The following is a 56,921-nucleotide window of genomic DNA, read 5'->3' as shown; positions in this document are numbered from 1 at the left end:
TGGTAGAAAGAGACGCAGATAAGCGTCTTAACCCCGCAAGTTTGACCAAACTGATGACCGCCTATGTTGCTGGTCAGGAGGTTAAATCAGGCAACATCAGTCTGGATGACGACGTGGTGATCAGCCGAAATGCATGGGCAAAAAACTTCCCAGACTCTTCAAAAATGTTCATTGAAGTGGGTACCTCTGTTTCTTTGTCTGATCTATATCGTGGTTTGATTGTTCAATCGGGTAACGATGCCAGTGTGGCTATCGCAGAACACGTTGCAGGCAGTGAAGCTGGGTTTGTTGGATTGATGAACAGTTGGGCGAATCAGCTTGGTTTATCAAACTCTGCATTTACCAACCCACACGGATTGGACAGTGATGGTTTGTATTCGACACCTCGTGATATTGCGACTCTCGGCCGTGCCATCATTCGTGATTTACCAGATATCTACCCGTTGTACAGCGAGACTTCGTTTACTTACAACGGCATTACCCAATACAACCGGAATGGCTTGCTACGCGATCGCAGCATGAGTGTGGATGGCATGAAAACCGGTTACACCAGTGGCGCAGGTTACAGCCTTGCGACGTCGGCAACTAATGGTGACATGCGTTTGGTCGCGGTTGTAATGGGCGCAAAAAGCCCAAGTGTACGTGAGTCAGAAAGCAAACAACTACTGAGTTATGGCTTCCGTTTCTTTGATACGGTTGTACCAACTGAAGCTGGTAAAGAAGTATCAACAGCGCGCGTTTGGATGGGCAATCAAGATGAATTGAAAGTCGGCGTCGATCGCGATATTTATCTAACGCTACCAAAAGGCGATGTAAATAAGCTGCAAGCGGAAGTTGAATACAACGGCGATTTAATTGCCCCGATTCAAAAAGACCAAGTGGTTGGCAAGGTTTTGTATAAGGTCGACGGTGACGTCGTGAAAGAAGCTGAGCTAGTGGCGTTAGAGCCCGTTGATGAAGGCAGTATCTTCAAACGTCTAATGGATTGGTTTAAGCGCTTGGTCGCGAGCTGGTTCTAAATCTCGATTACACGCAAATTGATTTACTAAGGCGGCCGAAATGGTCGCCTTTTTGTTTTGAGCACTCATTAAGAGAAACATTCAGAACAAAAAAACGGAGTTACGTGTGCGCAAGATTTTATCTTTGGCCTTGGCTTTTTCCCTTACTGGCTGTGTGCTGCCGCAGCATCAACCAGTCGATTCTGAGCAATGTGTTGGTGTTATGTCATCGCAAGATGCTTATGGATACCTCAACCCAAATCACTACACGATGCAGGTACTGGCACTCAAAAAAGAAAAGGATGTCAAAGAGTACATTCGCTACATCGATCCGAAACATCCGGTTTGGGTGAACTGGAAAAATAGCCGTGGTACACGATGGTATACCGTGACGGTTGGGGATTTCAAAACCAAGCAAGACGCTTATAACGCACTGTCTTCGTTGCCAAGCCGCGTTAAGCAATCTTCCCCGTTTGTGCTGACGTTTGGTGAAATGCAACGCAAGCAAGAGACTAGTGTGGTGCGAATGCGTTAATACCTAGGCTTTGATTCGATTAGGGGGTTGCACACAATTCAGAGTCTTTCGATACATCGGTAAGGCTCTTTCTATTTTTCAGAACGCCACTTCTTCAATGTACGCGCAAGATCACTGATCTGACGTGCTTTTCACTTTACTTCATATCGAGTATTTTCTAGTCTTCGCGTCCCACTTTTTCGTTGGAGTCACCATGAAGCAAGAAATGTACACCACCTACGCAAAGCAATACGATTTAGCCGCGCAAGATAATCTGTACAACGCGCATTTTGAGCGTCCAAACACCCTTGAACTAGTCGGTGATGTGGCAGGCAAAAAGGTGCTGGATTTAGGTTGTGGTTCTGGTATTTACGCGCAGCTTCTTCTTGAGCTGGGCGCAAGCTCAGTAACCGGCATCGACGCTGCACAAGAGATGATAGATATCGTAAAAGAAAAGTTAGGTAGCTCGGTCACCGCTTACGCGCAAAACTTGGCGCTCGGTTTACCTGAAGAGACGGACGGGCAGTACGATTTAGTCATTTGCCCGCTGATGGTTCATTACATTGAAGATCTTCGTCCCTTGTTTAACGATATTCAACGAGTACTAAAAGCCGGTGGTCAGTTTGTCTTCTCAACCCATCATCCATTTGCGGATTTCGAATGTTCGGCTTCTGGTAATTACTACGATAAAGAGCTGGTTGAAGATATGTGGAATACGGTAGGAGAACCGGTTCCTGTGGCATTCTACCGCCGCTCATTACAAGACATTACCGATGCTATTACGGGCAGTAACATGGCGATGCTGGCGATTTCAGAAGGTAAGGTGAATGAAAAGATTCGTGAAATCTCTCAGGAGCATTATCAACGTTTGGCGACGTTCCCGAACTTCATCTTCATTAAATGTGTAGCGCTGAGCTAGTAAAATCAGTGAGTTCAGATAGAAAAAACGGAAGCGCAGAGGCTTCCGTTTTGTGATCTTAGCGTTGAGCTTAAAGTGCAGCGAGAATGGTTTCTGCTTTGCTCGCTTCGAATGTTTTTGGCTCTTCAATATTCAGCGTGGTTACTACGCCATTTTCAATGATCATTGCGTAACGCTGTGAACGAACACCGCCAAAGCCGCCCGTGTCCATTTCTAGACCAATTGCTTTAGTGAAGCTTGCATCACCGTCACCCAACATGAGTAGCTCAGAAGCATTTTGCGCTTCGCCCCAAGCTTGCATGACAAAGGCATCGTTGACCGATACACAAGCAATAAGATCAACACCTTTCGCTTTCAGTTGGTCTGCTAATACAACGTAGCCAGGTAAGTGAGCTTCAGAGCATGTTGGCGTAAATGCACCTGGTACCGCAAACAACACGACTTTCTTGTTGGCAAACAGTTCGGTTAGTTCGTGATTTACCATGCCATCCGCAGTCAGTTCGCTAAGCGTTGCGGCAGGTAGTACTTGGCCTTGTTGAATCATCATTTTCTTCCTTATTTGGGTAGCTTTATATAGCTCACTCAGTCTAGCGCCAAAAGTGTTTGCTAACCACAGACGAATTGTAGGGGCATCATTGACTTCATAAAAACAAACCGCCTCTGTGGGCGGTTTGTTTATTCTCTACATCGCGTTCAAGTAAGACTTATAAGAGTGAAGGCGAACCGTTGCTGCGCCAATTACATCAATGAAGCCAAACAGGCTGTGTGGTTTATTTGCGGCAATCCACGCTGAGCCAGTTGCACCGATTGGGATGGATTTGCCTTCTGGTTCGAAGATTTCCAAAATCACAGTACGACCATGGCTACTGGTGTTTGCTCCCACGTGCTGACGAACACTTTGCGGCCCTTGCAGAGGAGAGACAGAAGATTCTCCGGTACCCGCCGTGATACTGTGCACGCGCGCACGGAACACTTCACCAGGGTATGCGTCGACGTAAAACTCAGCAAACTGCCCCGCTTCAACGTAACGATAAGTTTGGTCAGGGATGCGCATTTCTAAAAACTTACGTGAGGTGTCGTATATGTGCATGTTACCCACACGGCTGCCGTCAGCGACGTTAACAACGGCTACTTGGCCATCATAAGGCGCTCGTACCGTTTTACGCTCTTGCTCAAAGACAGTCTTCTCAAGGTCAGCATGGAGTGATTTTAATGACGCTTTGGCGACGCGTAATTGTGATTCGTAGTATTCCAGATCGCGGCCTTTGAAGATTTCTGGTGAAGTTTCACCACGCACGATGTCACGCTTCAACTGAGCGATGGTCTCTTCTTGCTGCACAATCCCAGCCTTAATCTTCTCGACGTCGGCTTGCGAAGTGGTATCCACTAAGGTGTAAATCACATCGCCTTTCTTGACTCGTTGGTTGTGCTGCACATTGATGTGGTCGATTTGCTCACGAAATAGGGGAGACAACACTGAGTGTGGTGCTTTGACTGTGGATGAGTAAGTGAGATCAACCGGAGCCCACAAACGGGATAGAATCCCCAGCACTACAAGAATGAACGCGCCGCCAGAAATAATCCAAAACGCGCTTTTAAGTGTCCATTTGATCGCGCCAGTAGAGACCAAAATCCACATGATCAAAATGTACGGAATCATTACCTCTTTCATCGGTTATTCCTCCGTTGCTTTTGCTGGCGTTTGGGGTTGTGTTGACAGGCGGCTATTGCGAATAATGCTGCTAAGTGATTGACCAATGTGTTCCCAGTTAGCGAACGCAATGATAAGTGCCAATACCCACCATGCTTTATGGATGAATAAACCACATAAAGACAAAGCAAAAACCAATTGAATGTGAGAACTTTTCTTTTCTTCCGCTCGGTGCACTGCAACTTCATGGATCTGCCATAGCAAATAGATAACAAAAAGGACAAGGGCTATGGTGACAGAGAACAGATACCCGCTGAAGTATTCAGAGTTAAAGATCACCATCATGGTGTCGTTGGGCGTGTTGGTAAATAAACTCATATCAATGTCTTTTGAATTGATTGTACCTATAGGTGCAAGCAAATAAGCACCGCAAAGCATCAGAGCCATGAAGATCGAGAACTTTAATAGCACCATAAAAATCGCAAATATCACGCGACCCATGGCTTTTATGACGTTCATAGTTATACCTTTTGTCGATGTTTGGAGGGTAGAACGTTGAGCGAGTGATGGTTGTTTTATTTGTTTCATCACGTGCGCGCAATTGTATGAAAAAACGCCATAAGTTGAGTTATATGTGATATAAGTTATAGCTATATCACTAGGTAAATTGGCGAGAATACATAAATTATGAAGCACTCAGATTACAGCCTTATGCCGACCTTCGTGGCGATTGTCGAAGAGAAAAGTTACACCAAGGCGGCGCAACGATTGGGCATTAGCCAATCAGCGGTCAGCCAAGCGGTAGTCAGGCTTCGTGAGATGTTTAACGACGCACTGTTTATACGTGAAAGCCACGGTGTGTCACCGACGGCGTATGCTCTGGATATTTACCCAACGCTCGCCAGTGCAGTTGAAAGTATTGCGTATATGTTGCCTGAACATTCTCGATTTGACCCTGCCCAATGTGATAAGCGTTTTGTGATCTCGTCTTTGAGTGTGTTCGGTTTTACCTTGTTACCAGAGTTGTCTGCAATGATTAGTCATACTGCGCCAAAAGCGATGACACGGATTGAGCCACTCTATAGCATGGACTTAACCAACCTTTTGCGAACTCAGCAATGTGATCTTGTGATTGAGGCACACACTAACTTGCATCCTCATTTACGTTCTCAAGTGTTGATGTCTGATAAGTTGACGGTAACGTGCCGGGCTGACCATCCACGCTTACTAGGCAATACCATTAGCGTGGATGAATATTTAGCAGAAAAGCACGTTACTTTATCTCAACTTGATCAACAAGGAGGGTATTTGACTGGACGTGGGATTAAAGACGAAAAGATATTAGCTCAGCGTGACGTTGCTTGGCAGAGCAGCAGTATTGTAGAAATATTGCCGGTGATACAACGTTGCGACTATATCGCCCTTATGCCTCAAATATTGTTAGAGCAGTACAAAGAGTTGTATCAATTGAAAGCGTTAGAGATCGACTTTCTAAAAGAGCCTATCGATGTTGCCATGTATTGGCATTCATCTCGTACCAACGATCCAAGTCATAAATGGTTGAGAGAACAATGTGTATTGGCAGCGAAGAAGTTTTCAATAAACTATTAAATTTCGACCGTTTTTCATACTAAACCACATAGCAGACTCTTTACTAACAAACTAGACTATATGCATATCCTCACATTTAATAAGGACATCTGTGTATATCGCGGGGTTTGCTTTCCGAAGTGTAAGAACCAAGTTTGTCGTGACGTATTCCGTAATGACGATTTGTTTCGTCCTGATTCTTTTCGCTGTGTTGTACTTTAAAGAGCGGCAACGGATCTTTAGTGTCGCCTTAGAAAACTCCATTCAACTTTCTAACCTCCATTCGGACGTCATCAGCCAAGAGTTGCAACGACATGTGGCGTCATTGCAAACCATTAGTGGTCACCAACGTGTTCAAGAAGGGGATATCGACTTTATTGTCGAAGAGCTTAAGTGGCTCAAAAGCATGTCTAAGAAGTCTGTGATCAATACGCTTTTCGTCGATGAGTATTGGAACCTTATTGATTACAAGGGTAGAGCCATAAAAATCGAGTGGCCGGAATTTGTTGGAGATGCTCGATGGAAGCACGGAGGTTATCACATCACAGCGCCGCACGTTGGCTTACTGGTCAAAACGCCCGTTGTTGCCCTTGGTGTACCTGTGTATGACGAAGCGGATAACTGGAAAGGGATTGTTGGTGTTTCTATTTCCGTAGACTACCTTGCGCAGCGTTTGTCGAAAGTGAAGTTAGGCAACAGCAGCTATGCTTGGATCTCTGATAGCACCGGGACAGTGGTTTCTCATCCCGACAGCTCTCTGATTTTGCACGCCAATATTTTTGAAGGTGAACGAGTTGGTTTTGAAGGCTTTGCTGACATTGCGGTGCAAACCAATTGGGAGAATGTTGGACACGGCCACTACTACGACAGAAAGGTCAATGAAGCCAAGATCGTGACTTTCGCTAAAATCGACACTTTGCCCAATTGGACGCTCTTTGTGACCACGGAAGAGTCTGATATTTTCCTCGATATCAATGAGCTACTGGAAGATGTTGCGATTACTTCATCGGTGGTGATTGTTGTTTTCATGCCTATCGTGTTTTATCTCACCAATTCCATCACAAGGCCGATTTTGGATCTGACGTACGATGTCGAAAACGCAGTGAACAATCATTACACCGCGTTTTCTGGCTACGATTCGAAAGATGAAATAGGTCAGCTTTCCAATGCTTTTAAAAACACCTTTGATGAAATCCATCAGCACAATAGAAAGCTAGAGGAAGTGGTCGCACTCAGAACACAAGAGCTCAATACTGCGAACCAAGAGTTGGCGTACTCGGTCAATTTGCTCAATGCAAATAACCACAAGCTCACTTGGTTGGCCATGCATGATCCACTCACCAACTTATTTAACCGTCGTGCACTGATCACCAAAGTCAACGAGCAGCTTCAAAAGGCACGAGCGCACAGCTGGTCTGTCTCATTGATTTTGCTCGACCTTGACCACTTTAAAGAGGTTAACGACACATTTGGGCATGATGTTGGGGATGACGTACTAAAGCATATTGCTGATTTTCTGGCCCAAACCCCTTTAGAGGAAGGTATGTTGGCACGATGGGGCGGGGAGGAGTTTGTCATCGTCGCTTCCGAGGTATCTTTAGAAAAGGCACTGCAATGGGCACAAAACCGTTTAGAGGCGCTTAAGGATGAAGATTTCAGCCCTGTTTCGAAAGTGACGTTCAGTGCGGGCATTGCCACATTAGGGTTAGAGGACAGTTTTGATGAACTGGTCGCCAGAGCAGACAAGGCGCTCTATGTTGCAAAAAATGCGGGGAGAAACTGTATTAAAACCGAACGAGATACATCGTGAGGTACGTAGTAAAGGTGTATTTCAAACAACAAAATAAGGGCTAGATAGCTAGCCCTGGTTTGTATTTATAATCAGTGATTCGCTAAATAATCAGCGACTTGAGCTCGGTATTTGGCTTTCAGCGCTTCGCTGATGAAGCTCGCATTAATCGCATTGATGGTGAACTGAGCTAGCTCTGGCTTCGTCATCGGGTGTGCATTGCTGACCGCCAAAAAGTTATCCGTCATGTAACCGCCAAAGTAAGCCGGATCATCCGAGTTAATGGTTACCACGACACCTTTACGTAGCAAATCAACAATGTTGTGCTGCTCCATTTCATCAAACACGCAAAGCTTAATGTTCGACAACGGGCACACCGTGAGAGGCATTTTGCTTTCGATAAGCGCTTCGACCAACGATGCATCTTCAACGCAGCGAACACCATGGTCTACTCGACTGACACTTAGCATCTCTAGTGCGTCAACAATATTCTGCGCTGGACCTTCTTCGCCAGCATGAGCAACCGTCAGCAAGCCCGCTTCTTTTGCCTGTTGAAATGCACGCTTAAACTTCTCTGGCGGATGACCAAGCTCGGAAGAATCCAAGCCAACACCAATGATTTTATCTTTATGTTCTAAGATCGATTGCAGCGTTTCGATCGCGCTCTCTTCCGATAGGTGACGTAAGAAGCACGCAATGATTTGAGAGGTGATACCGAGCTTCTCTTGTCCGTCTTGCATGGCGCGAAAAATACCATGAATGACAATATCAAATGCAATACCGCGGTCGGTGTGCGTTTGCGGGTCGAAAAATATCTCAGTATGGATAACGTTGTCGGCTTTGCAGCGTTCTAGATATGCCCAAGTCAAATCATAGAAGTCTTGCTCTGTACGCAGCGCATTTGCCCCTTGGTAATAGATATCGAGAAAAGATTGTAAATCTTCGAACTCGTAGGCTTTACGTAGTGCTTGAGGTGATTCGAATGGGATGTCGATTTGGTTGCGCTTTGCTAGCTCAAACAACAATTCTGGCTCTAGCGAACCTTCTATATGTAAATGTAACTCTACCTTTGGAAGACCTTGAATAAATGCGTTCATAATAAACTCCCACTTTTTCTTATGGTTGTTGTGGGTGCAGTTACTCTAAGAATAGGTATAGATTGGAAAAAATCGAACGCTATTACAAAGAGTAAGATCCACAGTGATCTCAACTCTTCGTAATCAGCACTTTAAGGGAGCTGGTAGAGACCCCCAAACCATATCATTGGGGTTATACGAAGCAAACGGTTGCGATTATACGCAAAAAATCGGGGTTGGCTAGCGTTGTTAGAAAGCAGATGGGTGATAGTAAAATGGAGAAGAAGGTTAGTTTTTCGGGTGTTGTAGAGGTTATTTCATCGCGGGGTGTTTCGGTTCCAGCACACACCGAGCTGTGAATCGAGTATTCAGAGGCTAATTCTGAATGACACCTTGCGAGAAATTTGGTGTTTAATATCGGGTTTCTGTGCGTTGCTCATTGTGAACTGAGAAGGGGTGGCGATACCTTGCACATCGATATTTTTAATAGGTAAGAGTAATGAAAAGAGTATGGAGGGATTTCATTCATTCATTCGTTTAAACATTAAAGATCAAACAATTTATCAAATTCTCTTTGCTCCATAATGTCCTCAATACGTCGGCGTGTTTGTTGTTTTACTGCAGCGGCGTTTTGTTCAGACTCTTTCTTTTCTTGTTCTATTTGTTTTTTACTTTTTCTGGCCATTTGAATACCTTCCTAGTTATTCGCATTACTAATTAATGCATCAAAATAGACTTATTTGATACTAAAACTTCCTAACTTTGAACCTGAGTCACACAGTATTTCACCTGAGTAGCTCTTCTCACAGTATTTAAAATCAATGAGATAACAAGTTGATTGAAGCTTTGGCAGTATATGGCGCCTTAAAATGTCACCGTTAAGTTGATGTATTTTGGCGTTCCAAGAAATGTCGGGTTGTTTTAAACGGAATTCAATTTCTAACATCTACTCTCCTGTTTCTTTGTGATTTTTTCTTTATTTGATAATTGATACCAGTGTCGTTGACGACCAGTTCTTCTAGACATAATTTTTCCTAATTTTAAGTAAGTGATATACCAACGATTACAATAGTGTTCTAACGATAGATACAGTGTGCTAGTGATGGATATCATGTCCGCAACCCATTTATTTTAGGCAGCAGAAGACCGAGCAAAATTTTATCGAATATTGCTGAGTGTTAAGTGTGAGGAATTTTTGAAGGGGGAGGAGAGTTTGGTGCAGCAAGGAGATGCTGCACCAAGAAAAGCTATCTTATAGAGGAGTAACTTCAGTCGCTTGAGGACCTTTTTTACCGTCTTCTACATTGAAGCTTACTTTCTGACCTTCAGTCAAAGTTTTGAAACCGTCAGAAACGATAGCGTTGAAGTGTACGAATACATCTTGGCCGCCGTTGTCTTGAGATAGGAAACCAAAACCTTTAGTTTCGTTAAACCATTTTACTGAACCAGTTACTTTAGACATAAAAACCTCTGAATTTAAACAATAATATACGAGTTTTAGTGGATCTTTTTTAAGCTATTGAATGTGCAATCAAGAGGAAGTTTTACGCAGGTGTCTGAATTAAGGGATTCAAGAATTTACTGAGAGGGAACTTAAACTAAATGTAGCATTAACAGCTCTCTTCTAAGAGCCAGCCATCACTATACAGCGTGTTTAAAAAATAGCTACCATTATTTTTAATTTATTTTTGTTCGAAAAAATCGATGGAGTAGAACAACTCCATCCACTCATGATTTTCTCCCGCCCTTTCTACAATGGAACCATACCAATAAGGGAGGCAAGATTATGAGTACATTGAGAGAGATTCGTCAGGTTATTCGTTCACACGCAACCGCGGATGGTGATGGTGTAAAGATTCGTCGAGTTGCCGGATTCAACAATGCCAGCTTTTCTCCTTTTTTGATGGTGGATGAACTGAAGTCTGATCAGCAAGCGGATTATGTTGGTGGCTTTCCACCACATCCTCACCGCGGCATAGAAACGCTAACGTACATGATGAAGGGCCATTTCCAGCATCGCGACCATATGAACAATGTTGGTGAACTTCGATCCGGTGGAGCCCAATGGATGGCCGCAGGGCGTGGCGTTATTCATAGTGAAATGCCAATCATGCAAGATGGCGCTTTGCATGGATTTCAGATTTGGATTAACCAGCCAGCGCGCAACAAAATGACGCCAGCGCAATACCATGATTTTCAACCTGAAACGATCACTGAGTATCACCAAGAAACACAAGGTTTGGTGAGAGTGTTGTCCGGCGATCTGAATATAAATGGTGAAGTGATTCGAGGTCCACTGGATAAAACCGGTGTGCCCGTTACGGTTGCTGATTGGCGTTCTGCCGCCGGGGACTGTTTAAATCTTATAACGCCCTCGCATCACAACATGATGGTGTATGCCTACAAAGGCAACGTAAGTCTTAGTGACCGTGTTGTTAAGCAGGGGGAAATGGCCTTGTTGTCTCAAGGTGATACGGCTGAGTTAAACGCGAATGAGGCTAGCGGTGCGCTTATCTTCATCGGTGAGCCGATTGATGAACCAGTTGTACACTATGGTCCTTTTGTAATGAACAGCATCGAAGAAATCGAACAAGCGATTCAAGATTACAACGCAGGTTTATTCGAGACTTATTAAACCGTAAGGAAAACATGCTGTTTGGCCGCTCAGCAAGATGGAAAAAGCGCACAATGATTTGGAACTCCCTTATTGAGTTCAACTGCAAGCAAAGACGATATCCACTGCCATCGAATTTGCAACAGCCACGCCTAGTCGGTGTGGCTTTTTTTATCTGTTTAGTTTTTGATTCATGCTACCTAGTTCCTAATTTTGTTCCAGCGCTCAATGGCGTGTTGACCAAATTCAATGCCAAGCTCATAAGCTTTACGTAGTGGCTCTGGAGAGCGGCTTAAGCGCTTAAGTTTAAAACCTTCCGGAGGGCAAATCTGGATGATCTCAACACCTGCTGGTGGATTCTCTATTAATTCCAAAGACTGGTTATAACGAACGTGGCGAGTGAGCATTGGCTCGACCAACGCAGGGTGATCTTTCAATAGACGCGCGGTGAGTTTTTCAAACTTTGGTTTGGATTTTCGATAACTTACAGGTCTGCTCCGTAAGACCATGATTTTGGTCGCCCCGCGCTTGATGGCTTCTGCGACAGGAATAGCGTCGGCGACCCCACCATCGACATATTTTATCCCTTTCAACGCGACACCGTTGCGATACAAAATAGGTAATGCGCTGCTTGCCTTCATTGTTTCCGCGAGCATATCAATTGTTGGGGTTAAGTACTCTGCTTGTCCGTTGTCTTGGCGAGTGACACCTAAAAAGAAAGGGCGAGCATCAGCAGACAGTACCGCTCTATCTATATCGAGTTCTCTGAGCGTGATGTCCCACATCCAATCTAAATCCATCATGTCTCCGCCACGCACAAGCTGCGTTGGAGAGATAAATTCATTACGTAGGCTGTAATCGAGATAAATTTTAAGGTTTCGCCCCGGCATATTTGCAAGGTAAGCCGCTAGATTGCTTGCTCCCGCAGATACCCCCCAAAAGCTATCAAAGGGTGAGAAGTTATTAGCCATGAAGTGATCGAGTATGCCGCAGGAAAATACGCCGCGCATTGCGCCGCCTTCTACGATGAGAGCGCGAGAGCCAACTTGTTCCATCCTTGCCATCCGTTTTGATTGTTATGATTTGGGATATCAGGCTTCTAGAGTAACGGATCTAATTCATATACCCAAATCGCCCTTAGGCCAAGCGTTGTTGGTTCGTGGACCTCTGCCTTATCTTGGATACTTCTGTGTTAGCTTGATGAACTTTTAATTTATGTTATAACATAACAATTATTATAAAATATATTGGGTGGCATAAATGTTTTGTGAGGTGGGTAATGGGCGATATCGACGCGGTTATTAAGCATGTAGAGAAAATCTGTAAAGCTCGAGGCAAGCAACTGACATCAAAAAGGAAGCTCGTCTTAAAAGCACTGGTTCATTCTAACAAAGCGTTGTCAGCGTATGAGTTGATGGACTATTGCAAAACGCATTTTGATCAAAATATTCAGGCCATGTCGGTTTATCGTATTTTGGATTTCCTTGAAAGTGAACATTTGGCGCACAAGCTAAAGGTCTCTAATAAGTACATTGTCTGTTCTCATATCCTGTGCGACCACGAACATGGTATCCCTCAATTTCTGATTTGCTCTAAATGCGACAAAATCAGCGAGCAAACCATCGATCCTGCCATGATTACTGGCCTTCAATCGAATGCGCGACAAGAAGGTTTTACGGTTATCAGCCCTCAATTGGAAATCAGTTGTGTCTGCGACGATTGTGTCAAATAGAGGTGTGAGCTCACTCTACCTACCATGAGCGCACAAAACTCACTTTGTGCGTCATTCATTTTTTCATCCCTAACAAAAAGGAACCGGCGAAACGTCATGCCTGCAACGCTGATTAAGAATGCCCGTGTGGTAAATGAAGGAACGATTACAGAAACAGATTTGCGGATTGTCGATCAGCAAATTGAAACCATAGGAAAGGATATTATGGTTCGTCCAGGTGATGCAGTTATTGATGCGAGAGGCTGTTATTTGATCCCAGGAATGATTGATGACCAAGTGCATTTTCGTGAGCCAGGCTTAACCCATAAAGGCTCGATAGCGACAGAATCTCGTGCAGCGGTCGCGGGTGGTATTACCAGTTACATGGAAATGCCGAACGTAAACCCAGCGACAACCACAATTGATGCATTAGAGCGGAAGTTTGCAATTGCCGAGAACAACTCACTTGCAAATTACTCGTTTTACCTCGGTGCGACAGAAGACAATCTGGACCAAATTAAGTTGCTCGACCCAAGTAAGCATTGTGGTGTAAAAGTCTTTATGGGTGCTTCAACAGGGGATTTATTAGTTGAAGCGCCGCAAGCTTTGGACGCGATTTTCCGTGATTCGCCTGTGTTAATTGTCACCCATTGTGAAAGCGGGCCTAACATTGCTCAAAACAAGCAAAGGTTGCTGCAAAAAAAGTCGGAACTCACAATAGAAGATCACCCAGTGTTACGTGATGACGAAGCTTGCTATGCCTCCTCTTCTTACGCGGTTGAGTTAGCGAGAAAACACCATAGCCAACTGCATGTTTTACACATTACCACCGCAAAAGAACTTGCCTTGTTTGAGGCTGGCTCCATTCAAAATAAGAACATCACAGCAGAAGCTTGTGTTCACCATCTCTGGTTTAGCAATGAGGATTATGCGGAGCGTGGGAACCAAATTAAATGTAACCCAGCAGTGAAATACCCAAGCGATCGTGAAGCGCTTCTAAAGGCATTAAGCACAGGCCAGATTGATATTATCGCGACGGACCATGCACCACACACTTGGGAAGAAAAGCAAGTCCCTTACGACCAAGCACCTGCTGGCTTACCTTTGGTACAGCACGCACTACTGACGCTGTTTGATCAAGTGAGTCGTGGCCACATGACGATGGAGCAAGTCGTAGAGAAAACCGCTCACAACCCAGCGATTCGTTATGGTGTTCAACAGCGCGGTTTTATTCGTGAAGGCTACTTTGCTGATTTGGTTCTTGTTGATGCAGCAGTACCAACGCCGGTGACGAACGAGAACAGCTTGTATCACTGCGGATGGTCACCGTTTGCTGGGCATACATTCTCATCACAAATCAAAACAACGTGGGTGAACGGCGGTGTGGTTTATGCTAACCAACGAGTGATTGAACCAAAGGAATATGGCATGCGACTGTCATTTGAACGTCGGTGCTAGGTTTATCTCTGGGCTGATTTTTGACCTTCATTTTTGAAAGCTTATTTGTACTCCCTGTTTTTTAAACCTGATTTGTAGAAGCTGTAATGCTTGAAGTTAGACGTTGTAGTTTGAGTGTTTAATAAGACGCCGAATAAAGAGAAATCAATATGTTAAGAAGAAATCCAACAGGTCACATGCCGGAAGTGTCGGAAAATGCATTCATCGATCCGACTGCTATTATCTGTGGCAAAGTGATCATTGAAGATAACGTTTTTATTGGTCCTTATGCGGTGATTCGGGCTGATGAAGTCAATGAACAAGGCGATATGGAAGCCATCGTGATTAAGCGTGATACCAATATTCAAGACGGTGTGGTTATTCACTCGAAAGCTGGCGCTGCCGTGACCATTGGCGAGCGTTCTTCTATTGCGCACCGTTCCATTATTCATGGGCCTTGTGAAGTGAGTGACGATGTTTTTATCGGCTTCAACTCGGTCGTCTTTAACGCCGTGATTGGCGCAGGTTGCGTGATTCGTCATAACTGTGTGGTGGATGGTCTAGACTTGCCAGAGCATTTCCATGTACCACCGATGACCAATATCGGCGCTGATTTTGACTTGAATAGCATCTCGAAAGTGCCACCAGAATATTCGGCGTTTTCGGAGTCTGTTGTATCTGCCAACCATGAGTTGGTTCAAGGTTATAGGAGAATCGCCAATGAGCTCTGATAATCAACCTATTTTAGGGGTACCAACCAACATTATTACTGGTTTTCTCGGAGTGGGAAAAACTTCGGCGATTCTGAATTTAATGGCGAATAAGCCAGCGAATGAACGCTGGGCGGTGTTGGTCAATGAGTTTGGTGAAATTGGTGTGGATGGCAGCTTGGTTCAAGGCCAGCACAGTGGGCAGCAACAAGTTTTCATCCGTGAAGTCCCAGGTGGTTGCATGTGCTGCGCTGCCGGTTTGCCAATGCAAATCGCGCTAAACCAACTGCTTAATGAAGCGAAGCCAGACCGCCTGCTGATTGAGCCAACTGGGCTTGGTCATCCAAAAGAAGTATTGCAAGTACTGTCGACGCAGCATTACCGAACCATATTATCATTGCAAAAGAACATTACGTTGGTGGATGCGCGTAAGCTTTCTGATGCTCGTTACACCGACCATGAGACCTTTAACCAACAAATTGCCATTGCCGATACCGTGGTGGGTAACAAACTCGATCTGTATCAAGAGGGCGATTCGGAAAAACTAAAGGCGTATGTTGAAAATGTTAGTCGTCCGAACACGAAGGTGATTTTTGCGCAGCATGGTGTGATTCCATTTGCCGAGTTCGAAGGGAATACCACTATTCATGAGAATCCTCCTCATCATCACCATCATCATGCGAATGAAAAGCCATTGGTTTCTGAGATGCCCATGCCAGAGAGTGGCTTGCTGAAAGCGATGAATGAAGGTGAAGGCTTTCAAAGCGTTGGTTGGCGATTCTCTCCTGAGAAAGTGTTTGATCGCCAGCAGCTCATCGTATTATTGGTTGATCTACAAGTAGAACGTATGAAAGCGGTCTTCATCACCAATAGCGGCATTTTTGGTTACAACCTTACTCCTGATGGTTTAACGGAAGTGGAACTGGATGACTGTGCAGAAAGCCGAATCGAATTGATTGCCGATAGGATTGATGAGCAATTTGAAGACAAGCTTCTCGCCTGCGAAATGCGATAGAATCACATAACTTGGGCGTTAAACCTGATAAGGTTCAACGCTCTTCTTTGTTTTTCCTCTCTTCTTCCTTTTTCTCTTTTTCTGACGATCTATCCTGACTTTTCAAAAATGCCTTTCTCTGCAATTCATGCGGCTCATCGGGCAATGTGCTTTTAACATCATTTATTTTCCGCATTGACATTGTTTGATTGTCAAACTAAATTAAAGTCAAATAATTTGATAATCAAACTAAAATTGGAAGGTAAGTGTCGCAATGGCTGTATCGCAACATTCACATGATTTCGTTTCTCACAACCAAAAGGGTGAAAAACGCACGCTCTACGTATTGATTCTAACCGTGACCACTATGGTGGTGGAGATTGCTGCCGGAACCATGTTTGGTTCAATGGCATTGCTGGCAGATGGTTGGCACATGGGCACACACGCAGCGGCATTTTGTATTACTCTCTTTGCTTACCGCTACGCGAAACAAAATGCGCACAATGACCGCTTCTCATTTGGTACGGGTAAAGTCAGTGTACTTGGCGGTTTTACCAGTGCGATTGCGTTGGGGATTGTGGCACTGATGATGATGGTCGAATCGATTCATCGTCTCTTTAATCCAGAGAGTATCCAATTTAACGAGGCGATCATGGTCGCGGTGATTGGTTTAGTGGTGAACCTTGCAAGCATGCTACTTTTGCAAGATCACCATCATCATGGGCATGACCATCACGATCACGAACATCATCACGACCACAACTTAACCGCTGCGTATTTCCACGTGCTAGCGGATACATTGACGTCTTTGTTGGCGATTGTGGCGCTGATTGTCGGTAAGTTTTACGGCTGGGTGTGGTTAGATGCCATGATGGGCATTGTTGGTGCTGTTGTGATTGGTAAATGGACGTTGGGCTTGATGAAGCAAACCGCGCCAGTACTTTTGGATGAGAGTATCGATAAGAACTATCGTAAAGAGATAAGAAAGTCTTTAGATCCGTATGCGGAGGTTGTCGACTTACATATCTGGAAAGTCAGTGGTCATCATTATTCTGCGGCGATTGCATTGAAGAACAAGAGTGATAAAACACTGGATGAATTTAAGCAAATACTGGCTAAGTTTGATAAGATTCATCATCTTACTTTGGAAGTTCAAACGACTGAGTGATGCGCGAATTAGAAAAGCTGAATCAAACGCTTACCGAGTTTTATGACAAAATGTCTTCTTGGGAGCAATCTGTAGTGAAAGGCACTGGTTATTCACTGGCTCAAATCCACACGATTGAAGTGTTGGGTGGGCATGGTGCACTGCGTATGAAAGAACTGGCGGAGAAGCTGGGGATTACGACCGGTACATTGACGGTTCAAATTGAAAAACTAGTGAAGGCGGGGTTGATTGAACGTTGTCCTCATCCAGAAGACCGCCGTGCTATTGTCGTGAAGTTAACACCGAGTGGCGAAGAAATTCACCACCACCACAATCAGCTGCATCTAGATTTGGTTCAGGACTTAACGCGTAATATCGACCCCGAGCATCAAGCCATTCTGTTTGCGTGCTTGCAGAAAATGAACAGAGAGTTTTGATTAGGCTTTTCGTTTCCTAACACAAACCCTGAACACCAAATTACAAAAAGTAGAGCACCGAAGTGCTCTACTTTTTTATAAGCTCGATAGAATTTGTTCGATTGGCAGTTGTGTAAATGCGTACGTCACGCCAACACAGAATGCAGAACCGGTAATACCGATTCCAACAGTTGTTGCGAGTAAGAGAAGCGTAATTTTAGGCATTAGAGGCTAAACTCCTTTTTGAAGGTAGGGTACATCACCCCATTTGCTTCTTGATAAGTTTTAAAACCATAACCGAATGCTAGTGCTGCCATAACAATGGCAAATGCTGCAATATTTCTTCCTTTCATCCCTAAACTCTCAACTGTTGGAGGCAAAGTGACAACCACTCTGCCCATTGCGTTTCTATCGTTTATTGATCTTGGATGCTCAATTATTGGTTAAAGCACACGAACAGAACCCACGCTGTTGCCAGCACAAGTAGTGGTGTAAATACTTTTTGAATTGATGCACCATCGGTCAAATCGTAAATCACGATCGACTCTTTATAGAATGCGCGTTTGAATGAACTAAAGCTGATTTCATTTTTTACATCAGATTGCTCGTAGCGTTGACGCGCAGAGTCTGCCATTTGAGATTCAAGATCTTGCATCTCATATTCTTTGTTAAAAAATGCATCCCACGCCGAAATGCGAGCAATAGCTTTTGGTGAGCGATTGCCCTTTAGTTTTTCTAGACGCTTAGCGTATGCAGCTTGATATTTATCCACGATAAATTCCTACATGAATAGACTGTTATGCAGAACACAGCTTGAGATGTTCTGCTCAGTGGTTGTAAAAGCAAAAAATGGGAAATTAAAGGTGTACTTTCACATATAAAGATTGGGATTAATCGGTATGCAGCATCTGATTGTTAAAGAGCGAAAGGAATGTCATCCCTTGTGTTGCGGATAATATGGGCTGCTCTTGGATGCGACAAACAAAAATAATTAGTGAGAACCACAAGCAATTTTTGTTGCGGACTTTTCCATTCTGAGCATCGCGGAGCATTTAATATGGATAAATGCTAAGTCTACCAAGGGCTTGAGGTGCGTTTCTTCGTGGGTGTTTTTTAAGCACTTGTGGTGAAGAAAGTTCATAACTGCTAATTATAAATACATCAAAAAGCGATATTATTTTTCTCGTTGGAGTAGTTATATAAGATTGGGAATTTTGATTTTCTCATGCAATCCGCCGCAGTCTTTACTCCTTCTTTCACTCAATCCGTGGTATTTCCCCCCTCCATGGATGATATCCGGATTGAGTGTCTTTTTTGGAAAACGATAAGAAAAGAGTTATGGAACAACAGCAGTTTAGAACCTTGAAGCGCCACCTAAATAACTTAACGTTATCGCAATTAAATGAAATTGATAGGCTGATTAAAAATGCAAATAGATAGGAAGGAGCGGTAGAACTTAGCGAAGAAGAGCGCCAATTTATCCATGGTTTGTTTACCAAAGAGACATCAACGCCTTCTTATTCATAGTACGACACCACAAGCGGTTTATTCGTTAGTGTTGCTGCCATTTTTTGCTTGTACAATCAGGCTCGCGAGTTGTGCAAAACCAAACCCACCGTATTCAGAAGTAAGATATTTCGGCTGATGCGTTAAGCTATCTAATAACGGGCGAATATTCTTTACGCCGAAAGTCACGGGTAACCATTCAAACATCCCTTCATCATTTAATGAATCTCCTACGTACGTCACTCGATTCAAATTGGGTAACGTCCCCTGATTAAATTGCTTAATGTAGGCTTCGCTGCTGCTTCGTTTGCTGTGGCTTCCTATCCAAGCATTGATATGAATGGAGCTTAGGGTCGCGTTGACTGGGTTAGATTCTACGTTAAGATGCAAAATACGGTTGAGGATCTCCATCGTAATTGAAGCCGCGACAGGGGAACGATCTTGGGCAATGTTGACCGCTACATCGCAGAACCGAAAGCTCTGATCTTGGCTTAACTCAACTTCAGAATACTCCGTCAAAATGCCCTTTATAGTTTCTTGCAATGTGCGTTGCTCTTTGCGCATCACTTCCGCTGGGCGCGCAAAGGTAGTTCTGAATCCTGCGGCGTCTTTTCTCATCCAAAAAGCGCCGTTTTCACCTATGATCCCATGCAGCGGCCACATCTTTGCCATTTGGTCACACCAACCAGCGCATGCGCCTGTTACAGCGACCACTTTTACACCCACGCGCTCTAGCTCTGCGAGCGCAATTAAAGTGTCTGGCGGCAGCTTTCCTTGCCAAGTTAATGTGTCGTCTACGTCGGTCAACAACCATTCAATGTTTCTCAGATACTCTGTATTGAGCTCTGATAGTGGACTAGGCATTCACCACTCCTCGTTGTGTCTGTTTGTCATCTATCGTACTTTTAACTGGCGTTGATAATGCCGCTTTGAGTGAGCAATCAATGCGCTTTTCGGTATTGGCATTAAATAAGTGAAGGTGCTTGGGTTTGATATCTAAACCGAGTTTGTCCCCGATTTGAATCGGCGTATGTCCCTCAACTCGAACAACCAGCTTTTGTGAATCACCGCCTTCTGTGCGGCAGTAGAGCAACAAGTCAGCACCGAGCGATTCAATCAATTCGACCTCTACCTGCAACCATGGGTTATCTTGGCTGATTTGTAAATGCTCCGGGCGAAGCCCCAGTTTTACTTCACCTAGATTTAAGTTTGTTGTGGATGCAGGGAGCAGTGCGTTACCGATAGTAATGCCGTCGACACTAACATTGCCATCCAAGATGTTCATGGATGGTGAACCAATAAAGGTCGCGACAAACAGAGAAGCAGGGTTGTCGTATATCTCTAGCGGTGTACCCACTTGTTCTACATTGCCTTTGTTGAGCACCACGAGTTTGTCCGCGAGAGTCATGGCTTCTACTTGGTCGTGGGTAACGTAGACCGATGTAGTTCCGAGGCGACGTTGCAGCTTCTTAATTTCCAAACGCATTTGAACACGCAATTTGGCGTCTAAGTTAGATAGAGGCTCATCAAACAAGAACACCTTTGGTTCACGTACAATTGCACGCCCCATCGCGACACGCTGACGTTGCCCGCCAGATAATTGCCCCGGTTTTCGGTCGAGTAGATGATCCAACTCCAGCATCTTTGCTGCTTCGTGAACTAATCGCTCGATTTCCGCTTTTGGTGTTTTGCGGTTGCGCAGACCATAAGCCATGTTGTTGTACACCGTCATGTGTGGGTACAAGGCGTAGTTCTGGAATACCATAGCAATGTCGCGTTCACCCGGTTCGAGATCGTTGACGACTGTGGTGTCGATCTTGAGCTCACCAGAGCTGATTTCTTCTAGACCCGCAATCATGCGAAGTAAGGTGGATTTACCACAGCCACTTGGGCCAACCAATACGACCATTTCACCGTCGCAGATATCAAGATTGAGTTTTTGGATCGCCTGATAGCCGTTCGGATAACATTTAGCGATATTAGAAAGAGTTAACGTGGACATTTATTTCTCCGAATCTACCAGACCTTTAACAAAGGCTTTTTGCATTGCAATTACCACAATCACGGGTGGCAACATGGCGATAATGGTGGTGGCCATAATTTTGTTCCATTCCACAACACCATCAACTACTCCAAGCATCTGTTTAATGCCCATCACGATGGTGTAGTACTGCACGTCAGTGGTGATCAGCAGTGGCCATAGATATTGGTTCCAGCCGTAAATGAAAGTGATGACGAACAGTGCGGCGATGTTGGTACGCGACAGAGGCAACAAGATATCGAAGAAGAACTTGATTGGTCCTGCGCCATCAATGCGTGCTGCTTCCACTAACTCATTCGGTACCGTTAAAAAGAACTGACGGAACAAGAAAGTAGCGGTCGCACTGGCAATCAGCGGAATGGTTAAGCCGTAAAATGAGTTGAGCATGTTGAGGTTCGTAATCACCTCAAACGTCGGCATGATGCGAACTTCTACGGGTAACATCAGCGTGAAGAAAATCATCCAGAACGCCAGCATTCGCCCCGGAAAACGGAAGAACACCACTGCATACGCTGACATGATGGAAATGCTCAACTTACCGATGGTAATGCACATCGCCATAATGAAAGAGTTCAGCAGCATGCTGCCAATCGGCAAAGTATTGTTGTTGTACTGAGTGTCGTTACTCAACAAGTCAGTAAATACACTAAAACCCAAATCTCCAAACCAAAGTGGAGTGCCAGTAGCGAATGCGCTGTTTTCATGGGTAGCGGCTACGATTGCAATCCAAACCGGAAGCGCAATCGAAATGATGCCAAGAATCAAAATGACATGGCAAAACAGATTAAAAAACGGTCTTCTTTCTACCATCAGTACGCCACCTTCTTCTCAACATACTTAAATTGAATCACAGTCAGGGACGCAACCAAGATCATCAGGAGCACGGACTGTGCGGCCGATGAACCTAAATCCAGCCCGATAAAGCCATCGTTATAGACTTTGTAAACCAAGGTCGATGTGCTGTTGCTCGGGCCGCCTTGTGTCATCGCGTGGATGATGGCAAACGTATCAAAGAACGCATAAACAAAATTCACGACCAACAAGAAAAAGCTGGTTGGTGAAATCAGCGGGAAGCTAATGGTGATAAAGCGTTTGATCGGACCGCTACCATCAATGGCCGCGGCTTCGTGCAAAGACTTCGGCACGGATTGAAGTGCTGCTAAGAAGAACAGGAAGTTGTAGCTGATTTGCTTCCACGTCGAGGTGATGATCACCATCCACATCGCATGAGTGCCATTGAGCGTTGGATTCCAGTCTACGCCAAACAGGTTCAACAATTCGGTCATCACACCGATGGTTGGATCGAATAAAAATAGCCATAGTGAACCCGCAACAACCGGAGCGACCGCATAAGGCCAAATCAAGAAGGTGCGATACATGGTTGCGCCACGGATGATCTGTTCGGCGAAAGCGGAAAGAACGAGTGCGCTGACCAACGCGAGCACCGCAACGCTGATGCTAAATTGCAGCGTGGTCATTAACGAATCTAGGTAAAGGGGATCATGGATGAGCTTTTCAAAGTTCTCCAAGCCCACAAACTCACGGCTCATGCCGAAAGCATCTTCAAGTTGAGAAGATTGGAAAATGGCTTGTCCTGCCGGCCAGATGAAGAACACCAAGGTGATCACCAACTGAGGTGCGATCAGCGCAACCGGAAGCCATTTGTGTTTAAAAACAACAGGTGAGGACATACAAATACCAAAGTAAAACAGGCAAGGTGTGTGAACGAATTCCCCACCCAAGATGGGCGGGGAGAGTGCGTATCTGAGCGGTTATTCGAATAAGACTCAGCGCATCATTGTTCGTTATAAATGTTCGTTACTTCTGTGTGCGCTCAAAGCGACGTAGCTGCTCGTCACCACGACGAACTGCATTGTTTAGCGCAGCTTGTGCCGTTGCTTTGCCTGCCCACACTGCTTCTAGCTCTTCATTGATGATGTCGCGTGTTTGCAGGAAGTTACCAAAGCGAATGCCTTTCGAGTTTTCTGTCGGCTCGGTTGACGTCATTTGTAGAACCGCTGTATCAGTGCCAGGGTTCTTAGCGTAGAAGCCTTGTTCTTTCGTTAGCTCGTAAGCCGCTTTAGTGATTGGTAGGTAACCTGTGAACTGGTGCCAATCTGCTTGGACTTCTGCACTAGAAAGGTAAGAGAAGAACTTCGCCACGCCTTTGTATTCCTCGCTTGAATGACCACGAAGTACCCAAAGTGATGCACCGCCGATGATGGTGTTTTGTGGCTTCGCGACGATCTCTGAATCATAAGGCAGTTGCGCTACGCCGATATCAACGTCTTTCATGTTCTCTTTAATGCCAGCCAGACCTGCTGACGAGCCCATAGTCATCGCACACTCTTGGGTGTAGAACAGTGGCATACCATCAGATTGGCGACCGCCATATTTGAAGATGCCTTCTTTCGACCATTTGCCCATTTGGTTAATGTGACGAACAAACGCCGAATCATTGAACTTAAACTCGGTGTCTAAGCCAGCAAAGCCGTTGTTGTTATTGGCAACAGGAACATTGTTACGCGCACCAAAGTTTTCGATTTGCGTCCATGATTGCCACGTTGTGCTGAAACCACACTTCGCACCGGATGCCAGCAGCTTACGAGAAACTTCTTCCATCTCTTTCCATGTCTTTGGTGGGTTTGCTACGCCTGCTTTTGCGAACATGTCTTTGTTGTAGTAAAGCACTGGCGTAGAGCTATTAAATGGCAGGGAAAGCATGTTGCCTTCGTTTGTGGTGTAGTAACCCGTTACGGCTGCAAGGTAATCATCAGAGTTGAACGACTCTTTGGTGTCTTCCATCAATTGATAAACAGGATAAATCGCTTTGTCTGCGCCCATCATGGTCGCCGTACCCACTTCGAATACTTGTACAATCGCTGGCTGTTCTTTTGCTCGGAACGCCGCGATAGCACTGGTCATGGTTTCTGCGTAGCTGCCTTTGTAAACCGGTTTGATCTCGTATTCTGATTGGCTTGCGTTAAAGTCTGCCGCAATTTCATTAACCTTGTTACCTAGTGCGCCGCCCATCGCGTGCCACCACTCAACCTCTGTTTTTGCTTGTGCTTGCGTGCTAATGAATGCCGCTGCAACTGCAAGTCCGGCGAGGTGTTTAATAGCCATAATGATTCCTTTTCATTGGATGATTTGAACAGGTGTTTCCTTGCGAATGTTCATTTTGATTATGAATCCGCTCCAAAAAATTCAAATGAACATTAAATGACCCAAATGACGTTCTAGTTACAAAAAAATGAACTTATTTGAACATTGTTTTCATCACCATTTTGTAATCAAAGCGTCATTGAGGGTTGAGATAGTTCATTTGAAAACAAATGAAAAAGACGGAATAAAAAATGAAAATAACAGCACACCGCGGCTTATCCAGTTTGGCTCCAGAAAACACGTTATCGGCAATACAACGCGCCATTGAGTTTGGTTGCGAATGGATTGAAATCGACGTACAGCTTAGTGCGGACAACATTCCTGTTGTCATCCATGACAAAACGGTCAACCGCTGCACGAATGGTCGAGGCAAAGTCAAAGATCTGACTTGGGACGAGCTGAGATCGCTCGACGCAGGCTTATGGTTCGGTGATGACTTCGCAGGCGAACCTATCCCGAGCTTAGAAGAAACGCTTGATCTCACTTCAAGAGCGGGTGTGAAGCTTAATATTGAATTGAAGGTCTACTCCGGTGACGAAATCGACCTGTTGTGTGAAAAGGTTGCGCAGGTGATCGAGCACTTGGGTGTAGAAGCAGACGCGATTCTGTTCTCTAGTTTTAACACAGAAGCTTTAATGGCGATGAAAAACTACCTGCCAGAAGTAAGAAGAGGGCAGCTATGGCAAGAGATTCCAGATGATTCCGCTGTCGTGCTACAACACATCGATGCATACAGTATGCATTGTGATTACCGCTTCCTGACCGAATTGCAAGCTCATAAGATCAAGCAGTATGGTTATCAACTCTTCTGTTATACACCAAACTTTCCTCAATTAGTTGAAGCACATTGGCATTGGGGCGTGGATATGATGATTACAGATACGCCTCAACGTTATAAAGTAAAAGTGCCTTCAGCCATACGAGAACTCGCACTGAATGAATAATTTAAACGTCCGTCAACAAAGCATCATTGAACTGGTTCATCAGCAAGAATATTGCTCGATAGAAGAACTTGCCCAACGTTTCGAAGTCACAACACAAACCATTCGTCGCGACATCAATGAACTTTGTCGACTCGGACTCACCCGACGCCATCATGGTGGTGTCGGATTGCCCGCCACTTTGAGCAATCGCAGTTATGCCTCCCGCCAAGTCACCAATCAACAGGAAAAGCAGATAATCGCCGATGAAGTAGTCAAAGCTATCCCAAACGGAACGACACTGTTTCTAGGTATTGGTACTACGATTACTTTGGTTGCCGAACGTCTAGCTAATCACAGTGAGTTACGTGTGGTGACCAATAACTTCGAAGCGGCGCATATTCTTTCTCACTTTGAGAACATCGAAACTTGGATTCCGGGTGGTCGTATTCGTACTAACGATCGCGACGTGGTGGATGGTTCGGCAGAGCAGTTTTACGGCCAGTTTTCCGCAGACATCGGAATTATTGGCTGTGCAGGTATCACCGAAATCGCGCAGCCTCATTCAGAGATGGTCAATTTTGGTCGCACAGAAGTTGATACTCAGTTGTTTGCGATGGAACATGAATTGAGAGAAGCCAAGGTTAGCCAAGCAATTTTAGCCAACTCCGAACAAAAGTGGCTAGTGGTGAACAAGAGTAAATGGCAGCGAAGAGCCAATACTAAGGTGGCGCCACTCAATTATTTCGACCGCGTTTTCAGTAACTAAGCTTTTACTTACCATCCTTGTCTAACTCGTAGGAAAATCCGTTATTGATTCGACCAGCGTGATGCTTTTTCATCGCGATTCGCTATGCTTAGATGATTGAAAATAAAGAGGTCCTGTCATGTTTGAATCGGATAAAACCAAAGTAAGAAACTTGCTTGTTGCGACACGTTTTGGCGGAGCTATGCTGATTTCTGGTGTATGGAAGAGAAAGGAAGTTGCGGTGTAATCTGTTGATGCAGTTCTCCCCAGAACGATTAACAGAAAGGTACACCGCATGACTGATAATACTGTTGTTTCACTGAATACACCACAAGACCCACTTACTGAACTGATACGTCAAGGGGCTAGAGATTTGATTGCACAAGCTGTTGAAGCTGAGCTTCAACAGTTACTTGCACAACACCAGAATGTTATGGTTGACGGCAAGCAAGCTATCGTTCGCAACGGTTTCTTACCTGAGCGAACCTTGCAAACCGGTGTCGGTGATGTCGAAGTGCAAATTCCTAAGGTAAGAGATCGCTCAGGGCATGGCGTCAAATTTAATAGCAACTTGATACCACCGTATCTCAAGCGAACAAAGAGCGTTGCAACACTGCTCCCGTTACTCTATCTCAAGGGAATATCTACGGGCGATATGCTGCCTGCTCTGGAGTCTCTGCTTGGTAAGGATGCGAAAGGCCTGTCAGCCAACAGCATCTGTCGCCTCAAAGAGCGCTGGTATGCGGAGTACGAACAGTGGCGTAAGCGTGACCTCGGTAGGCGCCGCTATGTTTACATTTGGGCTGACGGTGTTTACTGTCACGTTAGGATGGACGATAAGCTCTGCTTACTCGTCATCATTGGTGTCGATGACACTGGACGCAAAGAAGTCCTTGGCGTTCTGGATGGTCATAGAGAGTCAGAAGCAAGTTGGACGGAACTCATTGAGCAGCTACGAGCGCAGGGATTACAGTTAGCACCGAAGCTCGCCATCGGAGATGGCGCGCTTGGCTTCTGGAAAGCGGTTGCTAAGTGCTGGCCTCAAACGACTCAGCAACGATGCTGGGTACATAAGACGGCGAATGTGCTTAACAAGGTGCCCAAAAGCGTACAACCACGAATGAAGGAAGCACTGCAAGATATCTGGATGGCAGAGACTAGAGATGATGCTTATCACGCCTTCTCAACCTTCCAGAAGCGCTTCGAAGCCAAGTATCCAAAGGCAACCGACTGCTTGGTGAAAGATAAAGCTGAAATGCTGGCGTTCTACGATTACCCAGCAGAGCACTGGGTTCATATCAGGACAACCAACCCAATAGAATCGATGTTCGCCACAGTACGTTTACGCACGAACAAGACGAAGAACTGTGGAAACAGAAAGACTACGTTGATGATGGCCTACAAGTTAATGCGCAGTGCAGAGACGAAGTGGCGTCGTCTACGAGGTTTTGCACTCCTAGCGGATGTTGTGAAAGATGTTCGCTTCATCAATGGAGTGAAAGAAATGGAGACTCATCAACAAGCTACTGCATGATCTTCCATACACCACATTTGACAATAGCTCGTTTTGGCGTCTCTACCTCTGAAATGCCAACCATTATTGGGGTGAAGCAAGAGAAAGCGCTCAAGCTGAATAATGAGCTGAAGCAAGAAGGGGAAGACATTCACTCGTTAGGGGAAGGGAACAACCTAGAAGAGTTGGTGCTGTATTCGATTGGTGAAATAGAGCCTTAATTGAGCCAACAAGAAACACAAAAAAGCCGCCCATCGTTGGCGGCTTTTTAGATCCTTCATTCAAACTAGTCGTGAATCGGCACAACCAGAATATCTACCGGAGACTTGTTGATCAGATGTCTTGAGTAAGAAATGATCTTGCTCCAGAAGTCTTGATGGTGGCCACAAATAAGCAGATCAACTTCTTGCTCTTTGATGGTCACTTCCAGTTTATCCGCCAAGTCACCCGTGCCAACGAAGAAGTGCTTCAATGGCTGCTCCATGTAATCGCTAAAGGACTTCAAGCACTCCATTGAATGTTCATTCAACGGTCTTTGGTCTGGGTTTGCTTTGATATCGACAAGCTCACGATAAATTTCGCCATGAGTACCATCGATATGAATAAAAGAAATCTCGGCACCGAGATAACTCGCCATAGATACCGCTCGGTCAATCAACACAGTACTCTCATCAGACAGTTCCAGTGCGACTAGGATATGTTTGTATTTCATAACCACGCCCTCTTGTGGAATACACTACCAATAGCATAGTACGCCTTTAACAAAAAATGTGTTGATAAGATCCCGAAATCGCTCAAAGTTTTGGCAAATTATCACTAGCCTAAGAGCTAGAAGAAGCAGAGGGGAGGACGAAAAAGAGCCGGTACTAATACCAGCTCAATTCAATCTCTAATGGCATGTCACAGCGTATTCTTTCTCCACACATCTCATCGGATGCGTTGAGGTGAACCAGTTTTGCAGAGGAGTATCCTTCTCCTCGAAAGTGGTCTCTTGCCTCGCAAAGGCTGGCAAATTTGAGCGGACTTTTGTGCTCGTTCAATATCAGTGATTTTGTATGGTTTTCCACATTGTAAGCGAGGTAGATACCACCCTCGACCGATTCAATCAAAAGATTCATAGCCGTTTCCCATTGGTGTTTTCACTCTTTGGCTATTACGGCGAGCGATGAATTTTAGTTCACTTCTGATGCTCGATTGCTGCCAACAAAAACTCAGTCACTTCTTGCACGTGCTCCGTTAACTCTGCTTGCGTTGGTTTTTCCATTCCCATTAAAACGCCAGAGCGAATCGACAGCAGCATGCCTGTCCAGAGGCGAATCTGTGTTTCCGGCTCCTTGATATCGAAACGATCTTGGAAGAACTGAGTGAGCTTGGCATCGGTATCGTCCGGACCGACTTCGCGGAAGATCGTCGTGATCTCAGGCGCTTTGGCGCTTTCTGCAATCAACAAGCGGAAGGTCGCCAAGTGCTCATCAGAAAGGTGGAAAGAAACAAAGTGTTCACCAAATGAGTTCAGCGCTTCTCGCAGATCATTCTTTTGTAGGTGAGTAATGAAGCCACCATCCATGTTTTCACCTATCTGGCGCAATGTTGCTTCAAATAGCACTGCTTTAGATGGGAAGTAGCGATACACGGTTTGCTTTGTCATGCCTGCTTGGGCGGAAATTTTATCCATGTTTGCTAACACATATCCCTCGGACAAAAAGTTCTCTTTCGCGGCTTCCAAAATAGCTCGGCGTTTCTTCTCTCGGTTTTGCTCGATCTTGCTCATGCTCAGATTCTCTTGATTTGATAATCATACTATATGGTATGATTTTTGTTGACACAACTCCGAAATTAGAAAATCATACTTATGAGTATGATTTGTTTCTTGAGGAGAAAGACGATGACGACGGCATTAATGAATAACCTAAACGCCAAAGGCGCACGCTTTGCCGGGGTGATGATCACCTTGGTTGGTGCACTGCTGATGAGCCTAGACCCAATTTTTATTCGCTTCTCGGGCGTGAGTGGTGTGGATACCGCATTTCTATTTGGCTTGTTTACCGCGATTTCGATGCCAATATTTATCCAACTTCGCGATGAGCGCGGTCTGGTTCGAGCGGTGAAAGAGAGCGGCTGGTATTTATTGTTGTCTGGCTTATTGATGCTCGGCAGTGCTGCTGGTTTGGTGATGAGCATTAAGCTCACCACGGTTGCGAATACCTTTGTGATTCTGAGCGCAGCACCAGCTTTGGCAGCATTGTTCAGCTGGTGGTTTTTGGGTGAAGTGACCCAGCGTTCGACGTGGGTTGCGATTGTTGCTGTGATGGTAGGTATTGCGATTGTGGTCTCTGGCTCTTTTAAATCGGGTAACTGGATTGGCGATGGTTTAGCAGTGTTTGCCGTGGTGTGTTTGTCGCTCAACCAGGTGCAACTGCGTAAGCATCAACACGTAAGCCGCATGGCAAGTGTTGGTTTTGGTGGACTGTTTTTAGCGATGGCAATGCTGTTTTGGGCAACGCCTTCAACTTACAGCGCGAATACTTGGCTGATTATGGGCTTGATGGGGCTATTTACTGCGCCGTTTGGGCGTGTGCTTTCACAAGTTGCGACTCGTTACATCACGGCACCTGAAGTTGGCATGATTCTGATGATTGAAACCGTGCTAGCACCACTTTGGGCATTACTCTTCTTTGATGAAATCCCTGCAATGGCAAGCATTCTTGGTGGCTCAATCATCTTGGTCACCATTTCCATTTACGCTTTTTCAGCGATGAAGTCAGAACAAAAATAGAGGTTGATATGAACACAATTCAAACCCCACAACTTGAGTTTATTGGGCAAATTCGCACGCCATATACTGATGTTTCTCAGTGCCCAAATAACATTCAGCCACAAGATGGACCTGTGTGTGAAATTCAACTTAAATCTCGGTATTACCAAGGGCTCGTAGGGCTTGAAGTCGAGCAGAAAATACTGGTTCTGTATTGGCTTGCTGGTGCGAACCGCCAACCTGAAATGCTGCAAGGGAAGAAGGGCACATTTGCGTTACGTTCTCCGCACAGACCAAACCCTATTGGCGCGGCGGTAATACCGATTGAGTCTATCGACGAGGGAGTAATTAAAGTGCGTGGGTTGGACTGCTTAGATGGCACGCCTTTGGTTGATATCAAACCTGCAATTTACTTTGAAGCATAGTCCTAGGTTTGTGCCCTTGTAAGCTAGGGCACCCAAACGAGCTCTCGGTCTGAAAGCGGCTTGTGACAGAAGTCGCTTGCTTTTTATACAACAAAACCTTTAGACTTTGCTCATCACTTCTCTAGGAGATTACGCCAACATGAGCAACTAAACCTGTCATCCAACTCTCATTTTATTTTTTTGGATTTACAGGGTTAGTAGGCGTAGCTCACTTTCCGATATTTCTTTGCAGTTACCATTTTTCTGTTTGAAGCGCTTCTATGGGCGCGTGTATTTGCATCGATCTCATCTCTAGATTTATCTCAAGCTACGGCTGTTGTCCCTGTTATACAGGAGGCAAATTATGCCAGTCTTACAGGCTTACAATATCAGTCATCAATTTGGTAACGGCGAAACGCTTTTTCAGCAAATCTCATGTTCAATGACCAAACGTCGTGTTGGGTTAGTCGGACGTAACGGTGTCGGAAAATCGGTGTTTGCATCGATACTCAGCGGTGAGCAAACCTCAACTAGCGGTACAGTAACCTTACCAAGGTCCTTTGCGGTGTATCGCCAGCAACCATCTTACTTGTTGGGGGGAGAGCTTTCGATTGCCCAATTTTTAGGAAAGGACAAAGTGCTAAGCGCACTCAAGCAGATCGAGATGGGCGATTGTTCTGAGGAGCTGTTTGAGGTGGTGGGTGAACAATGGGATTTGCCCATCCAACTTGCTAAGCAGTTAGAAACCATGGGTTTGCCGCCACAGCCAGACTTTCCTTGTTCGCAATTGAGTGGCGGGCAGTTAGCGCGTTTGCAACTGTGGCAATTGTTCGACAGCGAAGTGGAATTGCTGATCCTTGATGAACCGTCAAACCATCTTGATACGCATGCCAAGCAGTGGTTGATTGATTCGATGCGCAGTTTCTCAGGCGCGATTCTGCTCATCAGTCATGACAGAGAGTTACTGCGCGAAATGGAGGAAATCTGGGAGCTATCCGGTTTAGGTTTGCAAGTGTTTGGCGGTAATTACGACGTGTATGCTGAGCAAAAGCGCACCGAGCTGCAAGCGGTGGAACGCCAATTAGCTGCTGTCGATAAACAAAAAAAGCAATTGGAAGAGCAAGCTCAGCGCAATCGGGAGAAAGCAGAACAAAGAGCGGCTCAAGGTAACAAGCTGAGAAAGGATGGCAGTCAGCCGAAAATCTTACTGGATGGTATGAAAGACAAAGCCACAGCCCGAGCCGCCAGTCGTAATAAAAATGAGCAACTTCGCCAAGCGCACCTGCAAGAGAAAGAGCAAAGCTTGCGAGTGCGCAAAGAGCAAATCAAAGGGCAAAAACTGTATTTGGCAGACAGTCAAAGTCGCTCGCGAAAAGTCGTGTCGCTTTTAGAAGGTGTGTTGCCATTTGGGTCGGCTCAACCCATCACTGCGCAAGTTCATGCGGATGATAAATTGCATTTGTTGGGCAAAAACGGATGCGGTAAATCGACCTTACTGAAAACACTCTTGGGCGAGTTCTCATTGCAAAGTGGTGAGCTTCAAATCAATACGCCGCTTTATTATCTCGACCAACACTTTGGTGCGATACAGCCTGAACTCTCCATGTTGGAAAACCTGATGCAACATTGTGAGGGGATGAAAGAGAGCGATGCCAGAACATTACTAGCAGGCATCGGCTTTCGCCGAGACAGTGTATTTCGTTTGGGCAGCGTATTGAGTGGCGGCGAGAAAATGAAGCTCGCGATGCTGATCGTCAGTCATCAACCAACGCAGCCTTTGCTGCTCTTGGATGAGCCAGATAATCACCTCGATTTGGATTCGAAAATCATGCTTGCTCAGGCACTAAGCGCGTATCGAGGCGGCTTTATTCTTATCAGTCACGACCAAGATTTTGCCGCGGAGTCGGGCGTGTCTCGAAGCATTGAACTGAGCTAACAAGTTCTTGTCTATAACTCCACATTGCGGGGGATCACCGAAGCCAAGCAACTAGTTTGGCTTTGGTGACTTTAAAACCTTCACCAAGCAATTTTCTCAAAGCAATTAGAGTCCTTACTTCGATATGGGTAAGATGCTTGATGCATTACACAAAACAAAAACAGAAAAGGAAGTCTATGAAAAAGAAAACTTTAGCACTGGTGACCGCGTTTGCGATGACGGGCGTATTACCAGGAGCTTATGCCGAAGACTCAACAAAGGAATTGGTTGAACACGTACACAAAATGGCGGTGAAGTACCCAACGACAAAGAAAGTTGATGTGGTGGATGAGTATTTTGGTACCAAAGTTAGTGACCCATACCGCTGGTTAGAAGACGACCGCAGTAAAGAAACCGCAGATTGGGTGAAAGCGCAGAACCAAGTCACGTTCGATTACTTGGCGCAAATTCCTTATCGTCACCAGATCGAAGAACGCTTAACTCAGTTGATGGATTACGAGAAGTTAGGGCGACCATTCAAAGAAGGTGAATACACCTATTTCTATAAGAACGACGGTTTGCAAAACCAAGATGTGCTTTATCGCCAACTTGATGATGGCAAGCCAGAAGTCTTCCTCGATCCAAATACCTTTAGCGAAGATGGCACGACCTCGCTAGCGAATGTGAGCTTCACCAAAGATGGTTCTTTAGTCGCTTACAGCATTTCAGAGGGCGGTAGCGACTGGCGCAAAGTGATTGTACTTGATGCCGAAACCAAAAAGCCTGTCGGTGAGACGCTAGTGGATATTAAGTTCAGCGGCGTAAACTGGTTAGGCAACAAAGGTTTCTACTACTCAAGTTACGATAAGCCAGAAGGCAGCGAGCTTTCGGCAAAAACCGACCAACACAAGCTTTACTACCACGAGCTAGGCACTAAGCAGAGTGAAGATAAGCTTATCTTCGGTGGTACGGAGGCAGAGATGCACCGATACGTTCGTAGTTACACTTCCGACGACCAACGTTACCTGTTTATTTCGGCAAGCACTTCAACGTCTGGCAATAAGCTGTTCTTCAAAGATTTGACCAAGCCAGACAGTCCGCTGCAAACCATTTTGGATGACACCAATTCTGATACTTGGGTGATTGATAGCAAAGGCACCAAGCTGTATTTGGTCACTAACTTAGATGCACCAAACAAACGTGTAGTGACGGTGGATGCGAGCAACCCTGAGCCGAAGAATTGGAAAGATTTAATTCCTGAAACTGACAATGTGCTTAGCCCATCAACTGCAGGCGGTTACCTGTTCGCAAGCTACATTGTTGACGCACTTTCGATGGTCAAACAATACGATATGGACGGCAAGTTCATTCGTGAAATCAAGCTACCAGACATCGGCAGTGCTTACGGCTTTTGGGGTAAGAAAGAAGACGCTGAAGTCTACTACTCTTTCACCAACTACAAGACGCCAAGCACGACCTATCGCCTAGACATCAAAGACGGTGACAGCGAGGTTTACCACAAATCGAACGCACCATTCGATCCGGCAAAATTTGAATCTCGTCAGGTGTTCTACAAGTCGAAAGATGGCACCAAGATTCCAATGATCATTACCTACAAAAAAGGCACGCCGATGGACGGCAGTGCGCCAACGATCTTGTATGGTTATGGTGGTTTCAATATCAGCCTGACGCCTTACTTTAGTCCGAGTCGAGCAGCATGGTTGGAAATGGGCGGTATCTACGCTGTCGCGAACATCCGTGGCGGTGGTGAGTACGGCAAAGACTGGCACAATGCTGGCACCAAATTAGAGAAGCAAAACTCGTTTGATGACTTTATTGCTGGAGCTGAGTTCCTTATCGATAAAGACTACACCTCATCAGACAAGCTTGCGATTAACGGTGGCTCGAACGGCGGCTTGCTTGTTGGTGCAGTGATGACGCAGCGCCCTGAGCTGTTCAAAGTGGCACTGCCAGCAGTGGGTGTATTGGATATGCTTCGCTACCACACTTTTACGGCAGGAGCGGGCTGGGCTTATGACTATGGTACAGCAGAACAAAGTAAAGAGATGTTCAATTACCTCAAAGGTTACTCGCCAGTACACAACGTCAAAGCCGGCGTTAAGTACCCAGCAACTATGGTAACAACGGGTGACCACGATGACCGCGTGGTGCCAGCGCACTCGTACAAATTTGCGGCTGAACTACAGTCGAAACAAGCGGGTACAAACCCAACTTTGATTCGAATCGAAACCAACGCAGGTCACGGTGCAGGCACACCGACCAGCAAGGTTATTGAGAAAACTGCTGATGTTTACAGCTTTACTTTGTTCAATATGGGCGTTGAAAAGCTGTAAGCGAGAGGGCGGATTAACCGAAGAGCTTAAGCTCACTCACATTGGAATTAAAACGCAGTCTTCGGGCTGCGTTTTTTTGTTTAAGGTAGAACAGAAAAATATGCGATGCCAACGTAGTTCACATAAATGATATTGAAGAATTACCAAGAAGTGGAAGTATCGAACGCCAAGGTGAAATAACATTTTATTAATGAAAATACTTTACAGTTGTAGAATATATGTTTAATCCAACATGATTTATTTATTGGTGAAATTGCTGTGAAAGTATATAGCTAAACGCCTAGGTTGTTTCATTTCCCAATTGGTCGTTTATTTTCTCTTTGATTTTATTTCACATGTTCAATCTATATTAACTAATTATTCATTGTTTGTTGTGATATCTACTATTTAGATAATTGTTAATCTAAATTTCATTTCAAATCTAAACCAAAATTTAGGTTATAACTCATATAACCATAGGTGATTGAACTTACCGTTATCCTCTATTTAATTTAAATGCAGCGTTAAACAACCTGTTATTTGTAAATTCGCGTTGGAAATCGAACTTTCCGAGGCTCGATTCAGTTCGTCCGCGATTTATGCAGGTTTGTTGACGCGTGCGTTTAATTGAATAAAAGATGGATAAAATCCTATGAATATCGTGAAACCGTCTGTTGTCGTGATGGCAGCAGCAATCCAGTTTGCGTCCCCCGTTTTTGCTGAGACAGATACAGATAAAGAACTACAAGATATGTCCGATCCTCTTGCGGTTTATACCCAAGCTGGCTTTGGCATTACGGACAAAGGGGCAAACATCAAGATAGGCCAAACTTATAAAGCGTCTCAATCGGGCACGATGGCGATGAACGTTATCGAAGTCAAAGGTATTGGTGGCGAACTGTTTGGCATTCGAGATGAAGATGACCCGTTGTACAGCAAATTGGATGACAGTATTGATTCCTTCCGCCTGCGTAATTTCCAAGTTGAAGTTGCGAAAGGATTGGGACGTCAGCTTGATGTGAACTACGACGTGGATGCTGACAAGTTGGATGCGTCGTACAGCTTCATCAAGGCCTTACCGAAGCTTGGTGTTGTCCAGCTATACCCATTAGCTGGTGCAGGTGTGACGATTGCCAATGACTTCAGTGGTGAAGACAACGGCTACGAGATTCCAGGTACATATACTGTGGTTGGTATGTACTCGAAAATCGATATTACCGACAAAATTTGGATCAACTACAACCCGATGTATATGCACACCTTGTCGGGCTCAAGTGATTATAAAGACACGTATTATGCGGGTGAGGATAATATCTTAACGCATGAATTTGCGATTTCTTACCAAATAACACCGCGTTCAAATATTCGTTACTTCGCTAACTGGAATGAACAAGTAGACTTTGGCGATGGTGACCACCGTATCGAATACAACTACCAATTCTAATACGACTCATAAGATAAAAATAATTTACGCATTTTTGCTGTGTGATGTTTGGTCACACATTAAGTGGAAATAACAAGGCGCATCAAATTTTAAGCGCGTTCGTCGTTGGTTTTATTTCAGGCGACAAGATGAAAACAAAAATAGAAGAAAGACTAATCGCTTAGTCGGTTTTATTTCTCATTCAATCCACAAATTGCCTGTGCTGTGTGTGATGGTCAGTCCTTTCACTGATATACAACCAACGCCGCAGTACGGGTTTTCTCCTAACATACTTATAGGTTTTAGTATGAAAAATCTTACCAAAATAGTTGCTGTGGGGTCCCTCATCTCGTGTGCAGCAGCGCAAGCAGGAGGTCTATATTTGTATGAGACTTCCACCACAGACATTGGTTTAGCGTCTGCGGGTATGGCGGCAAGAGCGCAGGATGCCTCGGTCATGGCGGCGAACCCTGCGGGTTTGTCTAATGTGGCGGGTCAGTCATTTTCAGGTCACTTGATCAGCTTGTATGGCGACACAACACTGGACACACTTGGTGGCGGTGACGCAGGTAACATCATTGGTTACGTGCCACTTGGTTCTGCGTTTTATAGCCAACAAGTGAACGATAAGTGGACGCTTGGTATTGGTATGTACGGCAACTACGGCTTGGGTCTGGAATACGACAAGCTGTTCAGCCGTATTGATATTCCTAATGCAATTACTCAGGCCGTGACGGTTCAACCTTCTGCTTCATACCGTATTAATGATCAATGGTCTGTAGGTGCTGCATTGGGCATCCATTACGGCATTTTAGATATGGATGTCAAAGTTGATGGTACGGCAATCGCTGGTGGCATTGAAGATACTGAAACTCAAGTCAATGGCCGCGTTGGTGTGCTGTATGAGTTGAATTCAGGTACTCGCTTAGGTCTGTCTTACTCGAATGAAACTGAGTTCGAATTCGATGATAAAGACTTCTCGACCAGTGCCGTTGCGCCTCAGCAGTTGGTATTCAGTGCTTACCATGAGCTCAATGACAAACTGGCGGTGATGGGTAACTTGAACTGGCAAGATTGGAGTGCTTACCAAACACTGATGGATGTAGAAACACAAGACACCTACCAGATTGCTTTGGGTACACAGTACAAGGTTAATAGCAAAGTGATGTGGAATGCAGGTTTCGCCTTTGACTCAAGCATGTACACAGACCAATCCAACGGTGATCTGACTATCCCAACTGGCAACGCTTACCGTCTGGGTACGGGCATTGATTACAAGATTGATGAAGCAAGCACGGTTTCAGTTGCCTTTGAAGCGACCTTGATTGAATCGTCTGAAGTGAAAGGTCGAGCGGGTAACACGATTGCAAGCTTTGATGATCCAGCGTTGTACTTCTTGAGCATTGGCTACAGCTGGAAAAACCAATAATCCGGCGTTAACGCAATCACTAGATTAGCGATACAACGAAAAGCAGCGGTAAGCACGTCCTAGGCTTACCGCCGTTTTTGTTTGTAGCGGGACGGTATCAATTAAACTGAACAAAAAGCACAAAGTAAAAAGACGAAAACGAATTCGTCGAGGAAATTTGAAATGAACAACACGTTTTGGCTGGCATGTGCAGCGTTAGTTTTAAGCTCGTCGGCTCTGGCTAGCGAACGCGTTCCCAAAGAGAACAAAAACAAATTAGCCGATGACCCTACTAAGGTTATCACTAAGTTTGGGGCATCTTATTCCAACAACTATGATTTTGATGACCAGAACATCTCATTCTCTGGCTCGCTGGCATTAGATGAAGCGCGTAAAATTAACGTTCGCATCAATGATGATGCCAGTGAATGGCGTGTGGGCGGTTCGTGGTTGTTCCCCGTTGGTATTGTGAACTTCAACTTTGGTAAGAATGAATACACCAATGGCGCAGACCAAACCAATTACAGTGTTGGAACCTTTGTACCTTTGAGCTATTTTGGCATCGAGCCAGCAGGCTTTCAGATCTTCCCAATGGCAGGCTACACCTATAACGATGGCGATGTGCCAGTTTGTGATGGCGCAGAGGGCAGTGCATGTTCAGCCCCTGGTTTTACTGGCACACCTAGCCCAGAGAATGGGTTCAACATGATGAACTCTTCAGGCAGTAGCGGTTATTTGGGAGCATTCACATTGAAACCCCTAACAGAGCAACTAACGTTGATGGGGTTTGCTGGTGGATCTTACGGTTCGGAAAACAGTGAAGGGGATAATTACCAAGGCGTTTTTGGTGGAGTAGGCATGAGCTATCTGGTGCAGAAACGTCACTCCTTTAATGTGATGACGTTTGCCATGGACAACAACACTTATCTCGATGACCCTGACAAGCGTATCATCTTCTCATACCAATATCAGTTTGAATAATCGAGCATGTGTCATACCACTCGCTACTTCACGAGTGGTATGTCCAATCTCGTTCACCCAACCGTGTGAAAGGGATTTGCGCTTATTGGTCAATTTCAAATTTTGTACGAAATTGATTTTGCAAAATGTACATACGTTTCACATCTCTATAGCTGCCATTAATGAAGAACTCTTGCACTAAATGACCTTCCTCAATAAAGCCACATTTCTCATAGAGATGAATCGCCTTTTCGTTGTCGAGTGCCACCAATAGATAAATTTTGTGCAAGTTTAAGATTGAAAACGAATAATCAAGTGCACGATTAATGACCTCTTCCGCGTAACCTCTACCTTGATGATCAGGGGCGATAATAATTTGGAACTCGGCACTACGGTGAATATAGTTAATTTCAATTAGCTCTACTAGGCCAATAAGTACGCCTTGCTCATCCTCTACTACAAAGCGACGTTCTGCATCATCATGAATGTGCTTTCTGTACAATTCTTCTAATTCATCATGCGACTCATACGGTTCCTCAAACCAATACGTCATGATGTTGCGGTTATTGTTGAGATCGTGAATAAAACGCAAATCAGAACGTTCTAAAGCGCGAATTGTGAGTCCATTTCTCATTGTCTTTCTCCCAATAGGATTCGATATCCAAGTTGCCTCAAGAAACTAAGTTTTAGCGAGAATGACTTGGTTTGGTTAACCTCATCATAGCGTAATAGGGGGAAATCTCCCCTTTACTTATGCGAAGCTGAATGCGTAAAAGCGATCTCTATCAAACCTTAACAAAGCCTTGAAAAACAAGGCGTATAACAATAATAAATGTTAATCATAACGACAAAAAACCTGATTAGGCTAAGGGGGCGATTTCAGCTTAAATACCGCCAACGACTTAAGGTCATAATCTACATAAACAGGGTATTAAATATGTTTTCAATCGGTGACGTAGTAGTAGCTACTAAAGGTATCGATCTTGGTGAAATGGTTGTTACAGGTCTAAGCAGCGGCGGTTTTTACGTACGCGTTAAAGCTGGCGAAGCAACGCTAACTTACCCAGCTAAAGACGTTAAGAAAGCATAATTTAATTTGCTGACTTGCAAAAAAGGTAGCTTACGAGCTGCCTTTTTTTGTGCCTATATTATTTTCCTTTACCCCTTCCACCATTCTTACTTTATTTCGTTCTGAATTATTTTTAATCGAATTTAATATGTTTGGTTAATATATTGGAGCTCCCGTCATTTTTGACTCATATCAATAAAAGTTCTAGTTTTAAGTTGTTGTTTTTATGTTGTATTTTTTACGTTCGTCGGCAAGTGTCTGTTTTAAAAACTATTAGATGTTAAATCCGCTTCTCATCTAAATATTCGATTAATATCTATTCCTTTTTCCCATTTTTAAAAATATCGGTATTTCAATAACTTTCGCCGCAACGGATTAGGGGAAAGTTATGAATAAAAAGAAAATTACGCTAGGGATCGTTGGAGCAGGCTTAGTGGCTTACTTAGGTACTGTCTACATGGTGAAGCAAGACGATCAAAAAGTGGCTCAACAACAGTTAGTGCAGTTCAGTTCTCTGGATAAATCGACGCTAGATTATCAAGCAATGAAGGTGCTCTCAGACAAAGGCTGTGGTTATTGTCATACGCCAAACAGCGAAATGCCTTTCTACTCAGAAATGCCAGTAGCAAAACAAATCATGGAAGCTGATGTTCGTGTTGCCATGCGTCACTTTGATATGACCAATCTGTTTGACGACGTGAAGCAGAATGATCCTGTCTCTGAAGTCGCATTAGCTCGTTTAGAAAAGGTGTTGTACGACGATTCAATGCCGCCGCCTATCTATCTCACGATGCACTGGTCAGCGAGCATGTCCAAAGACGAAAAGCACACCTTGTTGAAGTGGATTCGTGAGAAGCGCGCTGACCGTCATGCCCAGTCTCCGGTATCTGAAGAACGTAAAACCAAAGTTCTACAACCAATTTACACCACGTTCGAAACCGATGCAGACAAGGCTGAATTAGGTAAGGTGCTTTATCACGACACGCGACTATCAGGAGACAATAGTGTCTCATGTGCGTCATGCCATAGCCTTGATACAGGCGGCGTGGACCGACTCGTAACATCTGTTGGTATTCATGGCCAAGTGGGTGGCATCAACGCGCCAACCGTGTTTAATGCTGTGTACAACAAACTGCAATTCTGGGATGGCCGTGCTGCGGATCTGCAAGACCAAGCGGGTGGTCCTCCGTTTAACCCTATTGAAATGGGTTCTGTGGATTGGGATGAAATCGTCGACAAGTTAAGCCAAGACCCAGAAATGGTTGCGATGTTCAAAAAGGTTTACTCAGGTGAGATTAATGGCAACAACATTACGGATGCGATTGCCGAATTTGAGAAAACCCTAACCACACCAAATAGCCGCTTCGACCAATACATGATGGGTGATACTCAAGCGCTGGACTCGCACGAGAAATACGGTTTAATGTTGTTCAAGAAGTACGATTGTCAAACCTGTCACGCAGGTGAAGCGATGGGTGGTGAAACGTTTGAAACCATGGGCATGAAAGCGGATTACTTTGCTGAGCGTGGTACTGACATGACGGATGCAGACCTTGGTCGTTACAACTTCACTGGCAACAAAGAAGATAAGCACAAGTTCAAAGTGCCAACCTTGCGTAACATTGAACTGACACCGCCATACTTCCACGATGGACATGCCGATACGCTAGAAAAAGCCATCTACGACATGGGTAAATACCAAGTCGGAGTGGAAATGTCGGATGAAGAAGTTGATGCCATCAAAGCGTTCTTAAAAACACTGACGGGCGATTACGAAGGCCGTCCTTTAAGTTAAGCTAGGGCATAACCAACAAGTTTGTTACCGATAAAACGATAGACTTCGCAATCGAGACCACCTTTGATTAAGGTGGTCTTTTTTATGGAACAAATTCAATCAAGTAGGGATAGATATGATTGATCATTTTGAAATTAAAGTTGTGGATTTTGACGCCTGTGTCGCTTTTTACTCCAAGGTGCTTATCACTTTGGGCATCGAACTAAAATGGTCGGACGAAGCAGCGGCAGGCTTTGGATTAGTTGGTGAGTCCAATACGCGTTTCCTGATAGAAAAGAGTGACCAAAGTGCCCCTTGCCACATTGCGTTTAAAGCGAATGACAAGGCTTCCGTCGAGGCTTTTCATAGAACAGGTATCGAAGCTGGGTTTACTTGTCATGGAGAGCCAGGTTTACGTGAACACTATGCGCCCAATTACTACGCAGCGTTTTTTTATGATCCCGATGGTAACAACATCGAAGCGGTGGTTTATTTATATGGTGTTAACTATAGGATGAGTCAGTGGGTATTTACTGATCGAACGATCGCTAGGTCATTGGTTTTACGATCAAGATAGAAGATAATCGAGCTCCTATTTCATCCCTATAAAAAGAACGAAAAATACTATGAAAGTTGTCGTCACAAAGGCACAAAAACAGCACGCTCAAGGCATTACCGAAGTTCTCAATCCCATCATAGAAGAGGGCTTATACACAATCCTTGATACCACCTTCACCCCAGAAGAGGAAGAAGGCTTCATTGAAAGCTTTCCTGAAACGGGTGTGTTCAATGTGGCATTGAATGTAAAAGAAGCGGATGAGGATGAGAGCGCCGTACTGGGTTTCCAAAACGTAGAGCCTTTCGCCAGTTATACCAAGGCATTCGCTCACGTTGGCATTATTGGTACGTTCGTCGATGCCAAGTGCCGTCGACAAGGTGTCGCTTCAGCGCTGTTTACCGCCACCTTTACCGATGCTAAATCCAAAGGTTATGAAAAGTTGTTTGCTTATGTTCGAGAGGACAACCCCAACGCGCTCGCAACGTATCTAAAACATGGCTTTGAAGTGGTCGGCACTGCAAAGAAGCACGCCAAAGTTAACGGCCAGTACATCAATGAAGTTATGATCGAGAAGTTTCTCTAACGCCTAGAAGGAAAGCAAGATGCACAAGTCAGCAGGTATCATCATTAAAGACGGCGCGTTGTTAGTGCTGCGCTCAAAAGGCAAAGACACCTTCTATGCGCCGGGTGGAAAACTGGATAGTGGCGAAACGCCAGAGCAAGCGTTATGTCGCGAACTTCAAGAAGAAGTGAGCATTGCCGTGAAGGAAGGTGCCTTGACGCTGTTTGGTCGCTTTGAGGCGCCTGCACACGATAAAGACGGCATTACTTTGGTCATGGATGTGTTCTTCGTAAATGATTATTCGGGCGAGGTGGTTGCCAGTAACGAAATCGAAGAGTACCAATGGGTAGACTCTTCAAACGTGGATGATATCGCGATAAGCACGATTTTCCGCAATGAGGTCTTCCCGAGCTTGGTTGAGCAAGGACGAGTAAAATAACGCTAAATCTCGGCCAGAATAAAAACGCCCACAATGCGAACGTATTGTGGGCGTTTTACTTCTTGAATCTTTTTCTACAATTCATGTTGACCTGTCTATAACTCTACAGTTTAAGATGCTTTCATCAGCGCTGAGGAAAATTACATGTATCGGATATCGGAACTGGCAGAAATGCTGGGTTTGTCTCGCACCACATTGCTCTATTACGAGAAGATTGAGCTCATCAAAGGGCAACGGTTAAGCAACGGCTATCGCGCTTACAGCGATGCGGATCTACAACGCTTGCGTTTGATCCAGCAATTGCAGAGTGGCGGACTGACGCTCAAGGAGTGTAAAGCTTGTTTGGAAGCCAAAGTAGATCGCCAGTTGATGTTGGAAAGACTCAAACAGCTCGATGAAGAGATTGAGCAAAAGCAGAAATCGCGACAGCTCTTGGCAGCGCTGCTTGGTGAAACACCGTTAACCGATTGGCATGAATCGTTGGATGAAGTCGCGCCGGATGCGCACTTGAAATGGCTAATGACGCAAGGTTTTAGCGAGAAAGAAGCCCTTCACTTACGTTGGTTATCAAAAGATATGAATACTCACGACGACTACATGGCGGACTTCTTCCGCGTATTTGAAGCCTTGGAGTTTTGGGGGCCAGGTTCAGAGCAAGATACGTTGAAAGCATTGGGCCTATTACCAACTCAGCCTGATGAAATATTGGAAATCGGGTGCGGGCAGGGCATTGCGACTCGTACTTTGGCAAAACATGCACACATCACAGCGGTCGATAATGACGAGCCGTCTTTGCAACGCTTGCAAGGCAAAGCACAAGCTCTTGGTCTAAATGACAATATCACCACGGTGTGTGCGAGCATGACAGAACTGCCATTTGCAGAAGGCTCGGCCGATGTCATTTGGGCGGAAGGCAGTGCTTACATCATGGGTGTGGAGAATGCATTCAAAGCATGGCGCCCATTGCTTAAGGACGGCGGTATCTTAGTGGTGAGCGATTTGGTTTGGAACACGGATACACCAAGTGAAGATACGGTGGCGTTTTGGCAAAAAGAATACCCAGATGTGGGCAGTGTCGAGAAGCGTATTGAGCAGGCGAAAGCAGCAGGCTACCGAGTGTTAGAGACGTTCCCAATTAGCCAACAGGCATGGGATAACTACTACGTTCCTTTAGATGAGCGTGTGCAAAGTTTGAAAGCTGAGATGCCAGCATCACAAGCATTAAAAGACATACAAGTTGAATTAGATATCGTTAAACGCCGTGGAAATGAAGTGGCGTATCAGATGTATATCTTACAAAAAGATTGATAGAAAAATGAACGAAACAACAAATCAAAATACTCAAAAATCTAACTACACACTTTCTCAGTATGAGAGAGGTATGAGCAGCGAGATGATCGCTTTGTTTACTCAAACCTTTTCTGATTCTGAAGGCGAAGCAGAAGGCAAAACCATTGGCGCATTAGTCGGCGATTTGTTAACTACAACGTCAGATCAAGAATTGAAAGGCTTTGTTGCGAAACAAGGTGAACGCTTGATCGCAGGCGTGTTGTTTACACCGCTACGCTTTGAGAATGGTGAAGTGGGTTACTTATTGTCGCCAATGGCAACACTAACAGAGTGCCAAGGCAAAGGCGTAGGACAAGCCCTTATCAACTTTGGCCTTGAATACTTGAAACAGCAAGGTATCGAGTTGGTGTTTACCTACGGCGATCCTAACTTCTATTCGCGCGTTGGTTTCCAACAAGTGACGGAAGCGCAGTTCAAAGCGCCTCATACTTTGAGCTTCCCACATGGTTGGTTGGCACAATCACTTGCAGGTGAATTGACGCCAATCCAAGGCACATCCTCTTGTGTGCAAGGTTTGGATAGCCCTGCTTACTGGTAACTCATGAAGCTCCGGCAATTGGTTGGCCTGACCTGAACGAAAATGTATGGTCCGCCCCGTTATTGCAACTACAATTTAGTAATAACGGAGTTGGTTTGCGCTAATGTATTCGGAGTCCACGTTGGGAACATTAACTTCCCCGCTCCACGATGATATCCGCGCCAGATTATCCTTAAAAGCCCCAAAGCAACTAGGTGCTATTTTTTGTATCAGGTTACTAATCTGGCCGTTCGACCGTTTTTGTCATCACGTTCATTGGCGTTGCAAACTTGGTTATGGCTATACAGCCTTAAAAGCTTGGCGGTGGTACAACACCGCCCAAGCTATTCTTGCTAGCTTATTGGCAAGTGCGACTACCACTACATTAAACGGCTTTGTTGCTCGTAAATTGACTAACCAATCTCCAAACACTTTTCCTGTTGTTTCTATCCTAGATAGCACGGACCTCGCTCCATGTATAAATAGAGCGCGAAGGTGTTTGTTCCCTCGTTTACTCATGCCTAATAGCTTTGATTTACCACCCGTTGAATACTGCCTAGGAACGAGTCCTAGCCATGCAGCCATCTCGCGACCTCCACCAAAGTTTGAAGGAGAACTGATATTGGCCACACACAACGTTGCTGTTAAATCACCAATACCAGGAATACTCTTCAAAAGTTCGGCATTTTCATTATTTTCAGTAATCGCTTTCAGTTTTCTATCTTGAGTAGATACTTGCTCATTTAGGTATTTATAGTGCTCATGAATCGAGAGCAACTCAGCGACCAGACTCGGTGGTAGCTTTATATCTTGCTCGGCCAACCACTGAAATAGCGCTTTCATCTTGGCATGGCCTTTAGGAAAACTCAGCCCAAACTCAAGTAGTATTGCTCCAATTCGGCTCATACAAGCCGTTCGTTCTTTTATATAACCATCCCTGACTCGATGGATAGCTGCGATTACCTGAGCTTCCTCCGATTTGGCAGAGACAAATCTCATGTTCGGTCGACTCGCTGCTTCTGCTATCGCAGCAGCATCAATAAAGTCGTTCTTATTACCTTTGACGTAAGGTTTTACATATTGAGGCGGGATAAGTCGAACTCGATGCCCATAGGCTTCACAATTTCTCGCAAGCCAGTGAGCACCACCACAGGCTTCAAAAGCGATGATGGTAGGTTCAAGTACAGATAAGAAACGGAGTAGTTGGCTTCGACTAAACTTACGGCGAATAACGTCTTTGCCAGTGTGATTGTTGCCAACCGCATGAAAGCAGTGCTTGCCTAAATCGATACCTAAGATGTGAATGGTAGACATATGGTTCACCTCGTTCTGAGAGCCTACTCTAAGCGTAGGGCTTGAGAGTGAGGCGGACCATATAATTAGCCCCTCTGCGATGAACTTGCAGAGGGGCTTTTTAATGCGTTCTACCAGGTCTTCACGGTAAGGACCATCTTGCCCACGTGTCCCTTCTCTTGGAATGCCGCTTGCGCTTGGTTGATTTCTTCCAGTGGGAATGTCTGTGCGACTAATGGTTTGATGTTGCCTTGTTCAATATGATGAACCAAGTTTCCAAACACTTCAGGCTCAAGGACGGTACAACCAAAGAAGCTGAGATCTTTGAGGTACAGAGTGCGCACGTCTAACTCAACCATCGCGCCGCCAATGGCACCTGATACCGCGTAACGACCTTTCGGGCGCAAGACTTCAAGGAACTGTGGCCACTGGTCGCCAGCAACCAAATCAATCACCACATCGACGCTGTTACTGCCAAGCGCTTCAACAAGATTTGTATTACGTGGCACGACTTCATCTGCGCCCAACTCCAGCACTTGTTCATTTTTGCTTGGGCTTGTGATGGCAATAACGGTGGCACCACGCGCTTTGGCAAGTTGAATCGCCGCAGAGCCGACCCCGCCAGAAGCACCAGAAATCAGGACACGATCTCCTTTGGCAACACGAGAGCGCGTGAGCATGTTTTCTGCCGTTGAATACGAACATGGGAAAGAAGCAAGTTCAACGTCAGTCAAATCCGTCTTTAGCTGGTAGGCGTGCTTAGCTGAGACCACGGTGTATTCTGCAAAACCACCGTCGCATTCTGAGCCAAAGTACCAAGGTGGATTAATGGTTTCGCCATTTACATCGCTCAAGCAAGGTTCAATCAGCACGCGTTCACCTATGCGGCCTTCATCCACCATACTACCCACGGCAACGATCTCGCCACAGACGTCAGCGCCTTGAATACGTGGGAGAACCAGTGCATTGCCGCTCCAACTTGCATCCTCGCTGTCATTGTCACCTTTTGAATACCAGCCAATACGCGTATTGATATCGGTATTGTTCACGCCTGCAGCGGATACACGAATCAGCACTTCATTCTCTTTTGGTGTTGGGACAGGAATATCTTGGCGGTATTCCAACATTTCTGGTCCGCCGTGACCGGTCAATAGAACACCTTTCATTGTGGTTGGTAGCGTTGTCATGATTAATCTTCCTTTAGCAATCTTAAAACAGCTTGTTGCGCAGAGTTCAGAGCCTCGTTACCCAGTACTGGCCAAGCGCTGGACACGCCTTCGTGCAATAAGAACAGCTGCGTGGCGAGGTCTTGGCGAAGGCTCTGTTTACCCAAAAATTGTCGAACGTCTTCTTTGTGTGCTTTCACGGTTTGGTTGATGATGTCGTGCTCGGGAAATGCCGCAATCGCGTTCATCGACATGCAACCATGCGGTGCGTAGTCTTCCATCCATTGTTTGAGCTTGTTGAATACGTGCTGAGTCGCTTCTAGCCCGGCTTGTGGCGAGTTATCCAGCAGGAAGTTTAAGTAGCGCTGGTGGCGGTGTTCTAACGCGGCCACGATCATGTCTTCCTTAGATGGGTAATGCTTGTACAAGGTGCGTAGGCTAACGCCACAGGCAGTCTTGAGCTGTGCCACACTAGGCTCGGCAAATCCAAGCTCGCTAAAAGCTTGCTCTAAACTGGCAGCGATCTGTTCTTTCAACATAGCGTCTTCTCATGAGTAGAATGATTGTTCTACTTTTAGGGTAGAGCGATCGTTCTACTTGTGTCAATGTAAATCGAGAAATAAAAAAAACGGAGCGCAAAGGCTCCGTTTAAAATCATTGAGTTAGATCTAATAAGTTTGGTATTGGTCGACAATCAATTGACTGATCTGAGCAATCACTTGGTTTCTTGCTTGCAATGACAAGTCTGTCTCTGTGATATAGATGCTGACATAAATCGGCTTATGATTCTCTTTCCAAATCATCGCTGTCACGCCCCTAGAGCCAAAACCGCCAGCGCCAGAGCGGTCGGCAATCGACCAACCTTTCGGTAGGACTGAACGAATAAGTGGATCCGAAACCTTATTATCCTGCATCCAAATTTTAAGTTGGATGCGAGATTCGTAAGATAGCGCATCGCCTTCTAGCAGAGTGTGCAGAGTGTTTACCATGGCGTTAGGTGTTGTGGTGTCTTGCTTATCGCCTGGTTTGGCTTCATTCAGTCTTGGCTCAAAACGGTCCAACCTCGTCGCTTTGTCGCCAAGAGAGCGTAAAAAGAGCGTGACCCCTCGTGGACCACCAATGCTGCGTAATACGATATTTGCTGCGGTGTTGTCACTCATGAGCATCGCTGCTTCACACGCGTGTTCGATGCGGGTGGTTTGACCTGCCATACGATCCATTACAGGTGACCATACCACCATGTTACGTTCTTCGACTTTCGCAGTGGCGTTTTTATCTAGCTTTCCGGTGTCCATTTGATTCAGCATTGTGGCACAGGCAAGAGTTTTGAAGGTACTCATCATCGGGAAGCGTTCATCGCCTCGGTAATCCCAATGCTCGTTACTTTGTGTATCCCAAATCGCCACACCGATTCGACCCGCGATGTGTTGTTCGATGGCAGAGATGTCTTCGTTCAGTTTGGCGGCGTATGTTGCACTCGAACAGACTAACAATCCGAGTAGCAGAAATAGCTTTTTCATTATTGATTTTCTTAGTGTTATTTATTCCAGTTCGCACCTTGGCGAATTTAGCCGGAACTATAACGAGTGAATACTCTAATGACTGTTAGATTATTGTCTTTTTTCTGTAGGAATCCTTGCATATGTCGAGCTTTACCCGCTTTTACTCTTATTGACGTTGCTTTACATGTGAAGCGCTAAAGTAAAGTTGTCGATTAACCGAGTAACCAATCATGAAAACATTCCGCAACCTCATCTGGGCAATGATCGCCGCGATGTCCGTAGTATGGTTTGCGATGGAACCGCAGCTTTTCTCTTCTACCAATGTCTTTGAATGGCGATCTGCCATGATCCAATATTCAGGCATTCTGTCTTTGATGCTGATGTCGATCACCATGGTGTTGGCAATGCGTCTTCCTGTGGTTGAAAACTGGCTACACGGCATGGACAAAGCGTATCGAGCCCACAAATGGCTCGGTATCGGTGGCGTTGCATTAGGTCTGGCGCACTGGCTTTGGTATCAAGTGCCGAAGTGGCTAGTCATGTCTGGTGTATTAGCAAGACCAGAGAAACACACAGGTGCTGGGCCTGAGGGTAACCTCTCTGGAATCGAAGCTTGGGTTCATGGTCTGCGCGACCTTGCTCAAGGCATGGGTGAGTGGGGCTTCTACATGCTGTTGGTTTTGCTGGTGGTTTCTCTATGGGGAGCAGTGAAATACAAACCCTTTAAACTATCGCACCGCTTTATGTCGGTGGCGTATTTGCTGATCGCGATTCACTCCGTACTGCTGCTCAAACGCGCGTATTGGGGCGAGCCTGTTTACTATCTTACTGTTGGTTTTGCAGTCGTCGGTTCGGTTGCCGCACTTTACAGTTTGTTTGGCTTCGTTGGTCGCCGTAATAAACATTCTGCGGTTGTGGCGTCGACACGTTATTTCCCTCTAGCTGAAGTGATGGAATTGGTCGTGAAACCAAATGCGTCTTGGCAAGGTCACAAGGCGGGGCAATTTGCTTACTTACGCTTTGGTGATGAAGATGCCCATCCGTTTACTATCGTATCTGGCAGTGAAAGCAATGAATTACGCTTCCTAATCAAAGAGCTAGGCGATTTTACTACCGGCTTGTATGAGCGCGTAAAAGCGGGCGATGCTGTAATGGTCGAGGGGCCTTACGGACGTTTGGAATTTGATTTAGAGAAACCTCAAATCTGGATTGCTGGTGGGGTAGGGATTGCTTCTTTCTTTGCCGCTTTGGAAGCATTGAAAGTGCAAGCGCAAACTAGTGACGTTCATTTGTTTTACTGCAGTCGCGGTATCGACGGCCAGTTGGTTGATGAACTTTGGCACTTAGCGCACCAAGCAAGCGTCAAACTGCATGTGATAGATACCATGACATCGCCACGTTTGAATGCTGAACGTATTGCTGCTCAGTGTGGTGATTTGAACCAGTATGAAATGTATTTCTGTGGACCAGAAGCGTTCTCAAAAACACTGAAAAAAGAGCTGGATGCGCATCAATTTAATATTGAGCAGAGTTATCACGAAGAGCTATTTATTATGCGCTAAGTGTCAAGATTGTTAGTCATAAGTTAGCTCAGTGGTGAGCTTTTTAAGCCTCAATTTCGATATTCAGAAATGGGTAGGGTAATAAGCAAATCCAAACCGAGAGAGTAAAGATGACTATCACATCAAAACGCATTCTAGCGCTAACAACATTGGCAACTGTGACCGCTTCAGGCCACGCATTGGCAGAAGGACGTAATAATTCGATTGAAGCGGGTGCGACCTTTGTTGGCGACCACGAAATGTATACCTTGGGTTACAGCCGTGATGTGGGCAACAACATCGTCACTGGTGGTGGTATTTTCGTTGGTTCTGACGCAATTGATATGCCCGTAAAGAACGATCAGGACGCTTGGGGTATGTACGCGAACATTGGTTACCGCTTTGAAATTGCTGAGTTCGATATCATTCCTAAGCTTGGTATCAACTACTTTAATGCGGACGTTGATATCAATAGTGGCACTCACTCTGGCCAGAGCATGAACATTGATAGTGTTTACGCTTCTGTTGGCGGTACGGTTAACTGGCGCATGGTTGGCCTAACGGTTGATTACGGTAAGATCAACGACTCAGCGGTTAACCCGATCAATGGTAAAGAATTTGAAGAAGATGTGGTTCGCGCTACGTTGAGCTTCAACTTCTAACGTTTTTCATCGACCTTTATATTTTTGTCGTTTTATTTTTACTGCACACACTGCTTGTTTGCCGCCTGTACCGGGCGGCTTTTTTGTATGTCCAGTATGCCAGTAATGACCATTGAAGTTACAAATCGTTGAGAATATCGGATAGGTGCTTTTCTAATTTCACTATCGTTGGGTGTTGATAATAGCCACGGTGAAATTGCAAACCAATATCGAAATACATCTGTTGATTGTTTTGAATCAACGGAATCTTTTTGATGTTTTGTGGTAACACTGAGTCAGGCAAAGTAAAGCAAATCATCACGTAATCGGTTTTAGTTAGCCAGTCTAACGCTGCATGAACAGAGGGGACGGTGAGGCGTTTGGTTAGCGCGAAACCCAACTGACGTTTCACTCTCTCATAGTAAATTGCATCATCGAGCGCGCCCATGGATACTCGTACTAACTTTTCACTTTGTAAGCGCAGAATATCAATTTGTTCTGCTTGCCAGAGTGGATTGCTCTTTGAGGTATAGAGATACAGGCCAAGTTCGCCAATTTTTCTTTCTACCACACGCTCATTCATCACCGAAGGGTAACCTGAAATCCCAACTGCAAGTGACCCTGCTTTGGGAAACTCAATGCCGTCTAAATTCCAGTCAACCATAGAAAAATCGTCAACATTTTCATGTTGCTCAAGCAACTCTAGTAAAGGAGTGGTTAGAAGAGCACTAAGAGGATTAGGGACGAAGAAACGAAATTGCGTTGGTTGAGAGGCGGCTTCAAGTACATTGATTTGAGTCTGTACTGACTCTAGCTGTTCAAGCGGTTCTTCAATAAGACTCATCAGTTGGCTGCAAAACAACGTAGGTTGGTAAAGCCCCTTATTGGCGATAAACAACTCATTTCCAAACAACACTCGGCACTCGGCTAATTGGCGATTAAATGTTGCTCGACTGATATCGAGTGTATGACACACTTTAGGCATCGATTTTTGTTCAAAAATCAGGTTTAAAAAGCGATACAGGTTGAGGTCTATGGAGTGTTTCACAAAGCGCCTTAAGCATAAATTTACGTCGTTGGTTACGACATTGTGTGGTGTTCAAAGGTTCAAATTTGAGCTTCTTAACCGTCAAAAATGCGCACGTAATCCACGTATTCTGAGAGTGGTAAATCGACGTATTCATTGCTCGGAGGTGTCATGCTTAAAGATCTGGTTGGCTTATTCATTTTGGTGCATTTGCTTAGCGCTCCAGTGTTTGCAGAAGAGAGAGAACCCTTTATCGCGGGTGGCGTGACTTTTTTGGATAAGCATGAGGTCTTGAGTGTAGAGATGGGTGCAGAAGTGTTACCCAATATCAATTGGTCACTCGGCTTCAATGCACCGATAGATAGCGGTGAGCGAGAGCATTTCGGCACGCATTGGGCAGAGAAGCAAGTTTGGGGATTACATACTGCGTTGGGCTACGAAATTCGCGTAAACGATGTGTTGGCGATAACGCCGCGTATCGGGTTGAATTACAACAATGTCGAGATTGAGTATTTTGAAGAAGAGACGGGTGAGTATGTCGACACAGACAGCCAAAACAACTTTGAACCAACCTTAGGCGTCAAAGTCGATATTGCTAGCGTTGGTCTTATTGTTGAAGGCTACAAAATTGACGAGGACATCAGCTTATCGGAGGAAGATGAGATGGCGGTTCGAGTCATGGCAGCCTATAACTTCTGAGCCGATGCTAATACGTAAGCATGGATTCAGAGAGAAAAAAGGAGCTGAAATGTCAGCTCCTTTTTGGTTTGCAAGTACGATTTACAGCGTAATGTTCTTCGTCATGCCCGCTTCTGCATGGCCCGGAATGTTGCACGCGAACTCAACGTTGTTGTCACCGTGGAAATGCCACAACAACTGCTTCGCTTTACCCGGTTCTACCGTCACAGAGTTGCCCGAGTCGTGCATGTGATCACCGCTCATTGTCTTCATCATTTCGCGATGTTCTAGCTGTTCTTTGGCAGAACCGATTGTGAACTCATGGTTGATCTTACCTGTGTTCATCACCACAAACTGCACCACATCGTTTGGCTCAATTTTAACGTCTTTCTTGAACTTGATGGTCATGTCATCACCCAAGATAACGTGTACCACTTTGTCTGGCTTTGTCCCTTTTGCTGGCATACCAACTGCCGACATGCCCGGCATATCCATCATGTTTGAATGGTCCATTTTACTGTGGTCCATCTTCATGCTGTCGTGGTCCATGTTTGAATGATCCATTTGGGCAAACGCAGTCGTTGTTGTTAGGGCTAGAGCAAGAGTGATTAGTGTCTTTTTCATTTTTATATCCTTGTTTTAATTCATTAATAACTTGGTTGCTTCCCCTCAAAACGGCATGTTTGAGGGGAAGGTAGGGATTAAGCCTTGTTACCAGTGCGATCTGTGCTGTCGGCGTTTTCGATTTGGTTGCCAGCTTGCGTGTTTGTTTGACTAGGAGTTGAGTTGCCTGAGCGCAACTCGCGTTGTTTCCACAGCTTGAAGATGGCTGGAAGCACCAACAACGTCAGCAGCAGTGCCGATGCCATACCACCAATCATTGGTGCGGCGATACGTTGCATCACTTCTGACCCTGTCCCTTCGCCGTACATGATCGGAATAAGGCCAATAATGACCGTCAGTACCGTCATCATTACTGGGCGAACACGCAGGCCTGCACCTTCACGAATGGCATCGGTTAAGTCTTTTGCCTCAAGCTTCTGTTTGCTCTCTTCTGCATCGAGTTTTTTGTAGTGCCATGCTTGGTTGAGGTAGACGAGCATAATGACCCCAATTTCAACCGCGACACCTGCTAGGGCAATAAAGCCGACCCCAACGGCAATCGAGAAGTTGTAGTTGAGGATATGCATGAGCCATAAACCACCGACCATTGCGAGCGGAAGGGTAAGCATGATGATCATCACTTCTCCGACACTACGGAAGCTGAAGTAAAGCAGCAGCATAATGATGGCGATGGTGATTGGTACCACGACGCTCAAGCGGTCTTTTGCACGCTCCATGTATTCGTATTGACCAGACCAAGCCAGCGAGTAACCCGCAGGAAGCTCAAGTTGATCGGCCACGACTTGCTGCGCTTCCACGACGTAAGAGCCAAGGTCACGGCCATCGATATCGACAAATACCCAGCCATTCGGACGCGCGTTTTCCGTCTTGATCATTGGAGGGCCGTCTTCGTAACGAATGTCCGCTACGTCAGCCAGTGCAATACGAGCGCCATTGGGTGTCACTAACGGTAGGTTTTGCAGTTTTACCACTGAATCACGGTAGTCTTGTGGGTAACGAACGTTGATTGGGTAACGCTCCAAGCCTTCGATGGTTTCACCCACATTCATGCCGCCCACCGCGGTGGAGATCACCTGCTGAACGTCTTTGATGCTCAAGCCATAACGCGCTGCGGCACGGCGCTTAATGTCGATCGTGACATAACGACCACCTGCTACACGTTCTGCGTAAACCGATGCTGTGCCTTGTACGCCATTAAGAATTGGCTCCAACTGAGAACCGATCTTTTCAATCACTTTCAGATCGGGTCCGGCGATCTTAATGCCGATAGGGGTTTTGATGCCTGTTGCCAGCATGTCGATACGCGTTTTGATAGGCATTACCCAAGCGTTAGTAAGACCAGGGAACTGAACCAGCTTGTCGAACTCTTTGCGCAGTGACTCGGTTGTTACCCCTTCACGCCATTGATCGCGTGGCTTCAACTGAATCACGGTTTCAATCATGGTGAGTGGCGCTGGATCGGTTGCGGTCTCAGCTCGGCCAATCTTGCCCCATACGGTTTTCACTTCAGGAACGGTTTTGATCAGCTTGTTGGTTTGTTGTAGAAGCTCACGCGCTTTACCAATCGAGATACCCGGATAGGTCGTTGGCATGTACATCAAGTCGCCTTCATCCAGCGGCGGGATGAACTCGCTACCCAGTTTACTGGTTGGGTAGTAAGCCGACGCCATTAGACCTAATGCAATAACAATCATGGTCTTAGGGTATTTTAAGCTGGTGTTCAACAGCGGACGGTACAACGCGACCAAGCCACGGTTAACTGGGTTTTTGTGTTCCGGTAACACCTTACCGCGAATGAAATAACCCATAAGTACAGGGACGAGCGTGATTGCTAAACCTGCTGCCGCGGCCATAGCGTACGTCTTAGTGAACGCAAGTGGCGAGAACATCTTGCCTTCTTGACCTTCTAAGGCGAACACAGGCACGAAGCTCAGAGTAATGATCAGCAATGAGAAGAACAGCGGTGCGCCGACCTCTTCTGCGGCTTTGCCAATCACTTGCCAGCGGTTTTTGTCGGTCAGTGGCGTTCGTTCAATGTGCTTGTGAACGTTCTCGATCATAACAATCGCACCATCCACCATGGCACCGATGGCTATCGCAATACCACCCAAGGACATGATGTTGGCGTTGATGCCTTGCCAATGCATCACGATAAACGCAGTGAGAATGCCGACCGGTAGGCTCAGAGCGATAACCAACGAAGAACGAATGTGGAATAAGAACAACGCGCACACAATCGCAACGACGATGAACTCTTCTGCAAGCTTCTTCCATAGGTTTTCTACCGCGGAATCGATAAGAGTAGAGCGGTCGTAGGTTGCAACAATTTCCACGCCTTCTGGTAGGCTGCGTTGTAGGTCTGCGAGTTTGTCTTTGACTTTTGCAATCACTTCACTGGCGTTTTCACCAAAGCGCATCACGATAACGCCGCCGACCGCTTCACCTTCGCCATTCAGCTCTGAGATACCACGGCGCATTTGTGGACCAAGGTTAATGTCAGCGATGTCGCCTAGTAGCAACGGCGTGCCTTTCTCAGTGACTTTTAGAGGCAGTGATTTGATGTCTTCAATGCTGGTTAGGTAACCCGTGGTACGAACCATGTGTTCAGCTTCCGCAACTTCGATAACGGACGCGCCGGTTTCTTGGTTACCGTTTTGGATTGCCATGTTCACTTGTTGCAGAGTGAGGTTGTAAGCACGCAGCTTGGCAGGGTCAATCTGCACTTGATACTGCTTCACCATACCGCCCACGGTAGCGACTTCAGAGACACCATCAACGGTTTGCAATTCGTACTTCAAGAACCAGTCTTGCAGGCTGCGAAGATCCGCCAAATCATGCTTGCCGGTTTTGTCTTGTAATACGTAGCTGTAAACCCAGCCCACGCCCGTTGCATCAGGACCTAGGGTTGGTTTTGCGTTCGGTGGTAGCTTTGGTGCTACTTGGCTTAAGTACTCCAATACGCGTGAACGTGCCCAGTACATGTCGGTATCATCGTTGAAAATGATATAAACGTAAGAGTCACCAAAGAAGGAGTAGCCACGAACCGTCTCAGCACCCGGCACGGCAAGCATGGCGGTGGTGAGTGGGTAAGTAACTTGATCCTCGACGACTTGAGGAGCTTGACCCGGATAGCTTGTCTTGATGATCACTTGCACATCAGAAAGATCCGGAATCGCATCAACAGGCGTATTCTTTACACTGTAAAGTCCGCCTAATACAAGGGCTAAGGTCGCGACCAACACTAGGAATCGGTTGCTCAGTGACCAACGAATAATAGCATTGATCATAATTAACCCTCGACGGCTGCTGTTGCAGGAACTAGCTGTTTAAGAACGTAGTCAGATCCTTGTTTTTCAACTAGAAATCGAACTTTCTGTCCTTCTTCAAAACCCGATAGATCAACATCTTCACCCACAGAGAAGTTCATCTCGCCAGCATTCCAGTTCCATTCTGCAACCGGTAGGTGGTTTAAGGTGATCATGCCGAAATCAGCCATCAGCATCGTGATGTCACCAGTTAGCC

Annotated in this window: 60 protein-coding genes, 1 pseudogene and 1 riboswitch (2 of these 62 cut by a window edge); of the genes and pseudogenes, 33 read left to right on the top strand and 28 right to left on the bottom strand. The window is 45.5% G+C overall.

The features are described from left to right. From ITG12_RS22315 to ITG12_RS22305, 3 genes are all read left to right on the top strand, one after another. Positions 1–1,019 carry the 3' portion of a D-alanyl-D-alanine carboxypeptidase family protein gene (locus tag ITG12_RS22315; protein WP_042602584.1) on the top strand. Its footprint begins 151 nt before the window's first position, so 1,019 of the gene's 1,170 nt are visible here — the last part of the coding sequence; the start codon falls outside the window, past its left edge; it ends in the stop codon at positions 1,017–1,019. Between the two features lie 106 nt (positions 1,020–1,125). Then, complete coding sequence (locus ITG12_RS22310; protein ID WP_248874048.1) at positions 1,126–1,533, top strand: SPOR domain-containing protein; 408 nt, start codon at positions 1,126–1,128, stop codon at positions 1,531–1,533. 193 nt (positions 1,534–1,726) lie between these two features. Then, complete coding sequence (locus tag ITG12_RS22305) at positions 1,727–2,431, top strand: class I SAM-dependent methyltransferase (RefSeq protein ID WP_248874046.1); 705 nt, start codon at positions 1,727–1,729, stop codon at positions 2,429–2,431. Positions 2,432–2,501: 70 nt separating this feature from the next. Here ITG12_RS22305 and ITG12_RS22300 read toward each other — a convergent pair whose 3' ends face one another. The 3 genes from ITG12_RS22300 to ITG12_RS22290 all read right to left on the bottom strand — a co-directional run bounded on the left by ITG12_RS22300 (position 2,502) and on the right by ITG12_RS22290 (position 4,601). Next, positions 2,502–2,975, bottom strand: coding sequence for a peroxiredoxin (locus ITG12_RS22300; protein WP_248875074.1), 474 nt, complete (start codon positions 2,973–2,975; stop codon positions 2,502–2,504). 138 nt (positions 2,976–3,113) lie between these two features. Continuing rightward, positions 3,114–4,103: an efflux RND transporter periplasmic adaptor subunit gene (locus ITG12_RS22295; RefSeq protein WP_038865143.1), complete on the bottom strand. Its 990-nt coding sequence runs from the start codon at positions 4,101–4,103 to the stop codon at positions 3,114–3,116. A gap of 3 nt (positions 4,104–4,106) precedes the next feature. Continuing rightward, complete coding sequence (locus tag ITG12_RS22290) at positions 4,107–4,601, bottom strand: magnesium transporter (protein ID WP_349292941.1); 495 nt, start codon at positions 4,599–4,601, stop codon at positions 4,107–4,109. A 168-nt stretch (positions 4,602–4,769) separates the two neighbouring features. Between ITG12_RS22290 and ITG12_RS22285 the strand changes: the two genes are divergently transcribed. Beyond that, complete coding sequence (locus ITG12_RS22285; protein ID WP_248874042.1) at positions 4,770–5,693, top strand: LysR family transcriptional regulator; 924 nt, start codon at positions 4,770–4,772, stop codon at positions 5,691–5,693. Positions 5,694–5,847: 154 nt separating this feature from the next. Further along, positions 5,848–7,482, top strand: coding sequence for a diguanylate cyclase (locus ITG12_RS22280; protein ID WP_248874040.1), 1,635 nt, complete (start codon positions 5,848–5,850; stop codon positions 7,480–7,482). Between the two features lie 71 nt (positions 7,483–7,553). On the opposite strand, the gene ITG12_RS22275 is transcribed toward ITG12_RS22280, so the two are convergent. From ITG12_RS22275 to ITG12_RS22260, 4 genes are all read right to left on the bottom strand, one after another. Beyond that, positions 7,554–8,558 (bottom strand): adenosine deaminase, encoded by a 1,005-nt coding sequence (locus ITG12_RS22275; protein WP_248874038.1) that lies wholly within the window; start codon positions 8,556–8,558, stop codon positions 7,554–7,556. 100 nt (positions 8,559–8,658) lie between these two features. Next, positions 8,659–8,758: riboswitch (purine riboswitch) on the bottom strand. Positions 8,759–9,081: 323 nt separating this feature from the next. Continuing rightward, positions 9,082–9,222 carry a hypothetical protein gene (locus ITG12_RS22270; RefSeq protein ID WP_038865151.1) on the bottom strand — a complete coding sequence of 47 codons (141 nt, stop codon included), beginning with the start codon at positions 9,220–9,222 and terminating at the stop codon, positions 9,082–9,084. Positions 9,223–9,273: 51 nt separating this feature from the next. Then, on the bottom strand, positions 9,274–9,483 hold the full coding sequence (locus ITG12_RS22265) for a hypothetical protein (protein WP_038865152.1): 210 nt from the start codon (positions 9,481–9,483) through the stop codon (positions 9,274–9,276). A 306-nt stretch (positions 9,484–9,789) separates the two neighbouring features. Beyond that, entirely contained in the window at positions 9,790–9,999 is a 210-nt protein-coding gene (locus tag ITG12_RS22260; RefSeq protein WP_042606279.1) for a cold-shock protein, read from the bottom strand. Between the two features lie 324 nt (positions 10,000–10,323). Here ITG12_RS22260 and ITG12_RS22255 point away from each other — a divergent pair, with 324 nt between their 5' ends. Next, complete coding sequence (locus ITG12_RS22255) at positions 10,324–11,172, top strand: pirin family protein (protein WP_038876770.1); 849 nt, start codon at positions 10,324–10,326, stop codon at positions 11,170–11,172. A 179-nt stretch (positions 11,173–11,351) separates the two neighbouring features. On the opposite strand, the gene ITG12_RS22250 is transcribed toward ITG12_RS22255, so the two are convergent. Then, positions 11,352–12,206, bottom strand: coding sequence for a patatin family protein (locus ITG12_RS22250; RefSeq protein ID WP_038876767.1), 855 nt, complete (start codon positions 12,204–12,206; stop codon positions 11,352–11,354). A 224-nt stretch (positions 12,207–12,430) separates the two neighbouring features. Here ITG12_RS22250 and ITG12_RS22245 point away from each other — a divergent pair, with 224 nt between their 5' ends. The 6 genes from ITG12_RS22245 (at position 12,431) to ITG12_RS22220 (ending at position 17,587) form a co-directional block, all read left to right on the top strand. Next, on the top strand, positions 12,431–12,883 hold the full coding sequence (locus ITG12_RS22245; RefSeq protein ID WP_038865157.1) for a transcriptional repressor: 453 nt from the start codon (positions 12,431–12,433) through the stop codon (positions 12,881–12,883). Between the two features lie 96 nt (positions 12,884–12,979). Further along, complete coding sequence (locus tag ITG12_RS22240) at positions 12,980–14,320, top strand: dihydroorotase (RefSeq protein WP_248874036.1); 1,341 nt, start codon at positions 12,980–12,982, stop codon at positions 14,318–14,320. A 149-nt stretch (positions 14,321–14,469) separates the two neighbouring features. Next, entirely contained in the window at positions 14,470–15,030 is a 561-nt protein-coding gene (locus tag ITG12_RS22235) for a carbonate dehydratase (protein ID WP_042606275.1), read from the top strand. Then, positions 15,020–16,024: a GTP-binding protein gene (locus ITG12_RS22230; RefSeq protein WP_038876761.1), complete on the top strand. Its 1,005-nt coding sequence runs from the start codon at positions 15,020–15,022 to the stop codon at positions 16,022–16,024. The genes ITG12_RS22235 and ITG12_RS22230 overlap by 11 nt, the downstream gene beginning before the upstream one ends. Before the next feature lie 253 nt (positions 16,025–16,277). After that, positions 16,278–17,171 (top strand): CDF family Co(II)/Ni(II) efflux transporter DmeF, encoded by an 894-nt coding sequence (dmeF, locus tag ITG12_RS22225; protein WP_248874034.1) that lies wholly within the window; start codon positions 16,278–16,280, stop codon positions 17,169–17,171. After that, complete coding sequence (locus tag ITG12_RS22220; RefSeq protein WP_038876756.1) at positions 17,171–17,587, top strand: MarR family transcriptional regulator; 417 nt, start codon at positions 17,171–17,173, stop codon at positions 17,585–17,587. Before dmeF ends, ITG12_RS22220 begins: the two co-directional genes overlap by 1 nt. Positions 17,588–17,662: 75 nt before the next feature. On the opposite strand, the gene ITG12_RS27740 is transcribed toward ITG12_RS22220, so the two are convergent. From ITG12_RS27740 to ugpB, 8 genes are all read right to left on the bottom strand, one after another. After that, positions 17,663–17,791 (bottom strand): hypothetical protein, encoded by a 129-nt coding sequence (locus ITG12_RS27740; RefSeq protein ID WP_038865164.1) that lies wholly within the window; start codon positions 17,789–17,791, stop codon positions 17,663–17,665. Further along, positions 17,791–17,967 (bottom strand): hypothetical protein, encoded by a 177-nt coding sequence (locus tag ITG12_RS22215; RefSeq protein ID WP_155396650.1) that lies wholly within the window; start codon positions 17,965–17,967, stop codon positions 17,791–17,793. The genes ITG12_RS27740 and ITG12_RS22215 overlap by 1 nt, the downstream gene beginning before the upstream one ends. 35 nt (positions 17,968–18,002) lie before the next feature. Further along, positions 18,003–18,338: a hypothetical protein gene (locus ITG12_RS22210; protein WP_038865166.1), complete on the bottom strand. Its 336-nt coding sequence runs from the start codon at positions 18,336–18,338 to the stop codon at positions 18,003–18,005. Between the two features lie 773 nt (positions 18,339–19,111). Beyond that, positions 19,112–19,936, bottom strand: a complete 825-nt coding sequence (locus ITG12_RS22205; RefSeq protein WP_038876750.1) for an HAD-IIB family hydrolase — start codon at positions 19,934–19,936, stop codon at positions 19,112–19,114. Continuing rightward, entirely contained in the window at positions 19,929–21,074 is a 1,146-nt protein-coding gene (locus tag ITG12_RS22200; RefSeq protein ID WP_248874032.1) for a sn-glycerol-3-phosphate import ATP-binding protein UgpC, read from the bottom strand. The genes ITG12_RS22205 and ITG12_RS22200 overlap by 8 nt, the downstream gene beginning before the upstream one ends. Then, on the bottom strand, positions 21,075–21,923 hold the full coding sequence (ugpE, locus tag ITG12_RS22195; RefSeq protein WP_248874030.1) for a sn-glycerol-3-phosphate ABC transporter permease UgpE: 849 nt from the start codon (positions 21,921–21,923) through the stop codon (positions 21,075–21,077). It lies immediately after the preceding gene. Then, positions 21,923–22,804 (bottom strand): sn-glycerol-3-phosphate ABC transporter permease UgpA, encoded by an 882-nt coding sequence (gene ugpA / locus ITG12_RS22190; protein WP_248874028.1) that lies wholly within the window; start codon positions 22,802–22,804, stop codon positions 21,923–21,925. Before ugpA ends, ugpE begins: the two co-directional genes overlap by 1 nt. A 127-nt stretch (positions 22,805–22,931) precedes the next feature. Then, positions 22,932–24,239, bottom strand: a complete 1,308-nt coding sequence (ugpB, locus tag ITG12_RS22185) for a sn-glycerol-3-phosphate ABC transporter substrate-binding protein UgpB (protein ID WP_248874026.1) — start codon at positions 24,237–24,239, stop codon at positions 22,932–22,934. A gap of 230 nt (positions 24,240–24,469) precedes the next feature. Here ugpB and ITG12_RS22180 point away from each other — a divergent pair, with 230 nt between their 5' ends. The 4 genes from ITG12_RS22180 (at position 24,470) to ITG12_RS22165 (ending at position 27,680) form a co-directional block, all read left to right on the top strand. Beyond that, positions 24,470–25,222 (top strand): glycerophosphoryl diester phosphodiesterase, encoded by a 753-nt coding sequence (locus ITG12_RS22180; protein WP_248874024.1) that lies wholly within the window; start codon positions 24,470–24,472, stop codon positions 25,220–25,222. Further along, a complete protein-coding gene (locus ITG12_RS22175; RefSeq protein ID WP_248874022.1) occupies positions 25,215–25,967 on the top strand; it encodes a DeoR/GlpR family DNA-binding transcription regulator in 753 nt (250 codons plus the stop codon). Before ITG12_RS22180 ends, ITG12_RS22175 begins: the two co-directional genes overlap by 8 nt. Positions 25,968–26,241: 274 nt before the next feature. After that, positions 26,242–27,480, top strand: a complete 1,239-nt coding sequence (locus ITG12_RS22170; protein WP_038874549.1) for an IS256-like element ISVa19 family transposase — start codon at positions 26,242–26,244, stop codon at positions 27,478–27,480. Then, the gene (locus ITG12_RS22165; protein WP_248874020.1) at positions 27,477–27,680 is read left to right on the top strand and encodes a hypothetical protein; all 204 of its coding nucleotides are present in this window, start codon (positions 27,477–27,479) and stop codon (positions 27,678–27,680) included. Before ITG12_RS22170 ends, ITG12_RS22165 begins: the two co-directional genes overlap by 4 nt. A 65-nt stretch (positions 27,681–27,745) precedes the next feature. On the opposite strand, the gene ITG12_RS22160 is transcribed toward ITG12_RS22165, so the two are convergent. The 3 genes from ITG12_RS22160 to ITG12_RS22150 form a co-directional block, all read right to left on the bottom strand. Next, positions 27,746–28,171: a universal stress protein gene (locus tag ITG12_RS22160; RefSeq protein WP_009706243.1), complete on the bottom strand. Its 426-nt coding sequence runs from the start codon at positions 28,169–28,171 to the stop codon at positions 27,746–27,748. Positions 28,172–28,325: 154 nt separating this feature from the next. Then, complete coding sequence (locus tag ITG12_RS22155; RefSeq protein ID WP_033005935.1) at positions 28,326–28,577, bottom strand: DUF6482 family protein; 252 nt, start codon at positions 28,575–28,577, stop codon at positions 28,326–28,328. Between the two features lie 59 nt (positions 28,578–28,636). Continuing rightward, the gene (locus tag ITG12_RS22150) at positions 28,637–29,230 is read right to left on the bottom strand and encodes a TetR/AcrR family transcriptional regulator (RefSeq protein WP_248874018.1); all 594 of its coding nucleotides are present in this window, start codon (positions 29,228–29,230) and stop codon (positions 28,637–28,639) included. A gap of 114 nt (positions 29,231–29,344) precedes the next feature. Here ITG12_RS22150 and ITG12_RS22145 point away from each other — a divergent pair, with 114 nt between their 5' ends. The 7 genes from ITG12_RS22145 to ITG12_RS22115 all read left to right on the top strand — a co-directional run bounded on the left by ITG12_RS22145 (position 29,345) and on the right by ITG12_RS22115 (position 38,678). Continuing rightward, positions 29,345–30,235 (top strand): DMT family transporter, encoded by an 891-nt coding sequence (locus tag ITG12_RS22145; protein ID WP_248874016.1) that lies wholly within the window; start codon positions 29,345–29,347, stop codon positions 30,233–30,235. Between the two features lie 8 nt (positions 30,236–30,243). Then, positions 30,244–30,639 carry an SAM-dependent methyltransferase gene (locus ITG12_RS22140; RefSeq protein WP_248874014.1) on the top strand — a complete coding sequence of 132 codons (396 nt, stop codon included), beginning with the start codon at positions 30,244–30,246 and terminating at the stop codon, positions 30,637–30,639. A 343-nt stretch (positions 30,640–30,982) separates the two neighbouring features. Further along, entirely contained in the window at positions 30,983–32,554 is a 1,572-nt protein-coding gene (locus ITG12_RS22135; protein ID WP_248874012.1) for an ATP-binding cassette domain-containing protein, read from the top strand. Between the two features lie 176 nt (positions 32,555–32,730). Continuing rightward, positions 32,731–34,887: a prolyl oligopeptidase family serine peptidase gene (locus ITG12_RS22130; protein WP_248874010.1), complete on the top strand. Its 2,157-nt coding sequence runs from the start codon at positions 32,731–32,733 to the stop codon at positions 34,885–34,887. Between the two features lie 631 nt (positions 34,888–35,518). After that, entirely contained in the window at positions 35,519–36,310 is a 792-nt protein-coding gene (locus ITG12_RS22125; RefSeq protein WP_038876727.1) for a hypothetical protein, read from the top strand. A gap of 286 nt (positions 36,311–36,596) precedes the next feature. Then, on the top strand, positions 36,597–37,718 hold the full coding sequence (locus tag ITG12_RS22120) for an outer membrane protein transport protein (RefSeq protein WP_248874008.1): 1,122 nt from the start codon (positions 36,597–36,599) through the stop codon (positions 37,716–37,718). Between the two features lie 162 nt (positions 37,719–37,880). Further along, a complete protein-coding gene (locus tag ITG12_RS22115; RefSeq protein WP_248874006.1) occupies positions 37,881–38,678 on the top strand; it encodes a hypothetical protein in 798 nt (265 codons plus the stop codon). Between the two features lie 82 nt (positions 38,679–38,760). Here the strand turns inward: ITG12_RS22115 and speG are convergent, their stop codons facing one another. Continuing rightward, positions 38,761–39,291: a spermidine N1-acetyltransferase gene (speG, locus tag ITG12_RS22110; protein WP_248874004.1), complete on the bottom strand. Its 531-nt coding sequence runs from the start codon at positions 39,289–39,291 to the stop codon at positions 38,761–38,763. A gap of 303 nt (positions 39,292–39,594) precedes the next feature. On the opposite strand from speG, the gene ITG12_RS22105 reads away from it, so the two are divergent. The 7 genes and pseudogenes from ITG12_RS22105 to ITG12_RS22075 all read left to right on the top strand — a co-directional run bounded on the left by ITG12_RS22105 (position 39,595) and on the right by ITG12_RS22075 (position 44,948). Further along, complete coding sequence (locus ITG12_RS22105; protein WP_095760490.1) at positions 39,595–39,747, top strand: hypothetical protein; 153 nt, start codon at positions 39,595–39,597, stop codon at positions 39,745–39,747. A gap of 367 nt (positions 39,748–40,114) precedes the next feature. Continuing rightward, entirely contained in the window at positions 40,115–41,521 is a 1,407-nt protein-coding gene (locus tag ITG12_RS22100; RefSeq protein ID WP_248874003.1) for a cytochrome-c peroxidase, read from the top strand. Positions 41,522–41,636: 115 nt separating this feature from the next. After that, positions 41,637–41,996, top strand: a pseudogene (locus ITG12_RS22095) (VOC family protein); the annotation flags it as partial. A 130-nt stretch (positions 41,997–42,126) separates the two neighbouring features. Further along, complete coding sequence (locus ITG12_RS22090; protein ID WP_038865199.1) at positions 42,127–42,642, top strand: GNAT family N-acetyltransferase; 516 nt, start codon at positions 42,127–42,129, stop codon at positions 42,640–42,642. A 19-nt stretch (positions 42,643–42,661) separates the two neighbouring features. Further along, on the top strand, positions 42,662–43,060 hold the full coding sequence (locus ITG12_RS22085; RefSeq protein WP_248874001.1) for an NUDIX domain-containing protein: 399 nt from the start codon (positions 42,662–42,664) through the stop codon (positions 43,058–43,060). A gap of 144 nt (positions 43,061–43,204) precedes the next feature. Then, positions 43,205–44,368, top strand: a complete 1,164-nt coding sequence (locus ITG12_RS22080; RefSeq protein ID WP_248874000.1) for a MerR family transcriptional regulator — start codon at positions 43,205–43,207, stop codon at positions 44,366–44,368. A 7-nt stretch (positions 44,369–44,375) separates the two neighbouring features. Further along, positions 44,376–44,948 (top strand): N-acetyltransferase, encoded by a 573-nt coding sequence (locus ITG12_RS22075; protein ID WP_248873999.1) that lies wholly within the window; start codon positions 44,376–44,378, stop codon positions 44,946–44,948. A gap of 279 nt (positions 44,949–45,227) precedes the next feature. Here the strand turns inward: ITG12_RS22075 and ITG12_RS22070 are convergent, their stop codons facing one another. From ITG12_RS22070 to blaCARB, 4 genes are all read right to left on the bottom strand, one after another. Further along, a complete protein-coding gene (locus tag ITG12_RS22070; protein ID WP_248873998.1) occupies positions 45,228–46,241 on the bottom strand; it encodes an IS110 family transposase in 1,014 nt (337 codons plus the stop codon). 110 nt (positions 46,242–46,351) lie between these two features. Beyond that, the gene (locus tag ITG12_RS22065; protein WP_248875072.1) at positions 46,352–47,410 is read right to left on the bottom strand and encodes an alcohol dehydrogenase family protein; all 1,059 of its coding nucleotides are present in this window, start codon (positions 47,408–47,410) and stop codon (positions 46,352–46,354) included. Then, the gene (locus ITG12_RS22060; RefSeq protein WP_005435424.1) at positions 47,410–47,925 is read right to left on the bottom strand and encodes a TetR/AcrR family transcriptional regulator; all 516 of its coding nucleotides are present in this window, start codon (positions 47,923–47,925) and stop codon (positions 47,410–47,412) included. The genes ITG12_RS22065 and ITG12_RS22060 overlap by 1 nt, the downstream gene beginning before the upstream one ends. Before the next feature lie 129 nt (positions 47,926–48,054). After that, positions 48,055–48,906 (bottom strand): CARB/PSE/RTG family carbenicillin-hydrolyzing class A beta-lactamase, encoded by an 852-nt coding sequence (gene blaCARB / locus ITG12_RS22055; protein ID WP_038865209.1) that lies wholly within the window; start codon positions 48,904–48,906, stop codon positions 48,055–48,057. Positions 48,907–49,118: 212 nt separating this feature from the next. On the opposite strand from blaCARB, the gene ITG12_RS22050 reads away from it, so the two are divergent. Together ITG12_RS22050 and ITG12_RS22045 are read left to right on the top strand one after the other, a co-directional pair. Continuing rightward, complete coding sequence (locus ITG12_RS22050; protein ID WP_104048483.1) at positions 49,119–50,450, top strand: ferric reductase-like transmembrane domain-containing protein; 1,332 nt, start codon at positions 49,119–49,121, stop codon at positions 50,448–50,450. Between the two features lie 110 nt (positions 50,451–50,560). After that, on the top strand, positions 50,561–51,091 hold the full coding sequence (locus ITG12_RS22045) for a hypothetical protein (protein WP_041056864.1): 531 nt from the start codon (positions 50,561–50,563) through the stop codon (positions 51,089–51,091). A 118-nt stretch (positions 51,092–51,209) separates the two neighbouring features. Here ITG12_RS22045 and ITG12_RS22040 read toward each other — a convergent pair whose 3' ends face one another. After that, on the bottom strand, positions 51,210–52,118 hold the full coding sequence (locus tag ITG12_RS22040) for a LysR substrate-binding domain-containing protein (protein WP_248873997.1): 909 nt from the start codon (positions 52,116–52,118) through the stop codon (positions 51,210–51,212). Positions 52,119–52,268: 150 nt separating this feature from the next. Here ITG12_RS22040 and ITG12_RS22035 point away from each other — a divergent pair, with 150 nt between their 5' ends. Beyond that, complete coding sequence (locus ITG12_RS22035; RefSeq protein ID WP_248873996.1) at positions 52,269–52,796, top strand: autotransporter domain-containing protein; 528 nt, start codon at positions 52,269–52,271, stop codon at positions 52,794–52,796. Positions 52,797–52,877: 81 nt separating this feature from the next. Here ITG12_RS22035 and ITG12_RS22030 read toward each other — a convergent pair whose 3' ends face one another. The 3 genes from ITG12_RS22030 to ITG12_RS22020 form a co-directional block, all read right to left on the bottom strand. Continuing rightward, positions 52,878–53,399: a cupredoxin family protein gene (locus ITG12_RS22030; RefSeq protein ID WP_248873995.1), complete on the bottom strand. Its 522-nt coding sequence runs from the start codon at positions 53,397–53,399 to the stop codon at positions 52,878–52,880. Positions 53,400–53,476: 77 nt separating this feature from the next. Beyond that, positions 53,477–56,686, bottom strand: coding sequence for an efflux RND transporter permease subunit (locus ITG12_RS22025; protein WP_248873994.1), 3,210 nt, complete (start codon positions 56,684–56,686; stop codon positions 53,477–53,479). 2 nt (positions 56,687–56,688) lie between these two features. Next, on the bottom strand, positions 56,689–56,921 hold the 3' end of the coding sequence (locus tag ITG12_RS22020; RefSeq protein ID WP_248873993.1) for an efflux RND transporter periplasmic adaptor subunit. The gene runs 1,486 nt beyond the window's last position; only the last 233 of its 1,719 coding nucleotides appear in the window; the start codon falls outside the window, past its right edge; the stop codon is at positions 56,689–56,691.

Source organism: Vibrio sp. ED002 (genome assembly GCF_023277445.1).
Lineage (GTDB): Bacteria > Pseudomonadota > Gammaproteobacteria > Enterobacterales > Vibrionaceae > Vibrio > Vibrio jasicida.
This window is presented reverse-complemented; position numbering and strand designations above follow the sequence as displayed.

Coding starts and splice junctions, on each gene's coding strand:
- ITG12_RS22305 (WP_248874046.1), top strand. CDS start 1,727: ATGAAGCAAGAAATGTACACCACCTACGCAAAGCAATACGATTTAGCC.
- ITG12_RS22300 (WP_248875074.1), bottom strand. CDS start 2,975: ATGATTCAACAAGGCCAAGTACTACCTGCCGCAACGCTTAGCGAACTG.
- ITG12_RS22295 (WP_038865143.1), bottom strand. CDS start 4,103: ATGAAAGAGGTAATGATTCCGTACATTTTGATCATGTGGATTTTGGTC.
- ITG12_RS22290 (WP_349292941.1), bottom strand. CDS start 4,601: ATGAACGTCATAAAAGCCATGGGTCGCGTGATATTTGCGATTTTTATG.
- ITG12_RS22285 (WP_248874042.1), top strand. CDS start 4,770: ATGAAGCACTCAGATTACAGCCTTATGCCGACCTTCGTGGCGATTGTC.
- ITG12_RS22280 (WP_248874040.1), top strand. CDS start 5,848: ATGACGATTTGTTTCGTCCTGATTCTTTTCGCTGTGTTGTACTTTAAA.
- ITG12_RS22275 (WP_248874038.1), bottom strand. CDS start 8,558: ATGAACGCATTTATTCAAGGTCTTCCAAAGGTAGAGTTACATTTACAT.
- ITG12_RS22270 (WP_038865151.1), bottom strand. CDS start 9,222: ATGGCCAGAAAAAGTAAAAAACAAATAGAACAAGAAAAGAAAGAGTCT.
- ITG12_RS22265 (WP_038865152.1), bottom strand. CDS start 9,483: ATGTTAGAAATTGAATTCCGTTTAAAACAACCCGACATTTCTTGGAAC.
- ITG12_RS22260 (WP_042606279.1), bottom strand. CDS start 9,999: ATGTCTAAAGTAACTGGTTCAGTAAAATGGTTTAACGAAACTAAAGGT.
- ITG12_RS22255 (WP_038876770.1), top strand. CDS start 10,324: ATGAGTACATTGAGAGAGATTCGTCAGGTTATTCGTTCACACGCAACC.
- ITG12_RS22250 (WP_038876767.1), bottom strand. CDS start 12,206: ATGGAACAAGTTGGCTCTCGCGCTCTCATCGTAGAAGGCGGCGCAATG.
- ITG12_RS22245 (WP_038865157.1), top strand. CDS start 12,431: ATGGGCGATATCGACGCGGTTATTAAGCATGTAGAGAAAATCTGTAAA.
- ITG12_RS22240 (WP_248874036.1), top strand. CDS start 12,980: ATGCCTGCAACGCTGATTAAGAATGCCCGTGTGGTAAATGAAGGAACG.
- ITG12_RS22235 (WP_042606275.1), top strand. CDS start 14,470: ATGTTAAGAAGAAATCCAACAGGTCACATGCCGGAAGTGTCGGAAAAT.
- ITG12_RS22230 (WP_038876761.1), top strand. CDS start 15,020: ATGAGCTCTGATAATCAACCTATTTTAGGGGTACCAACCAACATTATT.
- dmeF (WP_248874034.1), top strand. CDS start 16,278: ATGGCTGTATCGCAACATTCACATGATTTCGTTTCTCACAACCAAAAG.
- ITG12_RS22220 (WP_038876756.1), top strand. CDS start 17,171: ATGCGCGAATTAGAAAAGCTGAATCAAACGCTTACCGAGTTTTATGAC.
- ITG12_RS27740 (WP_038865164.1), bottom strand. CDS start 17,791: ATGCCTAAAATTACGCTTCTCTTACTCGCAACAACTGTTGGAATCGGT.
- ITG12_RS22215 (WP_155396650.1), bottom strand. CDS start 17,967: ATGGGCAGAGTGGTTGTCACTTTGCCTCCAACAGTTGAGAGTTTAGGG.
- ITG12_RS22205 (WP_038876750.1), bottom strand. CDS start 19,936: ATGCCTAGTCCACTATCAGAGCTCAATACAGAGTATCTGAGAAACATT.
- ITG12_RS22200 (WP_248874032.1), bottom strand. CDS start 21,074: ATGTCCACGTTAACTCTTTCTAATATCGCTAAATGTTATCCGAACGGC.
- ugpE (WP_248874030.1), bottom strand. CDS start 21,923: ATGGTAGAAAGAAGACCGTTTTTTAATCTGTTTTGCCATGTCATTTTG.
- ugpA (WP_248874028.1), bottom strand. CDS start 22,804: ATGTCCTCACCTGTTGTTTTTAAACACAAATGGCTTCCGGTTGCGCTG.
- ugpB (WP_248874026.1), bottom strand. CDS start 24,239: ATGGCTATTAAACACCTCGCCGGACTTGCAGTTGCAGCGGCATTCATT.
- ITG12_RS22180 (WP_248874024.1), top strand. CDS start 24,470: ATGAAAATAACAGCACACCGCGGCTTATCCAGTTTGGCTCCAGAAAAC.
- ITG12_RS22175 (WP_248874022.1), top strand. CDS start 25,215: ATGAATAATTTAAACGTCCGTCAACAAAGCATCATTGAACTGGTTCAT.
- ITG12_RS22170 (WP_038874549.1), top strand. CDS start 26,242: ATGACTGATAATACTGTTGTTTCACTGAATACACCACAAGACCCACTT.
- ITG12_RS22165 (WP_248874020.1), top strand. CDS start 27,477: ATGATCTTCCATACACCACATTTGACAATAGCTCGTTTTGGCGTCTCT.
- ITG12_RS22160 (WP_009706243.1), bottom strand. CDS start 28,171: ATGAAATACAAACATATCCTAGTCGCACTGGAACTGTCTGATGAGAGT.
- ITG12_RS22155 (WP_033005935.1), bottom strand. CDS start 28,577: ATGAATCTTTTGATTGAATCGGTCGAGGGTGGTATCTACCTCGCTTAC.
- ITG12_RS22150 (WP_248874018.1), bottom strand. CDS start 29,230: ATGAGCAAGATCGAGCAAAACCGAGAGAAGAAACGCCGAGCTATTTTG.
- ITG12_RS22145 (WP_248874016.1), top strand. CDS start 29,345: ATGACGACGGCATTAATGAATAACCTAAACGCCAAAGGCGCACGCTTT.
- ITG12_RS22140 (WP_248874014.1), top strand. CDS start 30,244: ATGAACACAATTCAAACCCCACAACTTGAGTTTATTGGGCAAATTCGC.
- ITG12_RS22135 (WP_248874012.1), top strand. CDS start 30,983: ATGCCAGTCTTACAGGCTTACAATATCAGTCATCAATTTGGTAACGGC.
- ITG12_RS22130 (WP_248874010.1), top strand. CDS start 32,731: ATGAAAAAGAAAACTTTAGCACTGGTGACCGCGTTTGCGATGACGGGC.
- ITG12_RS22125 (WP_038876727.1), top strand. CDS start 35,519: ATGAATATCGTGAAACCGTCTGTTGTCGTGATGGCAGCAGCAATCCAG.
- ITG12_RS22120 (WP_248874008.1), top strand. CDS start 36,597: ATGAAAAATCTTACCAAAATAGTTGCTGTGGGGTCCCTCATCTCGTGT.
- ITG12_RS22115 (WP_248874006.1), top strand. CDS start 37,881: ATGAACAACACGTTTTGGCTGGCATGTGCAGCGTTAGTTTTAAGCTCG.
- speG (WP_248874004.1), bottom strand. CDS start 39,291: ATGAGAAATGGACTCACAATTCGCGCTTTAGAACGTTCTGATTTGCGT.
- ITG12_RS22105 (WP_095760490.1), top strand. CDS start 39,595: ATGTTTTCAATCGGTGACGTAGTAGTAGCTACTAAAGGTATCGATCTT.
- ITG12_RS22100 (WP_248874003.1), top strand. CDS start 40,115: ATGAATAAAAAGAAAATTACGCTAGGGATCGTTGGAGCAGGCTTAGTG.
- ITG12_RS22090 (WP_038865199.1), top strand. CDS start 42,127: ATGAAAGTTGTCGTCACAAAGGCACAAAAACAGCACGCTCAAGGCATT.
- ITG12_RS22085 (WP_248874001.1), top strand. CDS start 42,662: ATGCACAAGTCAGCAGGTATCATCATTAAAGACGGCGCGTTGTTAGTG.
- ITG12_RS22080 (WP_248874000.1), top strand. CDS start 43,205: ATGTATCGGATATCGGAACTGGCAGAAATGCTGGGTTTGTCTCGCACC.
- ITG12_RS22075 (WP_248873999.1), top strand. CDS start 44,376: ATGAACGAAACAACAAATCAAAATACTCAAAAATCTAACTACACACTT.
- ITG12_RS22070 (WP_248873998.1), bottom strand. CDS start 46,241: ATGTCTACCATTCACATCTTAGGTATCGATTTAGGCAAGCACTGCTTT.
- ITG12_RS22060 (WP_005435424.1), bottom strand. CDS start 47,925: ATGTTGAAAGAACAGATCGCTGCCAGTTTAGAGCAAGCTTTTAGCGAG.
- blaCARB (WP_038865209.1), bottom strand. CDS start 48,906: ATGAAAAAGCTATTTCTGCTACTCGGATTGTTAGTCTGTTCGAGTGCA.
- ITG12_RS22050 (WP_104048483.1), top strand. CDS start 49,119: ATGAAAACATTCCGCAACCTCATCTGGGCAATGATCGCCGCGATGTCC.
- ITG12_RS22045 (WP_041056864.1), top strand. CDS start 50,561: ATGACTATCACATCAAAACGCATTCTAGCGCTAACAACATTGGCAACT.
- ITG12_RS22035 (WP_248873996.1), top strand. CDS start 52,269: ATGCTTAAAGATCTGGTTGGCTTATTCATTTTGGTGCATTTGCTTAGC.
- ITG12_RS22030 (WP_248873995.1), bottom strand. CDS start 53,399: ATGAAAAAGACACTAATCACTCTTGCTCTAGCCCTAACAACAACGACT.
- ITG12_RS22025 (WP_248873994.1), bottom strand. CDS start 56,686: ATGATCAATGCTATTATTCGTTGGTCACTGAGCAACCGATTCCTAGTG.